Raw genomic sequence first — 57,671 nt, forward strand, 5'->3', positions numbered from 1 at the left:
AGCGCTGTCGCCCGTCGGCACCCGGCCCCCGTCCCGCCGCGCAGAATCGTCCTAAGTGGACCATTCGCGTGGTTAAGGCCTGCGGTAGATCGTGATGGAGTAGCCCACCTCGTCGATCTGCGTGCTGCTGGCGATCAGCTCGGCCAGCGGGTCGACCACGGGCTCGTCCTGCCCCTGGCCGCCGAACTCCCCGCCGCCGCCACCTCCCCCGCCGCCACCGCCGCGGATGCCGCCCGCGACCGCGGCGGAGGCCGACACGGCGAGCAGCCCGTGCACCTGGTCCTGCGGCACCGCGAGCGGGTCGGCGGCGTCGATGCCGTAGTAGGACGGCGATCCCATGCCCTGGTAGGCGAGCCAGACCCGCTCACCGGGGTAGCGCTCCTTCAGGCGGGCCGCCAGCCTGCCCAGGTCCTGGCCCCAGTCGACGTTCGAGTCGTGCAGGTTCCGCTGGGTGTTGGCCGGACCGCCGAACGCCTCGTTGGAGTACGGCAGGTAGTACGGGAACGTCAGCATCGAGCTGACCGCGGAGAAGGCCACCAGGACGACCACGGCGATGGTCGCCCACCGGCGGCGCAGGGAGACCACACCCGCCGCCGCGACGGCCAGGAACATCGACATGAAGACCAGGTACCGCACGCCGATGTCGCGGTTGCTGGTCATCGCCGCGGCCAGCAGCACCGCCGCGGTGACGAGCACGTACGGCGCGGCCGGGCGCAGCCGCGGCACCGCCAGCATCACGACGGCGCCCGCCACCCACAGCGCCAGCGCGCCGAGCGACGTCTTCACCAGCAGCGCGGCGGGCAGGTAGTACCACAGCGAACCCGTGTAGTGCTTGCCGAACAGGAAGCCGGTCCACTCCAGGTCTTCGAGGCCGAACTGGTCGTGCATGCCGAACAGGTACGGCTCGGGGAACGGCAGCCAGTCGACGAGCGCGCGCACCCCGTCGACGGGGTAGATCTCTTGCGGCGCCTCCCAGCGCAGGCGCGGGTCCACGGCGAGGTAGGACGCCCACACCACGGCGATGGCGACCAGCGCCACGCCCACGGCCGCCGCCACGCCGATCCCGAGCAGCCGGGCGGTCTTCCTCAGGTCGAGGTCACCCGTGCGGCGGGCGTGCCAGACGGACAGCACGACCAGCGGCAGCAGCACCGGGAGCGCGGCCAGCGCGCTCATCTTCGTCGCGAGCGCCGCGCCCAGCGCGAGTGCCGCGAGCGGGATGTAGAGCACCGGGCGGCGTCGGGCCCGCCACAGCATCCACACCGACGTCAGCAGGAAGCCCGCCGTCGGCACGTCGAGCGTGGCCAGCGATCCGTGCGCGATCAGGTCGGGTGAGAACGCGTACAGCGCGAGCGCCACCAGCCCTCCGACGGGACCGGCCAGCTCACGGGCGAACGCGAAGACCACCAACCCGAACAGCAGCGTCAGCACGATCACCGGCAGCCGCCCGAACAGCAGGAGCTGCTCCGGGTCGTTGCCCGCCTCGTAGAGCACGTGCTTGGCGAGTTCGTACTGGTGGCCTTCGAAGGCGGGGTCGAGGTGCGGGCCGACCAGTGCCGTCCCGGCCGCGATGATCAGCTTGCCCAGCGGCGGGTGCTCCGGGTTGTACTTCAGGCTGTGCTGTTCCAGGTACACCACCGAGGTGCCCACGTAGATCGACTCGTCCACGGTCGGGCTCTGCTCGACGGCCGTGGTCACCATCGCTATCGCCATCTGGGCGAGCAGCACGACCACGGCGCCCGCCAGCAACCACCGCCGGTGCCGCCGAAGCCGGTCGAACAGGCCCGGTGGGCGTCCGGCCTCGGACTCGGGCAGGTCCGCCGCCCGCCCGTCGTCCCGTCCGCCGCCTCGGGTCTCGGGCAACCCGGTCTCGATGCCGTCGGTCGTCATGTGTGTAGTTCCTTCCCCGTCCAACCGTCACTGCGGGCGTCATCCACAAGATCGTCTACTGGACAGCGTTCAGGGCACCTGATCGTTCCGGCTAGCCGCCGGTTGTGTGGTCCACGCCTGGTGCTGGGACTCGCGGACCTGCTCCTCGGCGGTCTGCTCCACCCTGGCCATCGCGAACCGCAGGATCGGCGGGGCCATCAGCGAGGTGACGATCGCGACCAGGATCACGATGGTGTAGACCTCCACGCTGAGGATGCCCAGCCGCAGGCCGACCATGGCCACCACGACCTCGATGACCCCTCGCGCGTTCAGCCCGGCGCCGAGCGCCAGCCCCTCCCACTTGTTCAGCCCGCTCAGCCGCGCGCCCGCGTAGGCGCCGATGAACTTGCCGACGATGGCGAGCGCGAGGATCACCAGCCCGGTGAGCAGCACCTGCGGGCGGGCCAGCGCGGTGAGGTCCATCCGCAGTCCGGCCATGGCGAAGAAGACCGGCGCGAAGACCGACAGGACGACGGTGCGCAGCGGCGCGAGCTTGGCCGGGTCCACCTTGCCCGCCGTGCCGATCAGGATGCCGCAGACGAACGCCCCGAAGACCGCTTCCAGGCCGAGGGCCTGCGTTCCGGCCGAGGCGAGGAGCATCAGGACGACGACCACGCCGACCGTGGTCCCTGGACCGTCGGACTTGGCGGCGGCGCGCAGCGCGCCCCGGACCAGCGGCCTGCCGAGGGTGAGCGCGAACGCGATGATCGCGACCAGGTAGGCGAAGGAGGTGAGCACGGTGCCGGTGGACACCGCGTTGACCGCCATCGCGCTGACGATGGACAGCATGAACCAGCCGAACGCGTCGTCGATCATGCCCGCGGTGAGCGTGAGCTGCCCGACGTTGCGGTGCAGCAGTTTCATGTCGATGAGGGTCTTGGCGATGACCGGGATGGCGCTGACGCACAGCGCGACACCGAGGAACAGCGCGAAGACGGTGCTGTCGGTGCCGTCCGGGACCAGCGCCTTGGGCAGCAGGTAGCCCGCGCCGATCCCGAGGCCGAGCGGGATGACCAGACCGCCGACGCTGACCCAGGCCGCGGTGGCGCCGCGACGGCGGACCAGCCCCATGTCCATTTGCAGGCCGGTGACGCCGACCAGCAGCAGGACGCCGATCTGGCCGACGGCGTCGAGGAGGTGGTACTGCTCGGCGACGGCCGGGAACAGCCAGCCGTGCAGGCCCGGCGCGGCCCACGCCAGGAACGAGGGACCGAGCGCCACCCCGACGAACAGCTCACCGACGACGGCGGGCATGCCGAACCGGGCGGCCAGCCTGCCGAGGACGACGGCGAGCAGGAGCAGCAGGCCGACCTGGAGCAGGAAGATCAGGAGGTTGTGCGCGGCGATCGGCGCGATCGGCGCGGCGAGCGACAGAGGCATCTTTCTCCCTCGGGGAAGGACTCGCTGGGGGGAAGCCCCGACACGTGGTCGGGTGCGGGCGAACGGGCGGCCGGGGACCCGCCGTGGTTCGGCGGGCCCTGCCGGTCGACCGGCCGCCGGACCCTTGGCCGGGGTGCGGGCGAACGGCCCCCGGAACCACGGCCGGGGTCCAGCAGCGGGCGCCGCGGTTCAGCGGGCCCGACCGGTCCACCGGCCGCCCGACACCTGGCCGGTGTCCAGCAGCAGGCGCGCCGTGGTCCGGCGGGCCCGGCCGGTTGACCGGCCGCGGCCGGTCAACGTTCGGCCGGGCTCGGGTCGACCTCGACGGTGCGCCCGTGCGCCGCGGGCGGCGTGACGCGGCCGGGCCCGGTGGCGGCGATCGGTCTTCGTGGTGTCCGGGACATCTGATCCTTTCGCGTCGGAGGTCGTGGTCGAGCGGGCAGGCGGGGTCCCGTTCGGGCGGTGGTGTCGTGCGGAGGTCGCACGGGTGACCGGGCCGTCCCGGAGGGAGCCCGGTGGAGGGGTGGGCCTGCCTGCCTCGTCGGCGTCGACGAGGGCGGTGCCGGACCGGCCGCGCGACCGCCACCTCGTCGGGGCGGTCGCGGCACGGGCGGTACCGGTTCGGGGTCAGGAGGTGACGGGCACCCCGGTCAGCCGTCGCTCGATCTCCCGGCTGGTGGCGTAGTCCGGCAGCAGGCCCTGCCGCTCCGCCTCGGCGAGCGTGATGGCCACCCCGTCCCGGTCGGACAGGATCGGGTCGACGCCGGAGTCGACGGGCAGGCCCAGCGCGGGGTCCAGGACGGAGAGGGCGAGTTCGTCCTCCGCCACGTACGTCCCGGAGATCATGTACGACATGACGGTGTCGTCCTCGAGCGCCACGAACGCGTGGCCGACACCGACGGGGAAGTACATCGCCCGGTGGTCCTGCTGGTCCATCAGGACCGCGTCCCACCGGCCGAAGGTGGGCGAGCCGACCCGGATGTCGACCACGATGTCCAACGCCTTGCCACGGGCGCAGTACACGTACTTCGCGACGCCCGGTGGCGTGGCGGTGTAGTGGATCCCCCGCACCACGCCGCGCTTGGACATGCTGTGGTTCGTCTGGGCCACGGGGAAGAGCCTGCCGCCGTGGGCCTTGACGAAGGCCTCCTCCTGGTACGGCGACAGGAACAGGCCCCGGTCGTCGGGGAAGGAACGCGGGGTGAACTCGATCGCGCCCTCGACGGCGAGATGGCGTGCTTGCACGGCTGCTCCTGCGGTTGCGGTGGTCAGAGGGAGGACAGCACTTCACGAACCGCGTGGACGACCTTGTCCTGGAGGTCGGGCGAGAGGGCCGGGTACATCGGCAGGGAGAAGATCTCCTTGGCGAGCTTCTCGGTCACCGGGAACGCGCCCTCCGCGTAACCGAGGTGGGCGAACCCGGACATCGTGTGCACCGGCCACGGGTAGCTGATGTTCAACTGGATGTCGTACGCCTTCAGCCGTTCCAGGACCTCGTCGCGCCGCGGGTGGCGCACCACGTACACGTAGTACACGTGCTCGTTGCCGGGAACGGTCTTCGGGAGCACGAGGCCGGTGTCGCCCAGCCCCTCGACGTAGCGCTCGGCGATGGCCCGGCGGGCCGCGACGTAGGTGTCCAGCCGCTTGAGCTTGCGCCGCAGGATCTCCGCCTGCACCTCGTCCAGCCTGCTGTTGTGGGCGGGCGTCTCCAGCGTGTAGTAGGTCTTCTCCATGCCGTAGAACCGCAACCGCCGCAACCGGTCCGCCACGGCCTCGTCGGAGGTGATCACCGCGCCGCCGTCGCCGTAGGCGCCGAGGACCTTGGTCGGGTAGAACGAGAACGCCGCCACGTCACCGGTCGAGCCCGCGATCGTGCCGCCCTGCCTGGCCCCGTGCGCCTGGGCGCAGTCCTCCAGGACGGCCAGGCCGTACCGGGTGGCGAGTTCCTTCAACGGCGCCATGTCCACGCACTGCCCGTACAGGTGCACCGGCAGCAGGCACCGCGTCCGCTCGGTGATCGCGGCGGCGACCTGGCCGGTGTCCATCAGGAAGTCGTCCTCGCGGACGTCGACGAACACCGGGGTCGCGCCCAGCGCGTCGATGGCGACCACGGTCGGCGCCGCGGTGTTGGACACCGTGATCACCTCGTCGCCCGGCCCCACGCCCAACGCCTGGAGGCCGAGCTTGATCGCGTTCGTCCCGTTGTCCACCCCGACGCACTGCCCGACCCCGTGGTAGGCCGCGAACTCCTCCTCGAAGCCGCGCACGCTGTCACCGAGCACGAGTTGCCCGGACTCGAAGACCGTCTCGACCGCGTCCAGCAGGTCGAGCCGCTCGGCCCGGTATTCGGCCAGGTAGTCCCATACACGCGTGGTCATGCGCGAGCCCCTCCGTGAACTGGTGTCGTCAACGCGGCGACGGTGCGACGCACCCCGTCGGACAGCGAGATCTCCGGTCGCCACCCGGTGATCTCCCGGAACAGCCTGGAATCGATGGTGACGCCGCGCAGGTCCGTCTCCGGCGCGTGCGACGGCGGGTCCACGCACGTCACCTCGACCGGGTCCAGCCCGGTGCGCTCGGCCACCTCGCGGGCCACCAGCCGGAACACCTCGCCCAGTTGGTCGCCCCGGCCCGCGCCGAGCAGCCAGTGACCGCCCACCAGCGGGTCGGGGTGCGCCAACGCCGCCGTGAACGCCGCCGCGATGTCCTGGACGTGGACGAGGTCCCGTCGCACCGTGCCGTCACCCCAGATGGTGAGCGCCTGGCCGTCGATCGCCCGCCGCACCATGGCCGACACGACACCGCGGTCCTGGTTCGCCCCCGGTGCCGTCGTCTCACCGAACACCGTGGGCAGCCGCAGGCTGACGCCGCGCACCCGACCGGTCGCGGTGGCGTCCTTGAGGATCCGCTCCGCCGTCAGCTTCTGCACGTCGTAGGGGGTCGCTGGGTGGTCGGGCTCGCTCCCGTCGAGCGGCTCCCGCGGCGGGACGCCGACCTGCGAGGCGGCACCGCCGTACACCACCAGCGGCGGTGTGCCTGCCGGGCGGCCGAGGACGTCGACGAGGTCGCGCATCACGCCCACGTTCACGCGCTCCGCCTCCTCGGTCTCGGCTGCCCGCCACCCGCCGTCGGCCAGGAGCAGGAACACCACCGCGTCCGATCCGGCGACCGCGTCGGCGAGCGCCGCCCGGTCGGTGAGGTCGGCGGCGACGACGGTCGTCTCCGCCGGGCCCGGCACGGGTTCGATCGGCCTGCGCGCCACCGCCCGCAGCCGGATCGGCAGGCGTGCCAACGCTTGCGTGACGGCCGAGCCGACGAAGCCCGAAGCGCCGAGGACGGTGACCTGCTCCATGTCAGGCAGCTCCTTGAGGTTGGGCCGTGGCGGCGTTGATGCAGGCGAGGAGCGTGCGCGCCTCGACGTTGACGTAGTGCCCGTGCCGGGTGAGCGCGGTGAGCTGGGCCGGGGTGACCCAGGCGTAGCCGGGCGGCGGGTCGACCGCCTCGTCCACGTCGATGGCGAGGTACCTGGCCCTGACGTTGAGGAAGCGGCCGCCTTCCTCGGAGTGGATGGCCTCGTAGCGGATCCGCGACCGCGGGGCGTCCTGGACGGCGTCGAGGAACGGCGGACGGTCCTCCGCGGGCAGGTGCGCGTAGTTGCGGGGCGTGCACTGGACGGTCGGGGCCAGTTCGACGGTGTCCAGGAAACCGCCGTCGGCGCGGGCGTGCACCAGGACGTGCGGCACGCCGTCGATCTGGCGCACCAGGAAGGCGACGACGCCGATGCCGACGGATTCGAGCAACGGCTGGGTCCAGCTCGTCCGCTCGCGGTTGCTGCCCCGCACGGTGACCGCGAGGACCTTGAAGTAGCGGCCGTCCTCGTGCTCGATCGCCTCGACGCCCTGCTTCCAGCCGTCCACGTCCGTGAGCGGGATGCGCCGGGCGCGCACGTCGTGGCGCGAGCGCTCGTTGGTGAACCACGACAGGAGCTGGACGTCGGAGAACAGCGCGCCGGGAGCCGTGTCGTGGTACGGCAGGCAGGACAGCACGCTCCTGGCGTTCATGTTGATCGTCTCGTCCTCGTGCATCAGCTCCGCGATCTGGCCGAGGGTGAGCCAGCAGAAGTCGTCCCACACCGGCACGTCGTCGACGGTCTCGACGATCATGTTGCGGTTGGTCTTGCGGAAGAACCAGGAACCCTGCTCGGCCTGGAGGACGTCGACGACCACCCGCTCCGGGTCCGGCGGCGCGAAGTACTCGATCAGCTTGACGTTCGTGCCGCCGTGGGCCTTGGTGTAGTTGCTCCGCGTGGCCTGCACCGTCGGCGAGAGCTGCACCAGGTTCGGGTTCCCCGGCTCCATCTTCGCCTGCATCAGGAAGTGCAGCACCCCGTCGAACTCCTTGCACAGGATGCCGAGGATGCCCACCTCCGGCTGCTTGATGACCGGCTGCTGCCACTCGCGGTAGGGGCCGTCGCCGTGCGGGCCGTCGTGCTCGACCACGTGCAGGCCCTCGATGGCGAAGAACCGGCCGCTGCGGTGCACGAGGTTGCCGGTCACGCCCTCGAACCCCCACTGGTCCAGGCTCGCGAACGGGATGCGCTCGACGTGGAAGACGTTGGCCTCGCGGCGTTCCGCGATCCAGGCGCGGACGTCCTCGGTCCGCATGTGCACCCCGTCGGTGGTCGCGGCGGACAGCGCTATGCGGTCCGCGTGGTCGCGGTCGTCACGAGGGCGCACCGCGATGGGTGGCACGAGGTGGTGCAGCATCAGCGGGCTCCTTGTCGCGACCGTCGCGCGGTGATCAGGACGTGGCGGGCACGCGGGTGCTCCCCGAACGCCTCCACCGCGCCGACGACGCGGTGGAGGTCTACGACGGCAGGGATCCCTTTATGCGCCAACACCTGTCCTGCGGACGAGCAGGAGGACGCGGCACCCGCGGGTCCGGACGGTCCGGTGTGGACGGACAGCTCCAGGGTCGGCGTGCTGCTGACCGTCTTCGACACACCCACCCCCGTGTCCTGGATCCGCCGCGGAACCGCCGCGGCGCCGCCGTCGCCCTGACCTTCGCGGACCGCGGAGGAGGCCTCCGTGAAGGTAACTTCGGTTGATCTCGAAGGTCCAGATCGTCCAATTCCCGGTGAGCGCGGCATCAGCCGTACCGGAGGACCTTCGTGGCCAGCCCGCGGGCCGCGCTCACCGAGTCGCAGCCCGCCAGGCCCATCGCGTCCCGGAGTTCGGCGGCGAGCAGGTCGAGGACCTGCCGCGCGCCGTCCTGGCCCGCCGAGGCCAGCCCCCACATCACCGGCCGCCCGACCAGCACGCCCGACGCGCCGAGCGCGACCGCCTTGAGGACGTCGCCGCCGCAGCGGATCCCGCCGTCCAGCAGGATCTCGCAGCCGCCGGAGACCGCGTCGGCGATCTCGGCCAGCACCTCGACCCCCGGCACGGCGCCGTCCAACTGACGGCCTCCGTGGTTGGACACCACGATCCCGTCGGCGCCGACCTCGACGGCTCGACGGGCGTCCTCGACGGCGAGGATCCCCTTGAGCACCACCGGCAGGTCCGTGTGCTCGCGGACCGCCGCCACGGACTCCCAGGTGGCAGGGGCGAACTCGCGCGCCGTGTGGTCGGCCACCGCCGACACCCCTTCGGCACGGCGGTGCGCGGCGGTCCCCGCGTCGAAGTTGGCCGCCGTCACGGACTCCGGCAGGGCGAAGCCGTTCCGCATGTCCCGCAGCCGACGCCCCATCCACGGCACGTCGACGGTGAACACGATCGCCTCGCACCCGGCGTCCTCCGCCCGGCGCACGAGTTCCAGTGACCGCTTCTCGTCCTTCAGCCAGTAGAGCTGGAACCACGATCGGCCGCCGACGGCCGCGACCTCCTCCAGCGCAACGCTGCTCAGGGTGGGGATGACGTACGGCACGCCCGCCTCACCGGCCGCGCGCGCCGCCGCCAGCTCCCCCTCGGGGTGGAACATCCGCTGGTAGGCGACCGGCGCGACCACCACCGGCACGGCGGCGGGCCTGCCGAGGAGGTCGGCCTCGGTGGTGCTCCCGGCCAGGTCGCGCAGCATCCGGGGCACCACGAAGACCCGGTCGAGCGCCGAGCGGTTGGCCGCCAGCGAGGCCTCGGTGCCGCTGCCCCCGGCGAGGAAGTCCCAGATCTCGCCGGGGAGCACGTCCCGGACGGCGCGTTCGAGGTCGGCGAGGCAGACGTGGGTCATCGGCGGGAGGTGCCCAGCTCGCTCTGCCCGGTCCGCTCCAGCTCCACGGCCTCGTACAGGGCCTTGATGTTGGCGCTGCCGAAGGTCTCCGCACCCTGCCTCTCGATGATCTCGAAGAAGATGGTGTGGCGCGGGTGGGTGGAGGCGGTGAAGATCTGGAACATCTGGCCGCCGTGGTCCTCGTCGGCGAGCACGTTCGTCGACCGCAGCTCGTTGAGCGCGTGCGTCTCCAGCGCGATCCGCTCCCCGAGCATGTCGTAGTAGGTCGACGGGGTCTTCAGGAACTCCACCCCGCGCCGCGACAGCTCCTGGACCGCGCGGACCGCGTCCGCGCTGTTGAAGGCGATGTGCTGGATGCCCGCCCCCTGGTGGTCCTTGAGGAAGTCGTCGATCTGGCCGGGGTCGGCGTTCCGGTCGGGCTCGATCAGGGTGAGGGTGACCGCTCCCGACGCGCTCTGCACCACCGTGGAGTTCATCGCCTGCGCGCCGACGACGATGTGCTCCTCGAAGATCTGCCGGAACCCGAGTGCCCGCTCGTAGAACGCGACCGTGGGGCCGAGGTCACCGGCGTCGAGGCAGACCGCGAAGTGGTCGATGGCGAGCAGGTCCACGTCGCTGCCAGGGTTGCCGCTCGGAGCGGGGGCGGACCCGTCGCGCTGGACGAGCGTGTGCACGACGTCCCCGAAGCCGCCGATGGTGGCCGTGACGACCGGCCCGTGGGGCTCCGCGTCCGAGTGCCGCCCAGGCTCGCGGATCGACTCCGCGCCCGCCTTCACGGCGGCCTCGAACGCGGCGGCCACGTCCGGGGTGCTCAGCGCGATGTCGGCCACGCCGTCCCCGTGCGTCTGGAGGTAGGCCGCGCCGGGGTGGCGGTCCGACGTCGGCTCGGTGAGGACCAGCGTGATGGGCCCCTGCCGCAGCGTCGTGCGCCGGTGGTCCTCCGTCCGGTCCGTGGCGGCGACGGTGAACCCGTATTCCTCCACCCAGCCTCGCGCGGCCACGTCGAGATTTCCGACATACATTTCCACATAGTCGATCTCAAAATTCTGCACCGTCGATCGCGGCGTCACGACATTCCTCCCCAGAAATAGATGTGATGCTCATTCCAGGATGACCCCAAGCGAATTTCGCATCAATGGTGTCCGCTTGACACTTCAGCCGCCCGGAAATCGACGGGACGGCGTGCGACGCACCGGGAGTCCACACTGGACCGGCAGTGTGCGGTGAACGACCGCTAACCCGGCGGGGCGTGAAGTCCCACCGGGTCCGCGGCCTGTGCGTCGAGTCCGGGATCAGCGCCCGGTGAACCGCACCGGCAGCTCCCGGTACCCCTGCACGACGATCGCGCGCAGCCAGGTCGGCTCCTCCACCAGTTCGACCCGCGACACCCGCTCCGCCAGCGCCCGCAGCACGATCGACAGCTCGATCCGGGCCAGCGCGGATCCGAGGCAGTGGTGCACGCCGTGGCCGAACGTGATGTGCCGGTTGGGCTTGCGCCCCGGCAGGAACGCGTCGGGGTCGTCGAACTCGGCGGGGTCCCGGTTCGCCGCGGGCAGCCACGCGACCACCGGCGTGCCGGGCGGCAGGTCCTGGCCGTTGACCGTGACGTCGGCGGTCGTCACCCGCAGCACGTGCATCGCGGGCGAGGTCCAGCGCAGCACCTCCTCCACGACGGTGTCGACGTCCGCGGTCCCGTCCCGCAGGTCCGCCAGGAGGCCGGGCACGGTGGCCAGCGCGTGCACCGCGCCGGTGATCGCGTGCCGCGTGGTCTCGTTGCCGCCGATCAGCACGTTGTCGCAGTTGAGCAGCACGTCGTCGATCGTGAGGCCATCCGCGGCCACCAGCGTGCTGACGAGGTCGTCGCCCGGCCGCTCCTGGCGCGCGGTGATCAGCTCGTCGAAGTAGACGAGGATCTCGGTGTGCGCCTGGCGCGGCGTCATGCCGTCGTACAGCTCGTCCTCGCCGCCGAACGCGTGGTTGGTCAGGTCGATCATCATGTCCTGGTCCGCCGCGGGCACACCGAGGATGTCGCACACGACCGCGGCGGGGATGCGCGAGCCGACCTCCGTGGCGACGTCGCACACCCCGCCGTCGAGCGCCCGGTCGAGGACGCCGTCCACCTCGGCCCGCACCCGGTCCGCCAGCTCCCGCGCGGCTGCCCTGGACAGCAGCGGCCCCACCAGCTTGCGCAGCCTGCGGTGCGGTTCCCGCTCGGTGACCACCATCATCCGGCCGCCGGAGGTGTCCGGGTGGTCGCGGTCGAACCCGATCATCATCCCGTACTCGGAGGTGAACGGCGCCGACGGACCGAGGACCGCGGCGCACGCCCGGTGCGAGAACACGGACCAGAAACCGGTGGGCGAGCTGCCGGGCCCGCTCCACACCACCGCGTCCCGCTCCGCGAGGTCCCGCCACCGGGCCCGGCGGTCCAGGGTCGTGTACAGGTCGGGGTCACCGAGGTCGACGCCGTTGGTCGTCAGCATGAGTGGTCTCCGGGTCACGTCAGGGCGCCGTCGAGCACCAGTGCGAGCTGAGCCACGCTCGGCGCGTTGAAGAAGGCCTGCACCCTCAGCCGGACGTGCAGGCTCGCGCGGATGCGGGCCACCAGGCGGGTCGCGAGCAGCGAGTGCCCGCCGATCTCGAAGAAGCTGTCGTCGACGCCGACGCTGCTGACGCCCAGCACCTCCGCGAACAACGCGGCCAGGTGGATCTCCGTCGGCGTGCGCGGTGCCCGTCCCGCTGTCGCGCGTTCGACGTCCTGCCCGTCGGGCGCGGGCAGCGCGGTCCGGTCGACCTTGCCGTTCGGCGAGGTCGGCAGGCGCGGCAGGCCGACGACCAGGTCGGGCACCAGGTAGGAGGGCAGCCGCTCGCGCAGCGGCGGCAGGAGGTGCTCGGCGGGGACCCGCGTGCCCGCGGTGCCGACCACGTAGGCGACGAGCCTGTTGTCGTGCGCGACCACGACCGCCTGGGCCACCCCGTCCACCGCGAGCAGCGCGGCCTCGACCTCGCCGGGCTCGATCCGGTGGCCGCGGACCTTGAGCTGGTCGTCCGCCCGCCCGACGAAGACGAGTTGGCCGTCCGACCTGGCCCGCACCCGGTCACCGGTGCGGTACATGCGCTCGCCCGGAGCGCCGAACGGGTCCGGCAGGAACTTCTCCGCGGTCAGCGCCGCTCGGCGGAGGTAGCCGCGGGCAACGCCGGGGCCCGCCATGTACAGCTCGCCCACGTCACCGTCCGGGACGGCCCGCAGCCGCTCGTCCAGCACGTACGCGCGGACCCCCGTGACCGGCCTGCCGATCGGTGGCGTGCCCTCGCCGTCGAGCGGGTCGCTCGCGGTCACCGCGACCGTGGCCTCGGTCGGGCCGTACGCGTTGATCATGACGCGGTCCATGGCCCAGCGCTTCGCGACCGGGGCCGGGCACGCCTCGCCCGCGACCAGGAGCGTCAGCCCGGCGGGCAGGCCGTCGGACTCCTCCAGCGGCGCGAGCGCGGACGGCGGCAGCGTGACGTGGGTGATGTGCTGGTCCCGGACCAGCCTGGCGAGCGGCTCGCCGGGCACCAGGTCCGACGTGGGAGCCAGCACCAGGCAGCCACCGGCCATCCAGATCGGCCAGAACTCGGCGACCGCGGCGTCGAAGCTGGGCGACGCGAACGCCAGCAACCTGCTGTCCGGGCCCAACCTCTGGCGGCGCACGTAGTCGGCGGCCAGGTTCGGGATCCCGCGGTGCGTGACCACGACGCCCTTCGGCCGCCCGGTCGAGCCCGAGGTGTAGATGACGTACGCGGGGTGCGCGGGGTGCAGCGGGCCCAGCCGGTCGCCGTCGGCCAGGTTCGGCTCGGACCGGCCCGCCTCCCGTCGCACGGCCAGGACGACGGGCGCGCCCGCGACGTCCTGCCCCGGCAAGGACAGCAGGCACTGCGCCGACGCGTCGTCGAGCATGTACCGCCTGCGCTCCTCCGGGTACTCCGGGTCGACGGGCACGTACGCGCCACCCGCCTTGAGCACGGCCAGGATCGCGACGACGAGCTCGACCGACCGCGGCATCGCCAGCGCGACCAGCCGCTCCGGACCGACCCCGTGCGCCACGAGTTCACGCGCGAGCCGGTTGGCCTCCGCGTTCAGCTCGGCGTAGGTCAGCGTGGTGGCGCCCATCGCCACCGCCTGCCGATCCGGCACGGCGGCGGCGGTCGCCTCGAACAGTTCGGGTGCCGTGCGGGCCTCGGGGAAGGTGTGACCCGGTGGCACGATCGCGCCGGTCATGCGGTTTCCTCCAGGCGGGCGGCGGACTCGACGCGGAGGAACCCGATCAGCTCCCGGTTCACCGCGTCCGGGTTCTCCAGGTAGCCGAAGTGCCCGCACCTCGGGATGGTGCGGTGCGTGGCGCCGGGGATGGCGGCGGCCAGCTCCCGCCCGGCGAGCGGCGGCGCCACCAGGTCGTGCTCGAACGAGACGACGTGGCAGGGCACCGTGATCGCCCGGTAGGCCGCCAGGCGGTCGGGCAGCGCGCTCAGCAGCAACTGCGCCCGGACGCCGGGGCCGCGGTTGTCCGCCGCCGCCAGCAGGTCGAGCCAGTCACCGGTGAGGTCGTCGTCGGCGAGCGTCTCGGGCCCCAGGTTGTGCAGGGCGCGCACGGCGGCGAGGTACCCCGCGGGCAGTTCGGTGCCGCGGTCGATCAGCTCCGCCTCGGCCTCCGCGAGCACCCGCTGGACGAGGCTGCTCCTGCCGCAGGCGGCCATCAGCACGACCGAGTCCAGCAGCTCCGGGTGCGCGAGTGCCAGCTCCTGCGCGATGTACGAGCCCATCGACGTGCCGACCACGCGGCACGGCGCCAGGCCGAGGTGGTCGACGAGGGCGGCCACGTCCGCGACGAGGTCGTCGATGGTGAACCCGTCCGCGCCCTCGTCGCTGGGCGGGATCCCGCGGTTGTCCGTGGTGATCACCCGGAACCCGGCGGCCAGCAGCGCGGGCACCTGGTGCAGGTCCCACACCGAGCTCGGCGCGCCGGTGCCGGTCAGCAACAGCACGGGCGGACCGGTGCCGCGGTCGTGGTAGGACAACCGGATCCCGGCCTCGGTCGTCATCAGCATGCTGGTCCTCCCCCGTTCACCACGTCTTCCCACGTCACGTCGAGCACTCGCGCGAACGGCGTCGAGTCCGGCGGAAGCCCGGCGTCGACGCGTCGCCGCGGTTCGGCGGCGGTGATGTCGGAGGTCACCGGCGCGTTCCCGATCCCGGTGAAATGGCCGCGCGGACCGGTGAACGGCGCGCGTCCGTTCTCCTCGACTTCTTCGGGCGCCCGGTCATCCCGCGGTTTCTTGTTTCCCTCAACGGTTCGATCCTCCCCAGGTGCTACCGCGCAGACGTGACCGTACCTTCAGGAATGGCGTGTCCGGAGGAGTCGGCGATGGACAACGGACGACCGAGGACGCCCTCGTTCCCTTGCACAGCACCGATACCGATCCGGACGGGCGCGCGGCCCGGCCGGATCTCCCCTCTCCCGCATCAGTTCCACCGCACGGTCCGCGAACTCGTCGCGCGACTCGCTGTTCATTGTCCGGGAGCAGGTCCGGGAATTGACCGAGCGTCCACGGGTCCCTGCTTGACACCTCAACGGCGTGTGGAAATCCTAGTATTCATGGATTCCCACGGTCTGTCCACTCGGTTGAGCATCGAAACGCTGCACGGGTCACTCACCGATCCGGCCATCTCGTCGATGAACCTGCTGAACGAATTGATCGACGAATATCCGAAGGCCATTTCCATGGCGGCGGGCCGCCCGTACGAGGAGTTCTTCGACGTTCGTCTCGTCCACGACTACATCGAGGCGTACTGCGACCACCTCCGGCGCGATCGGGAACTGGACGAGGCCGGGGTCACCCGCACGCTCTTCCAGTACGGGACCACGAAGGGCGTCATCGCCGACCTCATCGCCCGCAACCTCGTCGAGGACGAGGGCATCGACGTCGCCCCGGAGTCCGTGGTCGTCACCGTTGGCTGCCAGGAGGCGATGTTCCTGGTGCTCCGCGCGCTGCGGGCGGACGAGCGGGACGTGCTGCTCGCCCCCGCCCCCACCTACGTCGGCCTGACCGGGGCGGCGCTGCTCACCGACACGACCGTCTGGCCGGTCCGCTCCACCGGGAACGGCATCGACCCCGACGACCTCGTCCTCCAGCTCAAGCGCGCCGACGAGCAGGGCAGGCGAGTCCGGGCCTGCTACGTCACGCCCGACTTCGCCAACCCCACCGGCACCAGCATGGACCTGCCCGCCCGGCACCGGCTCCTGGAGGTCGCCGAGGCCAACGACATCCTGCTCCTGGAGGACAACGCGTACGGGCTCTTCGGGTCCGAGCGCCTCCCGTCGCTGAAGTCCCTCGACCGGGCCGGGAACGTGGTCTACCTCGGGTCCTTCGCCAAGACCGGCATGCCCGGCGCCCGCGTCGGCTTCGCCGTGGCCGACCAGCACGTGGCCGGGGGCGGCCTGCTCGCCGACCAGCTCTCCAAGCTCAAGGGCATGCTCACGGTCAACACCTCCCCCATCGCGCAGGCGGTGATCGCCGGGAAGCTCCTCCTCAACGACTTCAGCCTGGTCCGGGCCAACGCCAGGGAGATCGCCATCTACCAGCGCAACCTCCGCCTGACGCTGGGCGAGCTCACCCGCAGGCTCGGCGGTCTCGCGGGGGTCGAGTGGAACACGCCGACGGGCGGGTTCTTCGTCACCGTCACCGTGCCCTTCGTCGTCGACGACGACCTGCTGGCGCACGCCGCCCGCGACCACGGCGTGCTGTTCACCCCGATGCACCACTTCTACGGCGGCAAGGGCGGGCACAACCAGCTCCGGCTGTCGATCAGCCTGCTCACCCCGGACCTGATCGAGGAGGGCGTGGCCCGGCTCGCCGCGCTCGTCACCGCACGCCTGCCCTGACCACCCGCGGCCGTGGACGGACGCTGGGGGCGGGGCGCACGTCACCGCCCCCAGCACCGCGGCCTCCTTGAGCGCGCGCCTCCGGACCCGCCGCGGCGCGGCGGGTCGGGGCGGCTCATGAGGGATCGCTCCGCACCGTCGCCACCAGCAGCACGTCCTGGTGGCGGCCCCCGGCGAACACGAGCGGGGCCCGCTCGACCACGTCGAACCCGGCCTGCCCCAGCTCCCGCACCACCTGGTCCGCGGTGAGGCCCCGGACGCGGCTGGTGCAGACGACGAAGGGGTCCGCCGACCGGTCGGCGGGGTAAATGGTCACCTCGCTGATCTCCTCCGCCGGGACCAGCCTCGCGTGCAGCACGTACCGCCTGCCGCTCGCGCCCGCGAACTCCTGGCTGCGCTCCAGCGACTCCGGTTCGGCGTCGACGGCGTCGGGCACGCCGAGCAGGAACCGGCCGCCGGGCTCCAGGTGGTCGCGGACCGACGCGTACAGGCCGGGCCGGTCGGCGGTGTCGAGCAGGTTGATCGTGCCGGGGCTGATGACCACCGTCCCGAAGCGCTTGCCGAGCGCGAAGTCGGACATGTCCCCGGCGACCACCGTGCACCGGTCCCGCTGGTCGGTCGGCGCGTCGGCCAACCGGCCCTCGAACAGGGCGCGCATCGCGGACGACAGTTCGAGGACGGTCATCTCCCAGCCGTGGGACAGGAGGGGGAAGGTCAACCTGCCCGTCCCGGCCCCGAGTTCCAGCACCGGCCCGGACGCCGGGCGGATGCGGGTGGTGTACTCCCCCGCTTCCCACGAGTCCTCGTGCAGGATGTCGCGGTAGATGTCCGCGGCGTCCTCGTCGTAGAAGTCGCACAGCACACCCCGCTCGCCCGCCGAGGCCAGCAGGACGTCCGCGTGGGTGGTGCGCACCGGCACGAACTCCAGTTGCTCGCTCATGAAACCAACCTCCTGGTCGACATCCGTCTGGTGGTGGGCGGCTCCCCCGCCGACCTCACGCGGAACCCGACGCCGGTCCGGCGTTGGCGTCGAAGGAGTTGCCCGAGTAGTCGAGGTCGAGCACCGAGACGGCGTACGCGGCGGGCGCGGCCAGCACGGCCACGACAGCGATGGCGAGTCCGGCGGTGACCAGGGTCGGGGAGGTCTTGACCAGCCGCCCCAGCACCAGCACGACGAGCGCCACCACGCCGAGCGCGAGCGCGCTCCACTTGGCCCACGGCAGGAAGTCGGGGTAGGCGGACCAGAGCCAGGCGCTCCAGGCCACCTCTGCCGCGACCGCGGCGGGCAGGACCCAGGCCTGCGTGCCGCCCTGCCGGTAGGCGCGCCAGAACATCACGATGCCGAGTGCCGAGAGGGCGGAGATCGCGGGCGCGAGCGAGGCCACGTAAGCGGTGTGCTCCACGGCGGTCGCGCTGAAGACGAAGCCGGAGGTCACCAGCCACACGCCCCACATCAGCACCCCGCCCCGCACCGGGTCGGTGCGCTCGGCGCGGCGCCACCACCAGAGCCCGCACCCCAGCGCCAGCAGCGCCAGCGGGAACAGCCAGGCGATGGCGACACCGAGGTGGCCGTCGAACAACTTGGTCCACCCCAACGGGTCCACCCGGCTCGCGACCTTGGACCGGTCCACGTCCGGCGGCCCGCCCATCCCGATGTCCCCCGGCCCCACATCGGCGAGCCCCGCGTCACCCGGTCCCACGTCACCCGGTCCCACGTCGCCCGGCCCGGCCTGCGACACGTCGCTGCCCGGCGCGCCGAGCGCGGGAGGGCCGCCGCTCCGGCCCGCGTTGGGCGCGGCACCGGGCAGGTCGATGCCCAGGCGGCCGAAACCGTTGTACCCGAACACCATCGCGACGGCGCTGTTGTTCGTGCTGCCGCTGATGTACGGCCGGGCACTGGCCGGGGTGGCGGTGTAGAGCGCGACCCACGACAGCGACACCGCCAGCGTCACGACCCCGGCGATCCCCAGGTGCCGCAGCCGCGTGCGCAGCTCGGTCGGCGCGGTCAGCAGGTAGCCGATCACCAGCGCGGGGAGGATCATCCACGCCTGCACCATCTTGGCCTGGAAGCCGATCCCGACCCACACACCGGCCCAGAGCAGCGACCGCAGCCGTGCTTCCAGTACGGCGCGCTGGTACGCGTCGACGGCGAGCACCAGGCACATGACCAGCATGCCGTCCGGCATGCTGTGCCCGAACATGGACGCGGCGACCGGGGTGAGGGTGAAGATGCCCGCGGCGAGCAGGCCGGGCGCCACGCCCGCCCACCGCCGCACGACCCGGTACATCACCAGCACCGAGACCACGCCCTCGATCACCTGCGGCAGCGCCAGGGACCACGCGTGGTAGCCGAAGACCTTCGCCGAGAGGACCTGCGGCACGAACGACCCGGCGAGCTTGTCGAGCGTGTACGTCGCCTCCGCGTCGACGGCGCCGAACCAGAACGCCTGCCAGCTACCGGCCATGCTCTTGACGGCGTCCGAGTACAGCGGCGCGTAGTCGACCCGCGACAGGTTCCAGGAGTAGAGCACCACCGCGACGAACGCGATGCCCAGCAGCGCGGGCCGGGCCCACTTCGGCTGGCCCGCGGGCGAACGCCACACCGCCCAGCGGGCGGATCTGCCTCCTGGGGCTGGATCTTCGGTCGGCGAGGGTGGGTGGACAAGTGATGTGGACACTCCGGTAGCACCTCCGGGTGTGACGCGGCGTCGGTAGCGGGGATCGGGACTTGTCAGCTCACGAGAACCGGCCAGGTCGTCTCGCCGTATCCGCCGTCCGCGGAAGTCTTCCGGGCGTGCGCGTCCAGCCTGCCGAACGTGTCGTTGTCGTCGCGTCCCCGGAACATCGCCAACTGGGACGCGTAGAACGCCACGGCGTCGAACTTCCGCACCCGCAGCTCTTCCGTGGCGGGGCTGAACTCGGGCGGCCCGAGGACGAATCCCGGTGGCAGCTCGACCGCACCCGGTCGGAAGATCGCGTAGGGGAGGTCTTCCCACAGCCGCACCGGGATGTTCTGCTCCCGCGCGGCGAACAGCGCGGCGTCGCGCGTGGCCTGGTTGTCGGGGTGGTCGAGGACGGCCGCGCACGTGACGAGCAGCGTGGGGCGGCACTCCTCGATGACCGACCTGATGTCCTCCCCGATCTCGGCGACGAGATCGGGGTCGTCGGCGGGCGCGCGCCGGTTGATCGCGATCTTCGGCCCGCCCTCCAGGTGGTCCGCCAGCCACTGGCCGTCCGGCAGCCTGCGGTAGATGGAGTCGAGGAACCGGCCGTGCCGGTGCTCCAGGCCGAGGTGGTCGAGGGCGGCGATGTCCTCCTTGCGGCGGAAGAGCGGCGCGTCCTCGTCCGGTGACAGACCCCAGACCGCGTGCATCCGCTCCGCGGCGGAGGAATAAGGGGGTGGCGCGGTACCGGCGAACACCGTGTACACCGTCACCTCGGCGCCGTCCTGGGCCGCCTGTGCGAGTCCGGCGCCGATGGACAGGACCGCGTCGTCCAGATGAGGGGAAATCGCCAGCAGCCGGGTGGAACCGGGGTCCTGGAACATGAGCACCATCTTGGTGACCGCGTACTCGCACTACAACGGCTGGAAATTGGACATCTCCGCCGCCGCGGTGTGTCCTCAATGGAGCGGGGGACGCCCGACGACCGGTCGGCGCATCCGCGAACGGATCCACCTGGTCGTCAGGACGTCCCCCGAAAAGACGGGAACACCGCCCCGTTCACCACTCGTCCCGCGGGCTACCCGACCGGCTTGTCCCGACCGACCGCGTCGAACAGCAGTTCCGCGGCCACCGTCGTCCCGTCCGTGCGGATCGTGCCCGCCACGGCAGCCGCTCGCGCGCGCGTCTCCGGTGCCAGCGCGGTGGCGAGCGCGGCCGACAGGGAGTCCGCGGTCGGCACCGGACCGTCGTGCGCCACCCCGACGCCCAGTTCGGCCAGCCGCGCGGCAAAGAGCGGCTGGTCCGCGATCTGGGGCACCACGACCTGCGAGACGCCCGCCCGCGTGGCCACGTGCGTCGTGCCCGCACCGCCGTGGTGGACCACCGCGGCCACCCGGCCGAACAGCACCTGCTGGTTGACCTCGCCGACGGCGAGGCAGTCGACCCCGTCGTCGACCAGGGCCAGGTCCGCCCAGCCACGGGACAGCACGACCCGGCGCCCCTGGGCGCGGATCGCCTCGACGGCCACCTTCGCGGCGTCGGCGGGTGCGGGTGCGCTGCCGAAACCCACGTACACCGGCGGCGGCCCGGCGGCGAGGAACGCCTCCACCTCGGCCGGGAGCGGCCGTTCGTCGGACGTCATCCACGCGCCGGTCCGCACCACGTCGAGGTCCGGCCGCAGGGACGCCAGGAGCGGGTCCGCCGCCACCCAGGGCCGGTCGGTGCAGGCGTAGTCGAAGAGGTTCGCCACCGGCGGCAGGCCGATCGCGGCCCGGTGGCCGTTGAGCGGGCCGCCGAAGAACCTGTCGGAGCCCTCGTTGTACAGGGGCCGCTGCTCCGGCGCCGGCAGCACGGCGGGCGAAGGGAGGACGAAGAAGTACGGGATGCCCAGCTTCTCGGCCACCGACCGCACGCCGACCGCGCCGGACAGCAATCCGCTCGCCACCACCGCGTCACACCCCTCGGCGGCGGCCGGGATCTTGTCGAACTGCTCGGCGATCCCCTCGATGGCGAGTTCGGGGCCTGCCTGCCGCCCCAGCCCGTCGGCCCCTTCGAGCACCGGTTCGCCGACCAGCACCAGCGGCACGCCGACCTCGGCCAGCCGCTCCACGTAGTCCGGCGGCGCGCACATCAGCGCTTCCGCGCCGAGTTCCCGCAACCGCACTGCCAGCGCCACCAGCGGTTCGACGTCCCCGCGTGGTCCGTACGACCACAACAGCACGCGCATCTCGCATCCCCTGTCCCGAAGTCGTCACCGCTTGATCGCGGCGATCCCGACCGTCGCGTACTTGATGGTGAAGACGCCGCCCAGCTCGTCGATCGCCGTGCCGACGTAGGTGAGGAACCGCTCGCGCTGGTCCTCTCGGAGGTGGTTCAGGCCGCCCTGGGTCGGCAGGATGTCCAGCCACTCGTCGCGGGTGTACGTCCGCTCCCAGGCGAACCGCAGTTCTTCCGGCTCGCCGAACGCGCCGGTGCGGAGGATGCCGTCGGCGGCCTTCACGTACTGCTGCGCGTAGATCTGCCTGGCGTACTCCTCGCCGTCCTCCTCACCGTCCTCTTCGGACGGTTCCGGGAACCGCGCCTCGGGGACGGCGTGCCGGTACGCCTCGGCCTGCGCGGCCATGACGGCGGGCGGGAGGTCGAAACCGTTGTCGAACAACGCCAGCAGGCCGTGGGGCGAGAGCACGTCGGCCACCTTGCGCGCACCCGCGAGCGGGTCCACCCAGTGCCAGGCGGTGCCCGAGATGACCGCGTCGAAGGTGCGGCCCGCCGGGTCCCAGTCCTCGAACTTGGCCACCTCGACGTCGAGTCCCCGCCCGCGGGCGAAGTCCGCCATGCGCCCGTCCGGTTCGACACCGAGCACCGTGCAGCCCGCGGCCTGGAAGGGGCGGGAGGAGATGCCGGTGCCGCAGCCGACGTCCACGAACCTCTTGCCGGGGCTCAACGTCGTGATCCGGTCGATCAGCGCCTGGGGGTAGGTGGGCCGGGCACGGTCGTAGCGCGCGGCTTCGAGGCCGAACCACTGCGCCATCTGCCGGTTCTCGTGCGGTTCGGGAGACAGGTTCGACATGGTCCCACCCTAGTTGTGTTCGGTGATGTCCACGGTGGCCGCGGAGCGAAAGGTGTTGGTGTGAAAGAACTTCTCCTCCGGCAGGCCGCGTGTCGCGCGGAACGGCGCGGCGCACCGGGTCCGCTACGCCGACGCCTTCACCCGGCTGACGGCGTCGAACAGCAGTTCCGCGGCCACCGTGGTCCCGTCCGTGCGCATGGTGTCCGCCACGGCGGTCGCGCGCGCTCGGGTTTCCGGGGCCAGCGCCGTGACGAGCGCGGCCGACAGGGAGTCGAACGTCGGGACCGGACCGTCGTGCGCCACCCCGACGCCCAACTCGGCCACCCGGCCCGCGTAGTACGGCTGGTCCGTGTACTGGGGGATCACGACCTGCGGGACGCCCGCCCGCGTCGCCACGTGCGTCGTGCCCGCGCCGCCGTGGTGGACGACGGCGGCCACCCGGCCGAACAGCACCTGGAAGTTGACCTCGTCGACGGCGAGGCAGTCGTCCCGGTCGTCCGGCAGGGCGAACTCGGCCCAGCCGCGGGACAGCACGACCCGGCGGCCCTGGGCGCGGATCGCCTCGACGGCCGCGGTCGCGGGGTCGCCGATCCCGTTGAAGCTGCCGAAGCCCACGTACACCGGCGGCGGTCCGGCGGCCAGGAAGGCCTCCAGCTCCGACGGAAGCGGCCGTTCGTCGGGCAGCAGCCACACGCCGGTCTGCACGGCGTCGAGGTCCGGGTGCAGCGGGGCCAGGACCGGGTCGGCGGCCAGCCACGGCCGTTCGGTGTAGCCGTAGGCGAAGATGTCCTCCACCGGGGGCAGGCCGATCGCGGCGCGCCGGACGGCGACCGGGTCGCCGAACCGCTCGCGGAAACCCCGGCCGCGCTGGTCCCACAGCACCCGGTTGTCGGTCACGCCCGGCTCGGTCGGCTCGTCCAGCGGCGGCGGGTACTCAGACGACGGCAGGTAGGCCGTGCTGTAGGCGGCGTAGAAGTAGGGGACGCCGAGCTTCTCGGCCACCGACCGCACGGCGACGGCGGCGCCCAGCTCCCCCGTCGCCACCACCGCGTCACAGCCCTCGGCGGCGGGCGGGACCTGGTCGAACTGCACGTCGATCCCGCCTGCGAGCAGGCAACGCTCCTCCTCCGGCGACGGCGGCGGCATCCCGTCCCGCAGCATCATGCGCTGCTCCTGACCGACGGGCACGAGCGGTACACCGACCTCGGCCAGCCGCTCGGCGGAGGCGGGCGGTGCGCACATCCGCACCTCCGCGCCGAGGTCCCGCAGCCGGACCGCCAGTGCCACCAGCGGTTCGACGTCTCCGCGGCTCCCGGACGTCGACAGCAACACGCGCATTTCGCCTCCCTTGTTCCGAGTGGTTCTCCGGCCCCGCTCGACGATCGCGGGGGTGGTCACGCAGACACAGCGGGCTTCTCCCGGCTGATCACGTCGAGCAGCAGTTCCGCGGCCACCGCCGCGCCGTCGGCGCGGAGCGTGCCCGCCAGGGCGCCCGCCCGCTCACGGGTTTCCGGGGCCAGCGCCGTGATGAGCGCGGCCGACAGGGAGTCGAACGTCGGGGCCGGACCGTCGTGCGCCACCCCGACGCCCAACTCGGCCACCCGGCTCGCGTAGTACGGCTGGTCGGCGATCTGGGGCACCACGACCTGGGGCACGCCCGCCCGCGTGGCGGCGGTCGTCGTGCCCGCGCCGCCGTGGTGGACCACCGCGGCCATCCGGCCGAACAGCACCTGCTGGTTGACCTCGCCGACGGCGAAGCAGTCGTCCTGGTCGTCGACCAGCGCCAGGTCGGCCCAGCCGCGCGACAGCACCACCCGGCGGCCCTGGGCGCGGATCGCCCCGATGGCCACCTCCGCGGCGCCCGCGGGTGCGTGCAGGCTGCCGAAACCCACGTACACCGGCGGTGACCCAGCGGCCAGGAAGGCCTCCAGCTCCGCGGGGAGCGGCCGCTCGTCGGGCAGGGTCCACGCGCCGGTCTGCACGGCGTCGAGGTCCGTCGGCCCCAGCGGGGCCAGCACCGGGTCCGCCGCCACCCACGGGCGGTCGGTGTAGCCGAAGCCGAAGACGTCCTCCACCGGGGCCAGGCCGATCGCGGCCCGCCTGCTGTTGAGCGGATCGCCGTACCGCTGGTAGGCGCTCCGGTTGTTCCGGTCCCACTGCGCCCGGATGTCGGTCACGTCCGGCGCGGGCGGCTCACCGAGCGGCGGCGGGGGCGCGTAGTACGGCGACGGCACGTAGATCGGGCAGTAGAAGGCGTAGAAGTACGGGATACCCAGCTTCTCGGCCACCGACCGGACGCCGATCGCGGCGGCCAGCACCCCGGTCGTCACCACGGCGTCGCAGCCCTCGGCCGCCGCCGGGAGCTGGTCGAACTGCGTCGCGATCAGCTCGTCCATGATCCGGGCCATGTCCTCGCGCGACGGCGGCCTCGACCCGGTCGACATCGCGCGCGTCGACCGGCCGACCGGCACCATCGGCACACCGACCTCGGCCAGCCGGTCCGCGGCGTCCGGCGGCGCGCACACCCGCGCCTCCGCGCCGAGTTCCCGCAGCCGCACGGCCAACGCCACCAGCGGTTCGACGTCCCCGCGGCTCCCGGACGTCGACAACAACACGCGCATCACGCACTTCCCCGTTCCGTTGGTCTTGGACGGCTCACCGGCTCGGTGCCCTTCACGCGGGAACGGCGGGTTGTTCCCGGCTGACCGCGTCGAGCAGCAACCCCGCGGCCACCGCGGCCCCGTCGGTGCGCAGCGTGGCCGCCACGGCGGTCGCCCGCTCACGGGTGTCCGGGGCCAGCGCCGTGACGAGCGCGGCCGAGAACGAGTCGAGGGTCGGGACCGGACCGTCGATCGCCGCGCCGACGCCCAGTTCGGCCACCCGGTCCGCGTAGTACACCTGGCCCACGATGTGGCGCACCACGATCTGGGGCGCGCCCGCCTGCGTGGCCACGTGCGTCGTGCCCGCGCCGTCGTGGTGGACGGCGGCGGCCACCCGGCCGAACAGCAGCCGCAGGTTCACGTCGCCGACGGAGAAGCAGTCGCTCCCGTCGTCGGGCAGGGCCAGCTCGGACCAGCCGTGGGAGAGGACCACCCGACGGCCCTGGGCGCGGATCGCCTCGATGGCCACCCTCGCGGCGTCGACCGTTCCGGGCGAGCTGCCGAAACCCACGTACACCGGCGGCGACCCGGCGGCCAGGAAAGCCTCCAGCTCCACCGGGAGCGGCCGTTCGTCGGGCAGGAGCCACGCGCCGGTCTGCACCGCCTCCTGACCCGGCGGCAACGGCGCCAGGGCCGGGTCCGCCGCCAGCCACGGCCGGTCGGTGCTGCCGAAGTCGAAGAGGTTCTCCACCGGCGGCAGGCCCAGCGCGGCCCGCCTGCTGTTGACCACGTCGCCGAACCACTGGTCGGAGCCCTGGTTGTACAGCTCCCGCCGCTCCGGGTCGAGCCACGACGGCAGGTGGATCGGGCAGAGGGCGAGGTAGGAGTACGGGATGCCCAGCTTCTCGGCCACCGACCGCACGGCGACGGCCGCGGGCAGCAAACCCGTCGTCACCACCGCGTCACACCCCTCGGCGGCCTCGGGGACCTCGTCGAACCACTCGTCCACGACCTCGGCCGCGGACTCCGGCGCCCCCGGCGGCAGCTCCCCCGGCTCACGCGCCGACTCGCGCACCGGCCGACCCACGGTCACCAGCGGCACGCCGACCTCGGCGCACCTCTCCACGTAGTCCGGCGGCAGGCACATCCGCACCTCCGCGCCGAGGTCCCGCAACCGCACGGCCAGCGCCACCAGCGGTTCGGTGTCCCCGCGCGATCCACACCCGGTGATCAACACGCGCATCTCGCATCCCCTCTCCCGCGGGTCCGGCCCCCGGCAGATCGGCTCCGACGAACTCGATCCCGCACCACGTCAGCGCACCGGGGCCAGCGCCCGGCGCGGAGGCGTCATGCCGGGTGGTAGGGCAGCCACCTCATCCCGTCGGGCGAGGTCACCAGCCCGTTGGGGAACAGCGGCAGCTCCGGCTCGGCGTCCTGGCCGAGCAGCGCCCTCATCTGCACCTGGCCCGCCTCCTGCATGGCCTGCTTCACCACGTGCGACTTGAACATCGGCACCATGTTGTCCCCGTCGCCGCCCGCCATCTCGTCCACGGCCGCGGCGAACTCCGCGCTGCGCTCGGCGATCCGGTCCGCCGCCGTCAGCGCCGTCTCACCGGACGACACCCCGCCGATCAGCTCCACGAAGGACTCGATGTCGGTGTTCTGGTTCCGCGTGACCTTCTTGGCCTGCCAGAAGTACGACTCCTCGTTCACGTTCATCTGGTAGAAGGACACGAGGAACTCGTAGAACACGCCGTACTCGCGGCGGTAGCGCGCCTCGAACTCGGTCAGCACGGTCTTCTCGTCGAGCTCGCCCGCCAGCACGCTGTTGATCGACCGGGCCGCGAGCAGCGCGCTGTAGGTCGCCAGGTGCACCCCGGAGGAGAACACCGGGTCGACGAAGCACGCCGCGTCGCCGACCAGGACCATCCCCGGCCGCCAGAAGGTCGTCTGCTGGTAGGAGTAGTCCTTGCGGACCCGCAGCTCCCCGTACTTGCCGGTCGTCACCCTGGTCGCGTCCGCGAGGTACTCCGAGATCAGCGGGCACTCGGCGATCAGGGCGTTGAGCGCCTTCTCCTGATCACCCTGGATCTTGTCGGCGTCCTCCCGCCGCACGACCGCGCCGACGCTCGTCAGCGTGTCGCTCAGCGGGATGTACCAGAACCAGCCGCTGTCGAAGGCGACGCTCAGGATGTTGCCGGAAACCGGTGCGGGCAGGCGCTTCCCGCCCTCGAAGTAGCCGAACAGCGCCAGGCTGCGGAAGAACTCCGAGTAGTTCCGCTTGCCGCCGACCTTGGAGTGCAGGCGGCTCTTGTTGCCCGACGCGTCGATCACGAAGCGGGACGACACCTCGCGCTCGGTGCCGTCGGGGTCGGTGTAGCGCAGACCCGTGACGCGCTCGCCGTCCTCCACCACGTCGACGACCGAGCACCCCTCCCGCACGACCACGCCCTTGCGCTTGGCGTTGTTCAACAGGATCTCGTCGAACCGCGCCCGCTCGACCTGGTAGGCGTGCGACGTCGAGCCCGCCATCTTGGCCGAGATGCCGAAGTGGAACGTCCACGGCTCCGGCCGCGCGCCCCAGCGGAACGTGCCGCCCCGCTTCACCGGGAACCCGGCGGCGGCCAGCTCGTCGGAGACGCCGAGCATCCGGCACACCCCGTGCACCGTGGCGGGCAGCAGCGACTCACCGATCTGGTACCGGGGGAAGACCTCCTTCTCCAGCAACAGCACCCGGTGCCCCTGCATGGCCACCAGCGAGGCCACGGTCGAACCACCCGGTCCGCCACCGGCAACCACGACGTCGAACTCTTCCACCGACATGTCCCACCAATCCTCGATCAGTTGTCACCCCGCCGCGGCCGATCCGGGGCAGCGCGAAGCGCCCGTGCGGGCGAAAGCCGTTCGGGAGCACCTTCCGGCCCGCTACCAGGTGACGGGCACCCGGTCCGGGCAGTCGACGAACGCCTTGCGGTACTTCACTTCCTCCACCGGTACCGCGAGGCGCAGGCCGGGGAACCGCCGCCACAGGGACTGGTAGGCCATGCGCAGCATGGACCGCGCCAGCGCCGCGCCCACGCAGAAGTGGATCCCGTGCCCGAAGCCGACGTCGGAGACCGGATCGCGGTTCGCGTCCAGGACGTTGGCGTTCGGCGTCAACGCCTCGTCCCTGTTGGCCATGAGCACCGAGCACATGACGTAGTCACCCGCCTTGACCACCTGGCCGTCGACGACCACGTCCCGGAGTGCTAGACGCGGGTTCGGTCCCTGCACGGGTGACAGGTAGCGCACCAGTTCGACGACCACGCGGTCGGCCTTCTCGGGGCCGTCGAAGAGCAGCGGGATCTGGTCCGGGCTGTCCAGGAGCGCGAGGACCCCGAAGCCGATCATCCCCGCGACGGTCTCGACACCGCCGAGGACGAGCGCCGTGCACAGGCCCTTCAGCTCCTCGTCCGTGATGTCGTCGCCGTGGTCCCGCACGAGCGTGCCGAGCAGCCCGTCGTCGGGGTTCCGGCGCAGCCGCAGCAGGAGGCTGTCCAGGTACCGGTTGAACGCCGCGCTGTCGGCGGCCCTCGCCTTGAGCCCCCGCCCCAGGTCGACGTTCCGCCTGACGCGCCGGACGAACTCGCGCCGGTCGTCGCGCGGGATGCCGAGGAGTTCACAAAGGACACCCGCGCCGACCGGGTCGGCGAACAGCCCCTGGAGGTCGGCGGACGGGCCCGCGGCCTCCAGCGCGTCGAGCCGGTCGTCGACGAGGACCTGGATCGCGGGCTCCATCCGGCGGATCCGCCGGACCGTGAACTCCGGCGTCAGCATCCGCCGCAGGCGGGTGTGCTCCGGCGGGTCGTAGGTGGAGATCTGCCCGACGAACTGGGACTCCACGTGGCCGCCCGACGCACCCCGTGTCATCTGCGGCCGGGTCGTGAAGTTCTCGTGGTCGCCCAGGATCCGGCGCACGACGTCGTAGCCGTGGGCCTGCCAGACGTAGTCCCTGCCCAGTTGCGCGGACGCCTCGCCGACCACGCGCACCAGCGGGCCGTGCGTCCTGAGGTCGAAGTTGTCCTGGTGCGGATCGCAGTTGGTCCGCAACTGGAAGTTCGCCGGCTCCGGCAGGAGTGGCGCGACCTGATCGATAGCGTGCCCCATGTCGAGTGGAAGCTCCTTCATCGACGGGAGTGACGTCCTTCTGGCTTTACCGAACCGAATGCGCCGACGCCCCAGTCTCATCCGGTACCGGGCGGGAGGTCCAGCGCCCCGCGTGGACATCGGGGAGCGGCTCGGACGTCACCGGTCCGCGGCTTCCCGGCCGGTCACCAGGCGACCAGCAGGCTGGTCAACCCGTACGCCGGGGTGGTCAGCCGGTAGCTGTCCTCCGCGGCGGGATCCGCCAGCCTCAGCGCGGGGAAACGCCGCCACAGCGCCGTGTAGACCGCTCTGAGTTCGAGGCGGGCCAGCGCGGCCCCGATGCAGTGGTGGATGCCGTGCCCGAACGCGACGTGCGGAACGGGCTCGCGCGTGACGTCGAGGCGGTCCGGTTCCGGCACCAGCGCGGGATCGCGGTTGGCCGCGGGGAGGGAGCAGATGACGCTCTCCCCCTCCTTGATCACCTGGTCGCCGACGACGACGTCCTCCAGTGCGATCCGGGGTGTCGGGGCGTAGGGGACCGTCAGGTACCGGATCAGCTCGTCGACCGCCCGCTGCGCCGACTGCTCGTCGGCCCGCAGCGCGGCGATCTGCTCGGGGTGCCGCAGCAGCGCCAGCACTCCCAGCCCGATCATGCCGGAGATGTTGTCGTCGCCCGCCAGCATCACCTGAACGCAGAAGCCCCTCAGCTCCTCGTCCGTCGCCGCGTCGCCGTACTCGGCGACGACGGCGCCGATCAGCCCCTCACCGGGGTCCTTCCGCTCCCTGGCGATCATCGCCAGCAGGTAGCGGGAGAACGCCTCACCCGCCGCGGCCCGCCTCTTCTGGCTCCGGGTGGCGTCGAGGTGCCCGTGGCACAACTGCGTGAACATGGCCCGGTCGTCGCGAGGCACGCCGATCAGCTCGCACAGCACGGCCCCCGGCACCTCGTCGGCGACGAGCTCGACCACGTCCGCCGGCGATCCCTCCCGCTCCATGACGTCGAGGCGGTCGCTCACGATCCGGTCGATGTACGGCTGGAGGCGCTGCATCTTGCGCAGGGTGAACCCCGCCGTCAGCTTCTGCCGCAGCCGCGTGTGCTCCGGCTGGTCGTAGTCCATCAGGTTGCCGACCAGCTCGCGCGGCCGGAAGATGCCCTCCCCGCCGATGCCGTCCCGCCGGTCCCAGCGCCGTCGGGTGCTGAACCTCTGGTGGTCGCCCATCACCTGCCGCACGGCGGCGTGCGTGGTGGCCATCCAACTGGTCACGGCGTCCGCCCCGGTCCCGACGGTGACCTTCGTCAGCGCCCCGGCGGCGAGCAGTTCGTCCGCCGGGTCGAGGCCGTGCCTGCGGATGTGGACCGGGCGCGGGTCGTCGCCGCTCACCGGGACTCCTCCCCTACCAACATCGTTCTCTCCTCCGGGTCCGGCGTTACCAGTCGAGCAGCAGGGCTTCCACGTCGAACGGCGGCGGCCCCAGGGTGATCTCGCGGTCCGGGTCGGCCAGCCGCAGCGCGGGGAAGCGGTGCGCCAGCGCCGGGATGGCCACCCGGAACACCATCTCCGCCAGTGGACGGCCGAGGCAGTGGTGGATGCCGTGCCCGAACGCGACGTGCGCGGGCCTCTCACGGGTGATGTCGAACCGGTCCTCCGGTCCGGGGAAGTGCCTGCGGTTCGCGCCCAGGAAGGACGGTGTGACGGTGTCGCCCGCCTTGATGGGGCAGCCGCCGACCTCCACGTCCTCCAGCGCGATGCGCGGAGTGGTCTTCTCGTCGCTGGTGAGGTACCGCACCACCTCGTCCAGCCAGTCCGGGACGGTGTCGGGTTCGTCCCGCAGCACGGCGAACTGCTCGGGCTCCTCGACCATCAGCCACGCGCCCGCCGCGAGGAACCGGGCCACCTGGTCCCCGCCTGCCCCCATGACGAACGAGGCCACGCCGATCAGCTCCGCGTCGGTGATCTCGTCGCCGTGCTCGCGCACCACGACGCCGAACAGGTCGTCGCCGGGATCGCGGCGCGTGCGGGTCACGACCTGGTTCATGTACGTCCAGAACTTGTTCCCCGCCGCCACGCGCCGCTTGCCCGACCGCTCGGCCCGGCTGGCGTGCAGCGCGCGCGACAGCTCCGCCTGGTCGTCGCGGGGGATGCCCAGGAAGTCGCAGGTGACCGTCGTCGCGATGGCCCACCCGAACCGCGGGACGAAGTCGACCGGGCCGCCGGTGGACTCGATGGCGTCCAGGGTGGCGTCGACGATCTTCTCGACCTGCGGCCGGAACCCCTGGATGCGCCGGATCGCGAACGGCGGCATGACCATCCGCCGCAGGCGGGTGTGCTCGGGCGGGTCGTACTGGGTGAGGAAGCCGGGGAACGTGAACCCGGCCCCGGTCCCGCCGAACAGCAGCTTGGCGCTGAACTTGTCCGAGCCGAGGACCTGGCGGATCTCGTCGTACCCGGTGGCGATCCACGCGGTCCGGCCCTCGGGCGCGTCCTCGACGCCCAGCACGCTCACCGGCCCCATGGCCATCAGGGCGTGGAGCTGCGGCACCGGGTCGAACCGGTCCCGCCGGTGCACCGCCATGCCCAGCTCGACGTTGATCTCCTCGAACGTGCCTCGGACGACGTCGTTCTCCTCGACCACTGCGCGGGTCCTTTCCCCTCAACCGGTCGGCGGGCACGCGGACCGGTTGGACGAGCGGCGGGCTCGTCCAACCGTCCGCGTTGAGCGGCTGGACACCTCCGGTCAGGCGCCGATCTCCTGCACGAGGCTCTTCGGCCGGAGGTCCGTCCAGTGCTCCTCGACGTACGCGAGGCACTCCTGGCGGGTGGCCTCGCCGTGCACGCGGGTCCAGCCGCCGGGCACCTCGGCGAAGGTCGGCCAGAGGGAGTGCTGGCCCTCTTCGTTGACCAGCACGAAAAAGGAACCGTCCTCGTTGTCGAACGGGTTGCTCATCGTTGTGTCCTCTCGGAGTCCGGCCGCGGCCGGAGCTTCTCGGCGACGATGGCCCCAATCTGGGCCAACGCGGCGGGTTGCACCATGTCGTAGTGGTTGGACGGGATCTCGTGCGGCTCGACGGTCCCGGTGGTGAAGTCTGCCCAGGCGGTCGTCGCCACCGGCACGGGCAGGTGTTCCGGACGGTCCACTGTGGCCACGAAGAGCAGGATGTCGCCCGCGAAGGGCGACGCGGTGTGACGCGGCCCGATCTCCCAGAGGTTGCGCATGACCGCTTCGAGGCGCGACCGGGCGCCCGCTCCCCTGACCAGTTGGCCCGCGAGTTCCAGGTCCTGCTCGTTGCGCTTGCGCAGCGCCTCCTCCTCGCTCGCGGCGCCGGTGGTCTTCCGTCCCATGTAGACGGGGTAGGCGTCGAGCAGCGCCAGCAGTCCGACCTCCTCACCCTCCGCCTCGAGCGACGACGCGATGACCTGGGCGATGCGCCCACCGAGGGACCAGCCCAGGAGGTGGTACGGCCCGGCAGGCTGCACGGCGCGGATCTGCGCGAGGTAGTCGGCGGCCATCTCCTCGACGCTGCCCGGCAGCGGTTCGGTGCGGGCCAGTCCGCGCGCCTGCACGCCGTACACCGGCTGCCCCGGCGGAAGGTAGCGCAGCAGCGGCTCGTAGTTCCAGCTCAGTCCACCGCTCGCGTGGACGCAGAACAGCGGCGGTCGGTCGCCCTCGACGCGCAGCGGCAGCAGGACCTCGTAGTCGCCCGTCCTCACCGAGGCGCTCGACCGCCGCCGCTCGCCCACGACGACCAGTTCCTTGGCGGAGGTCTTCCTGGCGAGCAGACCCGTGCGCAGCATCCGGTGCCCCGGAGTCCCGAACGGGCAGGGCACGGTCGCACCGGCCGCGTCCACCGCCTGGCCGGTGACGTAGAGGTCGCCGACGGCCCCCGGCGCGACGGGGCGCAGGCGGTCGTCGAGCAGGAGCGCGCCGAGCGGGCCCTTGGCGGCCAGGTCGGCGACCACCGGGGGCACGGCCCCGGACCACCGCGCGGGCGCGATGGGCGGACGACGGCGTTCGGCGTCGTCCAGGAAGACGTCGAGGTCGCTGATCCGCAGTCCGGGGTTCTCCGCGACCTGTTCCAGGACGCGGACCAGCCGCCGGGCCACCGACTCGGCCGTGTCCCGGTCGAACAGGTCGGCGGCGTAGCGGAGGGTGCCCTCGATGCCGTCCGGCTCGTCGTCGTCATCGAGGCGTTCGGCGAGCCGGAACGCGAGGTCCAGCTCGACGGCCTCGACCCCGCCGGGTTCGACCTCGGTGCGCAGGGCGGGCAGCTCCGTCGCGTCCCACGTGGCCAGGTCCTCCTCCAGCACCTGGAGCCCCACCTGGAACACGGGGTGCCGGGAGAGCGAGGCGGGCAGGTCCAGCAGCTCGGCGACCCGCTCGAACGGCACGTCCAGGTGCTCCCGCGCGGCCTGGGCCACCTCCTGAACCCTGGTGACGACCTCCAGGAACGTCGGGTCGTCCGACACGTCGGTGCGCAGGGCGACCGGCCGGGAGAACGGTCCGATCATCGGCTCCAGGTCGATCAGGTCCTCGTCGCGCGGCAGCGTCGTGCCGACCACCAGGTCGTGGCCCGACCCGACCGCGGCCAGGAGCATGACCAGCGCGGCGTGCACCGCCTGGAACGGGTCAGCGCCCGCGGGCTCCACCGCCGCCGCCAACCGGGCGTGCGGGCCCGCGTCCAGCCGCAGGTCGACCGCGTCGACCCGGCGCGACGGGACCGCGGGCCGCGGGCGGTCGAACGGCAGCACCGTCTCCGCGTCGACGCCCGCCAGGGTGTCCCGCCAGAAGACGACCTGCTCGTTGACGAGGCCGCCCTGCTCGCGCTCGTCCTCCAGCAGCCGCCGCTCCCAGAGCGCGTAGTCGGCGAACTGCAACGCCAGCGGCGCGCGTTCCGGGGCCCGGCCCTCACGCCGGGCGCCGTACGCGGCAGCCAGGTCGCGGAGGAACACGTCCGTCGAGTCGTCGTCGGCGAGGATCCGGTGCACCGCCAGGTGCAGCACGTGCTCCTTCTCCGAGAGCCGGAAGACGTCGCACCGCCACGGCACCTCGCGGGTGAGGTCGAACGTCCGCGCGCGGCGTTCGTCGAGCGCGCCGGGGAGGTCCTCCTCGGTGACCGGGATCGGCTCCACCTCGACCACCAGCGCGTCGTGGACGAGCTGGTGAACGCTCTGCGCGTCGCCGGGGAAGCTCGTGCGGAGGATCTCGTGCCGCGCCGCGACGTCGCCGAGCGCCGCCGCCAGCGCGGGCACGTCCAACCGGCCGGTCAGGCGCAGCGCGACCGAGACGTGCAGGCCCGCGGCCTCCTCACCGGACCCCGCAGACAGCCAGGCGCGGAGCTGGCGGGCGGTCAGGGGCAGCCGGTCCGGCCGCTCGACGGCCTCCAGCGCGGGGCGCGACTTCGCGGCGAGCACCCTGGCGACACCCGCGGGTGTCGGCGAGGAGAAGAGCTGCCGGATGGGCATGTCCACGCCGAGTTCCTCGCGGATGCGCGCGATGAGCCGCATGGCCAGCGCCGAACTGCCGCCGAGGTCGTGGAAGGCGTCGTCCACACCAACCCGGTCGACGCCGAGGATCTCGGAGAACAGCGAGCACAGGACCTTCTCGGTCTCGCTCACGGGCACGTCGCCCGACGCGCTGCCCGCGATGTCCGGCGCGGGCAGGGCCCGCCGGTCCACCTTGCCGTTGGGCGTGACGGGCAGGCCGGGCAGTGCGACGACCGCCAGGGGGACCATGTACGCGGGCAGGACCAGCGCCAGCCCGCGCCGGATCTCCTCCGGGCCCCCGTCGCCGCCGTCGGAGACGAAGTAGCCGATCAGGCGCTTCTCCCCCGGCTGGTCCTCCCGCACCAGCACGACCGCCTCGACCACACCGGGCTGGGCCGCCAGCGCGGCCTCCACCTCGCCCAGCTCCACCCGGTAGCCGCGGATCTTCACCTGCTCGTCGGTGCGCCCGAGGAACACCACCTCGCCGTCGCGGGTCCAGCGCGCCAGGTCGCCGGTGCGGTACATGCGCTCACCGGCGAGGAACGGGCACGCCACGAACCGGTCGGCCGTCAGGCCGGGGCTGTCGAGGTACCCGCGCGCCAGCCCGGTGCCCGCGATGTACAGCTCACCCGCCACGCCCGGCGGGACCGGTCGCAGGAAGGCGTCGAGGACGTAGACCCTGCGGTTCGCCATGGGGTGGCCGACCGGCAGCTCCCGGTCGACCACGTCACCGGGCTCGATCGGCAGCCACGTCGCGCACAGGGTGGTCTCGGTCGGTCCGTAGGTGTTGCGCACCCGCAGGCCGGGCTGGGCCCGGCGCAGGTTCTCCACGGACTGCGCGGGGACCACGTCACCGCCGGTCCCGATCTCGACCAGGCCCTCGAAGCACTCCGGAGACGTCTCCGCCAGCGCGCGGAAGGTGCCCGCGGTGAGGTGGACGGCGGTCGCGCCCCGGCGCACGGCCTGCCGCACGCCGTCCGCGTCCAGCACGCCCGGCTCGGTCAGCAGGACCCGGCCGCCCGTCACGAGCGGCACCCACATCGCGTAGAGCGAGGGGTCGAAGACGTGCGTCGCGTGCATCAGCACGCCGTCGTCGGGACCGATCTCCCAGCCGGCGTCACCCGCCAGGCCCGCCACGGCCCCGTGCGGGATCGCCACGCCCTTCGGGAGGCCGGTGGACCCCGACGTGTACATCACGTACGCCAGGTCGTCCGCGGACAGCCGGACCTCCGGGGCCGCGGCCGAGCACGCGTTGACGTCCGCGCGCGTCTGCGGCGCGTCGAGGACCAGGGCGTCCTCCGGCGCGACCCCGCTGGTGGCCTCGGCGCACAGGACGGTGGAGACCCCGGAGTCGTCGAGGATGAACGCGATCCGCTCGGCCGGGTACTCGACGTCCACCGGGACGTACGCGGCGCCCGCCTTCCAGATCGCCAGGAACGCGATCAGCAGGTCGGGCGACCTCTCCACGGCCACGCCGACGCGGTCGCCGCGGCCGACACCCCGCGCGGCGAGGTGGTGGGCCAGCCGGTTCGACGCCCGGTCGACCTCGGCGTAGGTCAGGTCGGCGCCCGCCGCGTCGGTGATCGCCACGGCGTCCGGCGCGGCGGCCACCCGGTCGGCGAACATCCCGACGACGGACTCCCCCGGCACCGGGGCCGCGGTCGCGTTGAACTCGTCCACGACCAGGGCGCGCTCGGCCTCGCTGACCAGGGTCAGGCGGCCGACGAGGACGTCCGGCTCGGCGACCAGCCGCTCCAGGACGCGGGCCAGCGCGCCGACGACCGAGTCGGCCGCCTGCCGGTCGAAGAGGCCGCGGTCGTGGTCGAGGATCAGCGGCATCCGCTCGCCGGGACCGGTGATCAGGGTGAGCGGGTAGTGCGAGGAGTTGCGCCCCCGCTTCACCGGGATCAGGGTCAGGCCGCTGTCGCGCGCCTGGCCCAACCCCTTGCGGGGGAAGTTCTCGTAGATGACCAGCGTGTCGAAGACCGCTCCGGGGCCGACGACGGCCTGCACCTCCTGCAAACCGAGGTGCTGGTGGGCCATCAGCGCCGACTGGTCGCGCTGCACCTCGGCGAACAGGTCCAGCGCCCGCCGCCCGCCGTCGAGCCGGACGCGCACCGGCAGGGTGTTGAGGAGCTGGCCGACCATCGCCTCCACCCCGGCCAGGTCGGCGGGCCGCCCCGACGCGGTCGCGCCGAACACGACGTCGTCGCGGCCCGCGAGCTGCGACAGCACGACGGCCCACGCGCCCTGCACGACGGTGTTGAGCGTCAGGTCGTGGCCGCGCGCCAACCGGGCCAGGTCCTCCGTCAGCTCCTCGGTCAGCTCGACCACCACCGTGTCGATGTCCGGCACGCGGGTCGGGTCGGCCGGGGCGACCGTGGTGGGCGTGTCCAGGCCTGCCAGCTCCTCCCGCCAGGCCGCCCTGGCCACCTCCTTGTCCTGCCTGCCCAGCCACGCCAGGTAGTCCCGGTAGGACACGGTGGGCGGGAGCGCGGACGCATCGCCGCCCGCCGCGTAGATGGCGGCCAGCTCGCGGTGGATGATCGGCATCGACCAGCCGTCGGTGAGCACGTGGTGCAGGGTGTGCACGAGCCGGTGGCTCTCCGGGCCCAGCCGGACCAGGTGCAGCTTCATCAGCGGCGCCGCCTCGATGCGCAGCCGCTCGGCCACCTCGGCCGCCGCCAGCCGGTCCACCTCGCCGTCGGCGATGGCGGCGGGCAGCCCCGAGAGGTCCGTCTCGCGCCAGGGGATCTCGGCGTCCCGCGCGATGACCTGCACCATCTGCGCGCCGCTCACGTGCCGGAAGCAGGCCCGCAGCGCGGCGTGCCGGTCCACGAGCGCCTGCCACGACGCCCTGAGCCGCCCGGCGTCCAGCGGGCCGTCGATGCCGTAGACGGTCTGCACGGTGTAGGTGTCGGGCCCGTCGTGGTCGAGGGCCGTGTGGTAGAGCATCCCTTGCTGCAACGGCGAAAGAGGCCAGACGTCCTCCACGCTGGAGCGGCGCTTCGCGCGGGTGTCGTCAACGGTCACAATCTGCTCCTTACGGCGGTCATTCGCCGGCCAGTCCGGCCTCTAGTTGGTCCATCTGGTCAGCCGAGAGGGCGACGAGCGTGCCGTCCGGCTGCTCCGGCACCACGGCGGTCCCGCCCTCGGCGGGGATCTCCTGGACGATCACCGCCAGCCGTTCCGGCGTCTTCTCGTCGAACACCTGCCACGGGGTCAGCTCCAACCCCTTGCGGCGGGCGCGGGCCGACAACTGCATCGACGTGATCGAGTCGCCGCCGAGTTCGAAGAAGCTGTCGTCGGCGCCCACCCGGTCGAGGCCGAGCACGTCCGCGAACAGCTCGCACAGCGCCGCCTCCATGGCCGTGCGCGGGTCCCGCTTCGAGGTCATCCCGGCGAAGTCGGGTGCCTGCAACGCCCGGTGGTCGAGCTTGCCGTTCGGGGTGAGCGGCATCTGCTCCAGCGGGACGAACGCCGCGGGCATCATGTACTCCGGCAGCCGTTCGGCGGCCAGGTCGCGCAGCGCGGACGCCAGTGCGCCGCCCTCGGCCGGAGCGTCGGCCGACGGCACGACGTAGGCCACGAGCTGCTTGTCCCCCGGCCCGTCCCGGCGGACGCCGACCGCCACCTGGGCAGCCCACGGGTGCTCGGCGAGCACCGCCTCGATCTCGGCGGGCTCGACCCGGTACCCGCGCACCTTGACCTGCGCGTCGACCCGTCCGACGAAGACGAGCTGACCTTCACGGGTCCAGCGGAACCGGTCACCGGAGCGGTACATCCGCTCGCCGGGGGCGAACGGGCTGGCGACGAACCGCTCCGCCGTCAGGCCGGGGCGCCCGAGGTACCCGCGGGCGAGTCCGACGCCCGTGATGTACAGCTCGCCGGGCACCCCCGGCGGCACCGGTTGCAGGAAGGCGTCCAACACGTAGTGCCGCACGTTGTCGATCGGGCCGCCGAGCGGGACCACCTCGTGCCCCGGCGACAGCGGGAGGCTCATCGTCGAGCAGATGGTCGTCTCGGTCGGGCCGTAGGCGTTGATCATCCGACGGCCCGGCGACCAGCGGTCCACCAGCGCGGGTGGCAGCACCTCGCCGCCCGTCAGCACGGTCCGCAGGGTGTCCGGCAGGTCGTCCTCGACCGCCAGCACGCTCGGCGACACGGTCAGGTGGGTGATGCCCCACCTGCGCAGCGCGTCGCCCAGCGTCACCCTGGGCGGCATGCTCGCGGCGTCGGGCAGCACCAGGGTGCCGCCCGCGAACAGGGCCATGTACAGCTCGGAGACGATCGCGTCGAACCCGATCGCGGAGAGCTGGAGGACCCGCGAGGACGACGTCACGCCCATCCGCGCGATGTGCGCGCGAGCCAGGTTGCCGAGCCCGGAGTGGGTGACCACGACGCCCTTGGGCACACCGGTCGACCCCGACGTGTAGATCACGTAAGCCGCGTCGCGCGGCGCCACCGACGGCAGTTCCACCGTCGGATCGGCGTCCGGCAGCTCGTCGAGCACCAGCACCGTGCCGGTGAACCGCTCGGGCACGACCGCTCGGGTCGCCGCCGTGCACACCAGCACCTCCGGCTCCGAACTGGCCAGCATCAGCTCGATCCGCTCGGCCGGGTAGTCCGGGTCGACCGGCACGAACGTGCCACCGGCCACCGACACCCCGAGCAGGGTGACGGCCAGCTCGACCGACCGCCCCACCACCACCCCGACCCTGGTCTCCCGCCGCACGCCCAAGCCGACGAGCAGCCGCGCCAGCGCCTCCACCTCGTCCAGCAGCCCGCCGAACGACAGGGTCCGCGCCGCGTCCTCGACCGCGACCGCGTCCGGCGACTGCGCGACCTGCCTGCGCAGCAGCACCGGCACCGACTCCACCACGAGCGGCACGTCGGTCCGGTTCCACTCGTCCACGACCAGGCGGCGCTGCGCCGGACCGATCAGGCCGACCCGGCCGACCGGCGTCCGCGGCTCGGCCACCACCTGCTCCAGCGCGCGCAGGATCGCCGCGAGCATCTCCCCGGCCTCGGTCCGGTCGACCACGTCCGGCCGGTAGATGAACTCGCCGTGGACGGTGCCCGCCACGGACGCGCGCATGGACACCGGGTAGTGCCCGGTGTCGTTCGGGATCCCCGCCGGGCGCATGACGAGCGCGTCGGGGCCCTCGGTCATGGGCGGCGGGGGCGGGTAGTTCTCGAACACCACGATCGTGTCGAACGCCGCGCCGGGACCGGCGACCTGGTTGATCTCCGGCAGGCCGATGTGCTGGTGCGACATCAGCGCGATCTGCCGCCGCTGGAGGTCGGCCAGCATGTCGACGAACGGTTCGGCACCGGTCAGGCGAGCGCGGACCGGCAGCATGTTCATGAACAGGCCGACCGCGGACTCGACTCCGGGGATCTCGGGCGGGCGCCCGGCCACCGCGGCGCCGAAGACGACGTCCTCCCGCCCGGTCAGCCGGGCCAGGTGCAGTGCCCAGACCCCCTGGAAGAGCGTGTTCGCCGTCACGCCGTGGCGGCGGGTGAACTCCACCAGCCGCCTGCTCAGCTCGTCGTCGAGCTCGAACCCGACGCGCTCGGGTTCGAGCGGCGTGATGATCGAGTCCGGCGGCACGACGTGCGTCGCCTCCTCCAGCCCCGCGAGTTCGGCCCGCCACGCCTCCCTGGCGGCCGTCTTGTCCTGGCGGCCGATCCAGGCGAGGTAGTCGCGGTACGACGTCGCCGCGGGCAGCGTCCGGCCGTGACCACCGGCCTCGTACGCCGTCAGCACGTCGACGATGATGAGCGGCAGGGACCAGCCGTCGGCCGCGATGTGGTGCGACGTGAACGCCAGCAGGTGCCTGCGCTCGTCGACCCGCACCAGGTGCAGGCGCAGTTGCGGCGCCTTGGTCAGGTCGAACCGCTCGGCGTGCTCCTCCGCCGCGATGCGGTCGAACTCCGCCACCGCCTCGGCCTCCGGCAGGTGCGAGAGGTCGGTCTCCCGCCAGGTCGGCGCCGCCGCGCGGGTGATCGCCTGCACGGCCGTGCCGGACCCGAGCTGGTGGAAGCTCGCCCGCAGGGCGGGGTGCCGGTCGAGCAGGACCTGCCAGGACGCGCGGAAGCGCGCCACGTCCAGCGGACCGTCGAAGGCGAGCTTGCGCATCCCGGCGTAGACGTCCGGGCCGCGCTCGTCGGCGGCGTGGAACAGCAGGCCCTCCTGGAGCGGGGACAGCGGCCAGAGGTCGACCAGGCCCGGTACGGCGGCCTCGACCTCCTCGACGTCCCCCCGCGTGAGCGGGATGAGCGGGAAGTCCGACGGCGTGTACCCGCCCGCGCCCGCCTCGCCGACGTGCGCGGCGAGGCCGGTCAGCACGTCCAGCCACGCCGTCGCGAGCGACTCCGCCCCGGCTTCGTCGAGCACCCGTTCGGCCCACGTCAGGGTCAGGCTCAGCTCAGGCCCGTCGGCGGCGTCCAGCACGGCGACGTCGATCTCCACGAGGTGCCGCAACGCGGTGTCCTGCTCGGCCGCGCCGCCGATGGTCCCCAGCAACTGCCAGGGCCGCGCGTCCCCCTCGGACCGGGCCGAGAAGCGGCCAAGGTAGTTGAACCCGATCTCCGCCTTCGGCAGCGCCGCCAGCGCCTTCCCCGTCTCGGGGTTGAGGTGGCGCAGCACGCCGTAGCCGAGCCCGCCGTCGGGCACGGTCCGCACGTCCTCCTTGACGCCCATCAGCAGGCGGCCCGCGGCGGCGCCACCGGCGACCACCTCGGCCGTGTCGATCCCGCTCACGTCGAGCCGGAGCGGGTGGATGTCGGTGAACCAGCCGACCGTGCGCGACAGGTCCAGGTCGTCGAGGGGACGGCGGCCGTGCCCTTCGACGTCCACCACGACGGCCGTGCCGCCGCGCCAGCGGGCGACCGCGCCCGCCAGGGTCGCCAGCAGCACCTCGTGGACACCGCAGTGGAAGGCCGAGGTGGCCTTCTCGACGAGCACACCGGTCCGGTCGCGCGGCAGCGTCCAGGACCCGCGCCCGGCGGTGGCGACGGTGTCGCGCTCGGGGTCCAGCTCACCCAGCCGCGAGCGCGCCCCGTCGAGGACCTCCGTCCACGCCGCCAGTTCCGCGGTCCGGGCCGTCGCCTGGTCGACCAGCGTCCGCGCCCAGCGCCGGAACGGGACGTCCACCGGGTCGAGCGCCGGTTCCCGGCCCGCCGCCACGGCCTCGCACGCCACCTGGAGGTCCGGCAGCAGGATCCGCCACGACACGACGTCGACCAGGAGGTGGTGCGCCACCACCACGAGCCGTCCGACGCGGCCGGGTCCCGCGTCCACCCAGACCACCCGGATCATCACGCCCTCGGCGGGGTCGAGCCGGGCCGCCGCGTCGCGGGCGCAGCGGTCCGCGACCTCGTCCAGGTCATCGGCTCCCGCCTCGACCCGGTCGACCAGCTCCGCCGCGTCCACGGTTCCCCGGTCGGCCACGACCAGGCGGGGCTCCTCGCCCCCGGTCTCGACGATCCGGGCGCGCAGCAGGTCGTGCACGTCGACCACCGCGCCGAACCCGGCCGCCAGGACGTCCACCGCCAGGTCGTCGGGCGCGCCCGCGACCACCCACTGGGCCAGGGTCCCCCGCGTCATCGCGCGGGGATCGCGTTCGAGCAGCGCCCGCACGACCGGCGTCCACGGAACCTCGCCGACGCCGTCCGCGAGGTCGACCCGCGTCGGGCCGCCGCGCTCGGCGACCGCCGCGATCCCGGCGGGCGTCTTCTGCTCGAAGACCTGCTTGGCACCGAAGACGAAGTCCTCGCGGCGCGCGCGGGCGGCCAGCCGCATGGAGAGGATCGAGTCGCCGCCCAGCTCGAAGAAGCTGTCGTCGGCGCCGACCCGGTCCAGCCCGAGGATCTCGGCGAACAGGTCGCACAGCACCCGCTCGGTCTCGGTGCGCGGTTCACGTCCGGCGGGCCTCCCGGTGAACTCGGGGGCGGGCAGGGCCGCGCGGTCGATCTTCCCGTTGATGGTCAACGGGAAGACGGCCAGCACGACCACCACGGCGGGCACCATGAACTCCGGCAGCCGCGCCACGAGGTGCTCGCGGACGGCCTCGGGCCGCAGCCCCGGTTCCCCTTCCGCCGTCACGTACGCGATCAGCCGCTTCTCGCCGGGGCGGTCCTCCCGCGCCACGACGACCGCCTGCGCGACCTGCGGGACCCCGACCAGCGCGGCCTCGACCTCCCCCGGCTCGACCCGGTAGCCCCGGATCTTCACCTGGGAGTCGGCACGCCCGGCGAACAGCAGCTCGCCGTCGTCGGTCCAGCGCGCCAGGTCGCCAGTGCGGTACATCCGCTCGCCGGAGGCGAACGGGTTGGCCACGAACCGCTCGGAGGTCGGCGCACCGTCGCCGAGGTAGCCGTGCGCCAGACCGGCGCCCGCGATGTACAGCTCGCCGGTCACGTTCGGGGCCACCGGCTGGAGGAACGCGTCGAGCACGTACACCCGCCTGCCCGCCAGCGGCCTGCCGATCGGCAGGGTGTCGCCGGTCTCGGCCGACGGCTCGATGACGTGCCAGGTGGCGCAGAGGGTGATCTCGGTGGGGCCGTACAGCTCCCGGACCCGCACCTCCGGGCAGGCCCGGCGCAACCGCTCGACGGAGGCCAGCGGTACGGCGTCGCCGCCGGTCAGGATCTCGCGCAGCCCGCTGAAGGACTCCGGCGACTCCTCGGCGATCACCCGGAACGTCCCGGCCGTCAGGTGGACGGTGGTCACGCCGCCGTCGACCGCTTCCCGCAACCGCTGCGCGTCGACCGCACCCGGTGCCGCGACCACCACGCTCGCCCCGCTGACCAGCGGCACCCAGATCTCGACCAGCGACGCGTCGAAGGCGTGTGAGGCGTGCAGCAGCACGCGGTCGCCGGGGCCCTGCGACCAGCCGGGGTCGCCCGCCAGCGCCGCCACGCTGCCGTGCGGCACCGCGACGCCCTTCGGCACGCCGGTCGACCCGGACGTGTACATCACGTAGGCCACGTCGTGCGCCCCGACCGTGACGGCGGGCGCCTCGAACGACGGTCCCCCGACCACGACGACCGGCTCGACCCCGTCCGGCACCGCGCCGCGGGTCGCGTCCGCGCAGACCGCGACCGACGCGCCCGCGTCGGCCAGCATCCGCCCGATCCGCTCCGCGGGGTAGTCCACGTTCACCGGTACCTGCGCCGCCCCCGCCTTCCAGACGGCGAGCAGGGCGACGATCAGGTCCGCGCCGCGTTCCAGCACCACGCCGACGCGGTCACCGCGCCGCACGCCCACCGCGGCCAGGTGCCCGGCCAGCCGGTCCGACTCCCGGTCCAGGGCGGCGTAGGACAGGGCGCGGTCCCCGTCCACGACCGCCACCGCGTCCGGCGAGGCGGCGGCCCGCCGCCGGAACAGCTCCACCACCGACGGTCCGCCGTGCGCCTCGCCGGTCGAGTTCCAGTGCTCGACCACGGACGCGCGCGCCGGTCCGCTCGTCACGGCGAGGCGGCCGACCGGCAGCGAGGGCGCGGCCACCACCTGTTCCACGACGAGCACGACCTGCCTGGCGACCTCGGCGGCCATCTCCCGGTCGATCCGGTCGGGCCGGTACGACACGGTGATCCGCAGGCGGTCCCCGGGGCTGACGTTCATCGTCAGCGGGTAGCTGGTACCGGTGCGGGTGACGACCGAGCTGATCGCGACACCACCGTCGTCGCCGAGACCGGCGGCGGTGTGCGGGTAGTTCTCGATCATCACGATCGTGTCGAAGACCGAGCCCGTCCCCGCCGCCTTCTGGATCTCCGACAGCCCCACGTGCTGGTGCTCGGCGAGTTCGAGCTGACGCCCTTGCAGGTCCTGGAGCAGCTCCAGCACCGGTTGACCGCCGTCGAGCCGCACGCGGACGGGGACGGTGTTGATGAACATCCCGACCACCCGCTCGACGTCCGGCACGTCCGCCGGGCGCCCGGACACCACCGTGCCGAACACCACGTCGGTCCGGCCCGCCAACCGCGCCAGCACGAGCGCCCACGCGGCCTGGAGGATCGTGCTCAGCGTCAGGCCGTGGCCGCGGGCGAAGTCGGTGAGCGCCCGCGTCGCCTCCCTGGACAGCGGTTCGGAGTGGTTGTCCGGCATCACCATCGTCTTGCCCGCGTCGGCGTCCACCACGGTCGGCTCGTCCGACCCGGCGAGCGCGGACCGCCACGCCGAGCGCGTCGCCTCCCCGTCCTGGCGGCCCAGCCAGGCGAGGTAGTCCTTGTAGGACGGTGCCGTCGACGGGCCCCGCCCACCCGCGTAGGCGGTCGACACCTCACCCAGGATCAGCGGGGTCGACCAACCGTCCAGGACGACGTGGTGCGACGTCAGCACGAGCCGGTGCCGGTCCGCGCCGAGGCGGATCAGCAGCAGCCGGAGCAGCGGCGCCCTGGTGACGTCGAACCGCTCGGCTTGGTCGTCCGCGAGGAGCCGTTCGACTTCGGCGTCCGCCTCCGCCCCGTCGAGGTGCGCCAGGTCCTCCACCCGCCACGGGACGTGCGCCCCGCTCGCGACGACCTGCACCGTCCGGCCGGACCCGAGCTGGTGGAAGCTCGCCCGGAGGGAGTCGTGCCGGGCGACCACCCGGTCCCACGCCGCGTGCAGCCGCCGCGCGTCGAGCGGCCCGTCGAGGTCCAGGATCCGCTGGCTCTGGTACACGTCGACGCCGCCCTCGTCGAAGGCCCGCTCGAAGAGCATGCCTTCCTGGAGCGGGGACAGCGGCCAGACGTCGGCCAGTCCCGGCACGGCGGCCGTCAGCTCGGCCACGTCCCGGCCCGTCAGGTCGACGAGGTCGAAGTCGGACGGGGTGTGCCCGCCCGCGCCGGGGTCGTCGGCCAGGGCCGCGAGGCCGGTCAGCACCTCCAGCCAGGCCTCGCCGAGCCGTTCCACCGCGGCCGGGTCGACGTCCCTGCTGTCGATGACCAGCACCAGCCGTGGGCCGTCCTCGGTGTCCCTGACCTCCGCGCCGATCTCCACGGCGTGGGGCAGGACCGCGTCCGGGTCGCTGCCCACCGGCCCCCCGACCGCCTGCTGCCACGGGGTGTCGTCGACGGCGAGGCCCGCCCGGCCGAGGTAGTTGAAGCCGATCCGCGCGGACGGCAGCGCGGCCAGCCTGGCCCCGGTGTCGGGGTTCAGGTGGCGCAGCAGCCCGTAGCCGAGGCCGTCGCCGGGGACGGCGCGGACCTGTTCCTTCACGGTCTTCAACAGGTGTCCGGCCGCCGCGGTCCCGGCCGTGAGGTCGACGCCCGAGACGTCGAGGCGGACCGGGTGGACGCTGGTGAACCAGCCCACCGTGCGCAGCAGGTCCTCGCCGTCGGCGGCGTGGCGGCCGTGGCCCTCCACGTCGACCAGGACGCCCGCGTCGGCACCGCTCCCGCGCGCCAGCGCGCCCGCGAGGCCCGCCAGCAGGACTTCCTGGAGCCCGCAGTGGAACGCGCCCGGCAGGTGCGCCACCAGTCCGCGCGCGGCCGGTCCGGACAGGGTCGCGGACCACGAGTGCGACTGCCCGGCCCGCTGGTCGAACGAGGGGTTCGGACCGTCCAGGACGGCGACCCAGTGGTCGATCTCGGCGACCGCGCCCGCGCTGAACGCCTGCTCGGTCAGCCGCCGCGCCCACTGCCGGTACGACGTCGTCACGGGTTCGAGGACCGGGGTCCCGCCCGCGAGCACCTCGTCGTAGGCCGCCCGCAGGTCCGGCAGCAGGATCCCCCAGGAGACCGCGTCGACCGACAGGTGGTGCGCCACCAGCGCCAACCGGCCCCGCTCGTCGGGTCCGGCGTCGACCCACACGGCCCGCACCACGGTTCCCGCCGCCGGGTCGAGCCCGGCCGCCGCTGTCCTGACCTGCTGGTGGGCGAACTCGTCGAGGTCCGCCGTCCCGGCGGCCACCCGCGTGACCAGGCCCGCCGCGTCCACCGCTCCGCGCTCGGCCACGATCAGCCGCCCGTCGGGCTCCACCCGCGCCCGCAGCAGGTCGTGAGCGTCGAGCACCGCTCGCAGTGCCCGCACCAGCGCGTCCGGGTCCAGGTCCGCCGGGGTGACGACGACCCTCGCCTGCGCGAAGCCGGGGCGCACCGCCTCGTCACCGATGGCGCGCATCACCGGCGTCCACGGGATCTCGCCGACCCCGGTGTCCACTGTGGAGCGTCGAGCGGGCCGGGCCTGGTCGGCCAGCGCCGCCAGCCGTCCGGGGCTCCGGTGCTCGAACACCTGCCGCGGGGTCAGGGCGAGACCTTCACGGCGCGCGCGGGCGGCCACCTGCATCGAGGAGATCGAGTCCCCGCCCAGTTCGAAGAAGCTGTCGTCCGCCCCGACCCGGTCCAGGCCGAGGACTTCGGCGAACACGCCGCACAGGACGCGCTCGGCCTCGGTGGCGGGCTCCCGACCCACCGCCTTCGCCGCGAAGTCCGGTTCGGGCAGCGCCCGCCGGTCCACCTTCCCGTTGACCGTCAGCGGCAGCTCGTCCAGCACCAGCACCACCGACGGGACCATGAACTCCGGCAGCGCCTCGGCGAGCAGCTCGCGCAGCCGCGCCGGGTCGACGTGGTGGCCGGCTTCGGCGACCACGTAACCGATCAGGTGCTCGCCGCGCGGCGTCACCACGGCCTGGCCCACACCGGGGAGACCACCGAGGACCACCTCGACCTCGCCGGGCTCCACCCGGTACCCGCGGATCTTCACCTGGTCGTCGGCCCGCCCGGCGAACGCCAGCGCGCCCCCGTCCGTCCAGCGCGCCAGGTCGCCCGTGCGGTACATCCGCTCGCCGGGCGCGAAGGGGTCGGCGACGAACCGCTCCGCCGTCAACGCCGACCGGCCCAGGTAGCCCCGCGCCACACCGGCTCCGGCGACGTACAGCTCACCCGCCACACCGGCGGGCACCGGCCGCAGGAACGCGTCGAGGACGTAGGCGCGGCGCCCGGCGAGCGGACGCCCGATCGGCAGCACCGACCCCGTCGCGTCGCCGGGTTCGAGCAGCCACCAGGTCGCGCACAGCGTGGCCTCCGTCGGGCCGTAGAGGTGCCGCACCCGCACGTCCGGGCACGTCCGCCGCACCCGCTCCACGGCGGCCAGCGGCACCGCGTCACCACCGGTCAGCACCTCGCGCAGACCGGCGACGGACTCCGGCGACTCCTCGGCCAGCACCCGGAAGGCCCCGGCGGTCAGGTGGGCGGCCGTGACACCGGCCGCCACGTACCCGGCCAGCGCAGCGCCGTCGACCGCACCCGACCCGGCCAGCACCACCCGCGCGCCGAACAGCAGCGGCACCCACATCTCGAACAGCGAGATGTCGAACGCGTGCGAGGCGTGCATCAGCACGGCGTCGTCGGGGCCCACCCCCCAGCCCGGCTCGCCGACCAGCGCCGCGACGTTGCCGTGCGACACCGCGACGCCCTTCGGCGTCCCCGTCGAACCCGACGTGTACATCACGTAGGCCAGGTCGTCGGCCCGCGCGCCCACCGACAGGCGGGCGCACTCCGCCACCGCCCGCCGCGTCTCCTGGTCGTCGATGACGATCGGGTCGAGCCCGCCGTCCAGCACGGCGTCGCGCCACGCCTTCGCGCACACCACCGCCGCGGGCTCGGCGTCCGCCAGCATGAACTTCACCCGGTCCACCGGGTAGGCGGGGTCGACCGGCACGAACGCCGCGCCCGCCCGCCACACCGCGAGCAGCGTCGCGATCAGGTCGGGCGACCGGTCCATCACCACGGCCACCCGGTCACCCGGCCGAACGCCGTGACCGCTCAGGTGGCCCGCCAGCCGCTCGGCGTGCTCCGCCAGCTCCCCGTACGACATCGCCCGGTCGCCGTCGACCAGCGCCACCGCGTCGGGGCGCCGCTCCACCTGGCGGCCGAACAGGTCCGGGGCCAGCAGGCCCGGCGCCGCCGTGGGCGACGCGCCCCAGTCGTCCACCACCAGCGCGCGCTCGGCCGCGGTCGTCACCTCGACCTGGGCCACCGTGGTCCCGCCCGCGACCGTCAGCAGGCGCAGCACCTCGCCGAACCGCCCGAGGACACCGCGCGCGGTGTCCTCGTCGAAGTGGTCCGGCAGGTAGTCGAGCTTGAAGAGCATCGACTCGCGCGGGACGGCGACCAGCGTCAGCGGGTAGTGGGCGGCCACCCGGCCCTGGTTGATCCGGATGCCGAAGGGCCGCGCGGAGCCCGGTTCGCCCGGCCCGTGGTGGAAGCCCTCGAAGACGATCAGCGTGTCGAAGACGGCGCCGGGGCCGACCTCCTGCTGGATGTCCGCCAACCCCACGTACTGGTCGGGGATGAGCGCCGACTGCCGCTTCTGCAACTCCGTGAGCAGGTCGAGGACCGGCGTCGAGCCGTGCAGCGGGACGCGCACGGGGACGGTGTTGAGGAACAGCCCGACCATGCCCTCCACGCCGGGCAGGTCCGGCGGGCGGGCCGAGACCACGGCCCCGAACACCACGTCGGTCCGGCGGGCGAGCTGCGCCAGCACCAGCGCCCACGCGCCCTGCACCACCGTGTTCAGCGTCAGCCCGTGGCCGCGGGCCAGCTCGTTCAGCGATCGGGTGAGGTCCTCCGGCAGCTCGACCTCGACGCTCTCCGGCACCGACGCCGCCCGCCCCGGATCGGCGGGCGCGACCAGCGTCGGCTCGTCGACACCGCGCAGCTCCGCCGCCCACGTCGACAGCGACCTCGCCTTGTCCTGCCGGTCCAGCCACGCGAGGTAGTCCCGGTACGACGTCACCTCCGGCAGGCCGCCACCGCCCGCGTACAGCTTCGACAGCTCGTCGACCATGAGGGGCAGCGACCAGCCGTCCACGATCGTGTGGTGGCAGGTCAGCACCAGGCGGTGCGCGTCGTCGCCGAGGCGGATCAGGGTCAGCCGCAGCAGCGGTGCCTGGGCGAGGTCGAACCGGGTCGTCCGGTCCTCCTCGGCCAGCTCGCGCACGGCGTCATCGGGGTCGTCCAGGTGGGAGAGGTCGACGACCCGCCACGGCAGCCGCACCTGCCTGGGGATGATCTGCACCGTCTCGCCGGACCTGCGCTGCCGGAAGCAGGCCCGGAGCGGGGCGTGCCGGGCCAGCAGCGCCTCCCACGCCGCGCGCAGCCCGTCCGCGTCCACCGGCCCGTCCAGGTCCAGGATCCAGTGGCCGACGTAGACGTCGTGCCCCTCGCCGTCGTACACCGCGTGGAAGAGCAACCCCGCTTGCAGTGGCGACAGCGGCCAGATATCCTCGATCCGCGACTGAGCCATCAATATCTCCCTTTGATCAGCGAAGGGCTAGAAGTTCGTCGTCAGACTCAGCCTTGAATTCCTCGGTCTCATCCCGGACCGAGTCGAAGCGGCCGAAGTCGATCACGGTATGTCCCCCGCGGAAGAATCTTCCGCCGACGGGCCTGCCCGAACAACATGTCCAATACCCCGACCGCACGCACACCGCGGGACCCTCTTGTCGGGTCCGTGACGAATACCGAATTCGGTGGACGTCGTCCTCGAATTCAGGTATTCGTCACGAACCGCGACCGTGAACCACGAAATCATTCGGTGACCGAGCGGATCACCCGGCGTCGAACTCGTCCTCGAATTCGTCGATCTCGTCCTGGCCGAGGTCGAGCAGGGCGACACCGGTCGCCGCGGACTCCCCCGCGGCGGCACCGTTCGCCCCCCGTTCGACGACCAGCGCGATCCCCGCGGGCGTCCGGTGCTCGAACACCTCCCGCGCGCCGAAGGCGATGCCGTCGCGGTGGGCCCGCGCCGCCAGTTGCATCGACAGCAGCGAGTCGCCACCCAGTTGGAAGAAGCTGTCGTCCGCGCCGACCCGCTCCAGGCCGAGCACCTCGGCGAACAGCGCGCACAACGCCTGCTCGACCTCCGTGACGGGCTCCCGGCCCGACACGAGCCCCCCGAAGTCGGGGTCCGGCAGCGCCGCCCGGTCGATCTTCCCGTTCGGCGTCACCGGCAGGGCGTGCAGCACCACCACCGCCGCGGGCACCAGGTACTCCGGCAGCACCGCCGCGACCTGCTCGCGCAGCCGGGCCGGATCGAGGTCGGCGTCGGACACCGCGTAGCCGATCAGCCGTCCGTCGCGGACCACCACCACCGCCTGGTCGACGCCCGGCAGACCGGCCAGCACCGCCTCCAGCTCACCCGGCTCCACCCGGAAGCCGCGGACCTTGACCTGGCTGTCGGCCCGCCCGACGAACACCAGCTCACCGGCACCGGTCCAGTGCACGACGTCCCCGGTGCGGTACATCCGCTCACCCCGGACGAACGGGTCGGCGACGAACCGCTCCGACGTCAGGGGCGGACGACCCAGGTAGCCGTGGGAGATCCCGGCGCCCGCCAGGTACAGCTCCCCCGGCACGCCCGGCGGCAGCGGGCGCAGGAAGTCGTCCAGCACGTACAGCCGCCGCTCGGCCAGCGGCCCGCCGATCGGCAGGACCGGCCCCACGTGCTCGCCGGGCTCGATCATCGACCACGCCACGCACACCGTGTTCTCCGTCGGGCCGTAGATCTGCCCGACGCGCAGCCTCGGGCACGCCCGCCGCACCCGCTCCACCACCTCGGGCGTCACGACGTCGCCGCCCGTCCACACCTCGCGCAGCCCCGCGAACGACTCCGGCGACTCCTGCGCCAGCGCCCGGAACTGCCCCGCCATGAACATCGCCGAGGTGACACCGCCCGCCACGTGCGCGGCGAGCCGTTCCGCGTCGACCACGCCCGGCTCGGCGATCACCAGCCGCGCACCCGACACCAGCGACACCCACACGTCGTACACCGACGCGTCGAAGGTGTGCGGGGCGTGCACCAGCACCGTGTCGCCGGGTCCGAGGCCCCAGCCCGGATCGCCCACCAGCACCGCGGCGGCCCCGTGCGGGACCAGCACGCCCTTCGGCGTCCCGGTCGACCCGGACGTGTACATCACGTACGCCAGGTCGTCGGCCCCGATCGGGACCCGTGGAGCCACGCCCTCGACCGCCTCGTCGAGGACGATCCGCTCCCGGTCCTCGGGCACGACGTCCGAGGTCACGGCCGAGCACACGACCGCCGCGACCGCGGAGTCGGCCAGCATGAACGCCACCCGGTCCGCCGGGTAGTCCGGCGAGACCGGCACGAACGCCGCCCCCGCCCGCCACACCCCGAGCCAGGCCACCAGCACCTCGACCGAGCGCTCCAGCACCACCCCGACGCGGTCGCCGCGCCGCACGCCCCGAGCGGCCAGCGCTCCCGCGAGCCTGCCCGCCCACTCGTCCAGCTCCGCGTACGACCAGACCCGGTCACCGGCGACCACGGCCGTCGCGTCGGGCCTCGCCTCCACCTGGCGGCGGAACAGGTCCAACGGGGACGCGGCCGCTTCGCCGGTCCCGCTCCGCCGGTCGACCACCGGACCGCGTTCGACGTCGCCGAAGACGTCCAGGCGGCCCACCGCCACGCGCGGATCCGCGATCATCCCCTCCAGCACGCGGACGAGCCCGCGGTGGACCTCCCGCGCGAGGACGGGGTCGACCACGTCCGCCTGGTACTGGAGGTCGGTCCCGAGCCTCTCGCCCGGCATGACCACCAGGCTGATCGCGTACGGCGTCGCCTGGTGGTACTCCCTCAGGGTCAGGCCGAGCCCGCCGGTGGCGGCCGATCCCGGCGCCGGGTCGGCGTAGTTCTCGAACGCGACGACCGTGTCGAAGTTCGCCCCGCCGAGCTTCTGGATCTCCGGCAGCCCCAGGTGGTGGTGCGAGATCAGCGCGGACTGCCGCTCCTGCACCTCCGCCAGCACGTCGAGGATCGGCGTCGAGCCGTCCAGCCGCACCCGCACGGGCACGGTGCCGATGAACAGCCCCACGGTCTGCTCCGCGCCGGGCAGTTCCGCCGGACGGCCCGAGACGACCGCGCCGAACACCACGTCACGGCGGCGCGCCAGCCGGGCCAGCACCACCGCCCACGCCCCCTGCACCAGCGTGTTCAGCGTCAACCCGTGGCGGCGGGCGAAGTCGACCAGCGCGGAGGTGAACTCCGGCGAGTGGTGGACCAGCTCCCGCGCGGGCAGCCCCGCGGCCGTCGTCTGCCGTTCGGGCAGGCCGAGCGCCGACCCGTCGGCGCCCGCCAGCTCCGCGCGCCAGGCGGCGCGCGCGGCCTCCTTGTCCTGCCGGTCCAGCCAGGCCAGGTACGCCCCGTAGGAGCCCGCGGGCCGCAGCCCGGAGGCGACGCCACCGGCCGCGTAGACCCGGAGGAGGTCGGCCTCGATGATCGCCCGCGACCACCCGTCCATGACCAGGTGGTGGCCCGTCGTCACCAGGCAGTGCCGCTCCGGGCCGAGCCGGACCAGCGCCAGCCGCAGCAGCGGGGGCCTCGCCAGGTCGAACCTCCTGGCGCGCTCCCCCTCCGCGATCGAGCCGACCTCGGCGAGCGCCTCCGCCTCGGTCAGGTGGGACAGGTCGAACTCGGCCCACGGGAGCTTGGCCTCGCGGAAGACGAGCTGGACCGGCGCGCCGGACTTCCGCCGGTGGAAGCACGCGCGGAGCGCCGCGTGCCGGTCGAGGACGATCTCCCACGACGCCCGGAACCGCTCCGCGTCCAGGGGCCCGTCGACGAACTGCGTCTGCTGGATGACCTGGACGTCGGGAGCGTCGTCGTCCAACGAGGCGTGGTAGAGCATCCCCTCCTGCATCGGTGACAGCGGCCAGACTTCCGCGAGCGCCGACGCGGAGGGCGTGGTCGAAGAATTCACGATAACTACCCCTCGCTGAGTTCCACTGCAATCGCCTCGAAGCCCTCGATCTCATCCTGGTCCAGGTCGAGGAGGGAGAAATCGGACGCGGTGTGCCCGCCCGCGGCGGGATCGTCAGCCTGACGGGCCAGTCCGGACAGCACGTCCACCAATTCCCGGACCAGCTTTTCGACCTCGGCCTCGTCGAACAGGTCTCCCGACCATTCCACCATGAGCGTCATTTCCGGACCATCAAACAAATCCTGGACGATCGCGTTCACGTCCAGTCCGTGCGGCAGACGCGTCGTCGAATCCATCGAGCCGCCGATGTCCCCGATCTGCTGCCACGCCCGCGCGCCATTCCGGTCGGCGGCGGGGAACCGGCCCATGTAGTTGAACCCGATCCGCGGGGAAGGCAATTCCGCCAGCACCGGCCAGGTCGCGCCGTTGAGGTAGCGCAGCAGCCCGTAGCCGAGCCCGTCGCCGGGCACCGCCCGCGACTGCTCCTTGACCACCTTCAGCAGCGTCCCGGCCTCCTGGCCGCCCGCCAGCACACCGGCCAGGTCGATCCCGGCCACGTCCAGCCGCACCGGGTGCGTGCTGGTGAACCAGCCCACCGTCCTGGACAGGTCCATCCCGTCGACGGGGTGGCGGCCGTGGCCCTCGACGTCGACCAGCACCGCGTCCCCACCGCGCCACCGGGCCACCGCTCCCGCCAGCCCGGCCAGCAGGACCTCGTGCACCCCGCAGTGGAACACCGCCGGAGCCCGCCCGACCAGCACCGCCGTCTCGGCTCCCGGCACCACCCACGACCGCGACCGCACGCCACCACCGGCGGCCCGCTCCGGCCGCTCCCCCCGGCCGACGACCGCCTTCCACGCCTCCAGCTCCCCGACCCGCTCGGCGGAGACCGCCCACTCGGCCAGCAGGCCCGCCCAGCGCCGGAACGACACCCCCACCGGGTCCAGCACCGGGTCCCGTCCCGCGACGACCGCCTCGCACGCCACCCGCAGGTCCGCCAGCACGATCCGCCAGGACACTCCATCGACCACCAGGTGGTGCGCCGCCACGACCAGCCGCCCCACCCGGTCCGGCCCGGCGTCGACCCACACCGCCCGCACCACCACGCCGGTCGCCGGGTCCAGCCCGCTCACGGCGTCGCGCGCCGCGACGGCCGCGGCCTGGTCCACCGAGCCGCCGTCGAGCCCCACGCGCGTCACCAACCCGGCCGCGTCGACCGAACCGCGCTCACCCACCACCAGGCGCAGGCCGCTCTCACCGCCGATGGCCCGCGCGCGCAGCACGTCGTGCGTGTCCACCACCGCCGCCAACCCGGCGACGAGTGCCTTCTCCGTCAGGTCCGGGGGCGCGCCCACCACCATCCACTGCGCGAAGCCCGGCGCCGCGACACCCTCACCGAACATCCGCATCACCGGCGTCAGCGCGACGTCACCCACGCCGTCGGCCACGGCGGGGTGATCACGGTGCGGCGCCGGCGTCGCCACCGCCAACTGCGCGAGCCGCTCGGGGGTCCGGTGCTCGAACACCTGCCGCGGCGTCAGCGAGAGCCCGTCGCGCCGGACGCGGGCGGCCACCTGCATCGACGAGATCGAGTCCCCGCCCAGCTCGAAGAAGCTGTCCTCCACCCCGACCCGGTCGAGACCGAGCACCTCGGCGAACACGCCGCACAGGATCCGCTCGGCCTCGGTGGCGGGCTCCCGGCCCGCCGACTTCGAGGAGAAGTCCGGTTCGGGCAGCGCGGCCCGGTCGATCTTCCCGTGCGGCGTGAGCGGCAGGACGTCCAGCGCCATCACCGCCGCGGGCACCATGTAGAGCGGCAGCTTCGCCGCGAGGTCGTCCCGCAGCGCCCGCGGGTCGACGTCACCCGGCGACACGTACGCGACCAGTCGGCCCTCGCGGACGGTGACCGTGGCCTGGGTGACCCGCGGGTGGCTCGCCAGCGCGAACTCGACCTCGCGGGGTTCGACCCGGAAGCCGCGGATCTTGACCTGGTCGTCGGCGCGCCCGGCGGACACCAGCTCGCCCCGGTCGGTCCGGTACGCCAGGTCGCCCGTCCGGTACATCCGCTCACCGGGGACGAACGGGTCGGCGACGAACCGCTCCGCCGTCAGCGCCGACCGGCCGAGGTAGCCGCGGGCCACCCCGATGCCCGCCAGGTACAGCTCACCGGTGATCCCCTGCGGCAGCGGGCGCAGGAACGAGTCCAGCAGGTAGCCGCGGACCCCCGCGACCGGCTTCCCGAACGGGATCACCTCGCCGAACGGCTCCAGCGGCATGCTCATGGTCGCGCAGATCGTGGTCTCGGTCGGCCCGTAGGCGTTGATCATCCGGCGGGTGGCCGACAGGCGGTCCACCAGTGCGGGCGGGCAGAGTTCCCCCGCCGCCACCACCGTCTGCACCCGGTCGGGCAGCACGTCGACCGTGGCGAGCACCGACGGCGGGGCCTTGACGTGCGTGACGTCCCACCGCTCCAGGGTCTCGGACAGCGTCGCCTGCGGCGGCAGGTCCTGGTCCGGCGGCATCACCAGCGTCGCCCCGGACAGCAGGGCCATCATCACCTCGGACACGATGGTGTCGAAGCCGAGCGCCGCGAACTGGAGGACCCGCGAGGTCGGCGACACGCCGAACCGGTCGATGTGCGCCAGCGCCAGGTTGCCCAGGCCCGAGTAGGTGACGACGACCCCCTTCGGGGTTCCCGTCGACCCCGACGTGTAGATCACGTACGCCGCGTCGCGCGAGCCCAGGCGCGGCAGTTCCGCGCCCCGGTCCTCCGGCAGGTCGACCTCGTCGATCACGACCAGCCGGTCGGCGAACTCCGCGGGCACGGCGTCCCGCGTCCCGCTCCCGCACACGACCAGCATCGGGTCCGCGCTGCCGAAGATCCACTTCACCCGCTCGGCCGGGTACGCCGGGTCCACCGGCACGAACACACCGCCCGCCAGCGACACCCCCAGCACCCCGATCAGCCACCACGCGGACCGGCCCACCACCAGGCCGACGGGGCTCTCCCGCTCGACCCCGCGAGCGCGCACCAGTGCCGCGAACCTCACGGCCCGGTCCCACAGCTCCCCGTACGTCAGCTCACCGCCGCCGTCCACGACCGCCACGTCGTCCGGCCGCTCCGCCGCCACCCGCCCGATCAGCACGGGCAGCGGCTCGCCCGACAGCAGCGCGGGCTCACCGAGGCTCACCGAGGCGCTACCCACGCCGGTCCGCCCGACCAGGCGGGCCGGATCGGCGGTCACCGCGTCGAGGGCGGAGACGAACCAGTCCAGGACCGAGTCGGCGACGGCCCGGTCGACCTGCGCGCACCAGTAGGAGAGCTGGATCCTGAACCGCTCGCCGGGGATCACGCCGATGGTCAGCGGGTAGTGCGTCCCCTCGGTCGTGCCCAGGTAGGCGAACCGGTCGGCGAAGTCCCGCGGGTAGTTCTCGAACACCAGCAGCGTGTCGAACACCGCGCCCGGACCGGCCGCCTTCTGCACCTCCCGCAGCCCCAGGTGCTGGTGCGGCATCAGCGCCACCTGCCTGCGCTGGAGGTCGGTGAGCAGGTCGAGGACCGACTGCTCGCCGTCCAGCGGCACCCGGACCGGCACCGTGTTCATCATCAGCCCCGGCATCGACTCCACGCCCCGCAGCTCCGCGGGCCGGAGGGCGACCGTGGTGCCGAACACCACGTCGTTCCGCCGCACGAGCCGCGCCAGCACCAGCGCCCACGCGCCCTGCACCACCGTGTTCAGCGTCAGCCCGTGCTCGCGGGCGAAGTCGACCAGCCTGGCGCGCAGCTCCGGCGACAGGTGGGTGACGCGGTAGTCGTAGTCCGTCCCGGAGTCCGCCTTCGCGATCAGGGCGGGCCCGTCGATGCCAGACAGCTCCGCCCGCCAGGCCGCGCGGGCCGCGTCCTGGTCCTGCCTGCCGAGCCAGGCCAGGTAGTCGCGGTAGGAGGCTCCGGTGCGGTCCGGGAACCGCCCACCGGCCGCGTACGCCTCGGACACCTCGTTGAGGATCACCGCCACCGACCAGCCGTCGGTCAGGATGTGGTGGTTGACGACCAGCAGGCGGTGCCGGTCCTCGGCGAGCCGGACCAGCACCAGCCGGAACAGCGGCGCACGGGCGAGGTCGAACCGCTCCCGCTGCTCCGCCGCGGCCACGGCCTCGACGGCCGCCTCGACGTCGGCGGCGCCCGTCAGGTCCACCTCGCGCCACGGCAGGGCGACGTGCCCCGCGACGGCCTGCACGGTCTTGCCCGACGCGAGCCGGTGGAAGCTCAGCCGGAGTTCGGCGTGCCGCGCGAAGGCGGCCTCCCACACGGCCCGCAGCCGGGCCACGTCCAGCGGTCCGGTCAGTTCCACGATCCACTGCGTCTGGTAGATGTCGGGGCCCTGGTCGTCGAGGGTCGACTGGAAGAGCAGCCCCGCCTGGAGCGGCGCCAGCGGCCAGACCTCCAGCGCTCCGGGGACGGCCGCCGCCAGCTCCGCCTCGTCCTCCGCGCTGAGCGCGACCAGCGGGCCGTCGACCGGCTCGTCGACCGGGACGGCGCGCGCCACGGCCGCCAACCGCGCGGGGGTC

General features: G+C 73.1%; 28 protein-coding genes and 1 pseudogene (1 of these 29 cut by a window edge). 1 reads left to right on the forward strand and 28 read right to left on the reverse strand.

Annotated elements, in window-relative coordinates; all coding sequences use genetic code 11:
• Positions 1–72: 72 nt before the first annotated feature.
• The 12 genes from NZH93_RS13315 to NZH93_RS13370 all read right to left on the reverse strand — a co-directional run bounded on the left by NZH93_RS13315 (position 73) and on the right by NZH93_RS13370 (position 14,619).
• Positions 73–1,887 (reverse strand): phospholipid carrier-dependent glycosyltransferase, encoded by a 1,815-nt coding sequence (locus NZH93_RS13315; RefSeq protein WP_259623347.1) that lies wholly within the window; start codon positions 1,885–1,887, stop codon positions 73–75.
• A 69-nt stretch (positions 1,888–1,956) separates the two neighbouring features.
• A complete protein-coding gene (locus NZH93_RS13320) occupies positions 1,957–3,306 on the reverse strand; it encodes a cation:proton antiporter (RefSeq protein WP_259623348.1) in 1,350 nt (449 codons plus the stop codon).
• A gap of 293 nt (positions 3,307–3,599) precedes the next feature.
• Positions 3,600–3,710: a UbiA family prenyltransferase gene (locus tag NZH93_RS13325; RefSeq protein WP_259623349.1), complete on the reverse strand. Its 111-nt coding sequence runs from the start codon at positions 3,708–3,710 to the stop codon at positions 3,600–3,602.
• A gap of 223 nt (positions 3,711–3,933) precedes the next feature.
• Positions 3,934–4,551, reverse strand: coding sequence for a dTDP-4-dehydrorhamnose 3,5-epimerase family protein (locus tag NZH93_RS13330; protein WP_259623350.1), 618 nt, complete (start codon positions 4,549–4,551; stop codon positions 3,934–3,936).
• A gap of 23 nt (positions 4,552–4,574) precedes the next feature.
• Positions 4,575–5,684, reverse strand: coding sequence for a DegT/DnrJ/EryC1/StrS family aminotransferase (locus tag NZH93_RS13335; RefSeq protein WP_259623351.1), 1,110 nt, complete (start codon positions 5,682–5,684; stop codon positions 4,575–4,577).
• A complete protein-coding gene (locus NZH93_RS13340) occupies positions 5,681–6,658 on the reverse strand; it encodes an NAD-dependent epimerase/dehydratase family protein (protein WP_259623352.1) in 978 nt (325 codons plus the stop codon). The genes NZH93_RS13335 and NZH93_RS13340 overlap by 4 nt, the downstream gene beginning before the upstream one ends.
• Before the next feature lies 1 nt (position 6,659).
• Entirely contained in the window at positions 6,660–8,072 is a 1,413-nt protein-coding gene (locus NZH93_RS13345; RefSeq protein ID WP_259623353.1) for an NDP-hexose 2,3-dehydratase family protein, read from the reverse strand.
• A 382-nt stretch (positions 8,073–8,454) separates the two neighbouring features.
• Entirely contained in the window at positions 8,455–9,531 is a 1,077-nt protein-coding gene (locus NZH93_RS13350) for an alpha-hydroxy acid oxidase (protein ID WP_259623354.1), read from the reverse strand.
• Entirely contained in the window at positions 9,528–10,601 is a 1,074-nt protein-coding gene (hppD, locus tag NZH93_RS13355) for a 4-hydroxyphenylpyruvate dioxygenase (RefSeq protein WP_259623355.1), read from the reverse strand. Before hppD ends, NZH93_RS13350 begins: the two co-directional genes overlap by 4 nt.
• A gap of 222 nt (positions 10,602–10,823) precedes the next feature.
• A complete protein-coding gene (locus tag NZH93_RS13360) occupies positions 10,824–12,014 on the reverse strand; it encodes a cytochrome P450 (protein WP_259623356.1) in 1,191 nt (396 codons plus the stop codon).
• Between the two features lie 14 nt (positions 12,015–12,028).
• Positions 12,029–13,792, reverse strand: coding sequence for an amino acid adenylation domain-containing protein (locus tag NZH93_RS13365; RefSeq protein ID WP_259623357.1), 1,764 nt, complete (start codon positions 13,790–13,792; stop codon positions 12,029–12,031).
• Positions 13,789–14,619, reverse strand: a complete 831-nt coding sequence (locus NZH93_RS13370) for an alpha/beta fold hydrolase (RefSeq protein ID WP_259623358.1) — start codon at positions 14,617–14,619, stop codon at positions 13,789–13,791. Before NZH93_RS13370 ends, NZH93_RS13365 begins: the two co-directional genes overlap by 4 nt.
• Before the next feature lie 548 nt (positions 14,620–15,167).
• On the opposite strand from NZH93_RS13370, the gene NZH93_RS13375 reads away from it, so the two are divergent.
• A complete protein-coding gene (locus NZH93_RS13375) occupies positions 15,168–16,454 on the forward strand; it encodes an aminotransferase-like domain-containing protein (protein ID WP_259623359.1) in 1,287 nt (428 codons plus the stop codon).
• Between the two features lie 115 nt (positions 16,455–16,569).
• Here the strand turns inward: NZH93_RS13375 and mpaM are convergent, their stop codons facing one another.
• The 16 genes and pseudogenes from mpaM to NZH93_RS51415 all read right to left on the reverse strand — a co-directional run.
• Positions 16,570–17,394 carry a daptide-type RiPP biosynthesis methyltransferase gene (gene mpaM / locus NZH93_RS13380; RefSeq protein ID WP_259623360.1) on the reverse strand — a complete coding sequence of 275 codons (825 nt, stop codon included), beginning with the start codon at positions 17,392–17,394 and terminating at the stop codon, positions 16,570–16,572.
• Positions 17,395–17,449: 55 nt separating this feature from the next.
• A complete protein-coding gene (locus NZH93_RS13385) occupies positions 17,450–19,057 on the reverse strand; it encodes an ArnT family glycosyltransferase (protein ID WP_259623361.1) in 1,608 nt (535 codons plus the stop codon).
• Positions 19,058–19,185: 128 nt separating this feature from the next.
• Complete coding sequence (locus tag NZH93_RS13390; protein WP_259623362.1) at positions 19,186–20,001, reverse strand: PIG-L deacetylase family protein; 816 nt, start codon at positions 19,999–20,001, stop codon at positions 19,186–19,188.
• 194 nt (positions 20,002–20,195) lie between these two features.
• The gene (locus NZH93_RS13395) at positions 20,196–21,344 is read right to left on the reverse strand and encodes a glycosyltransferase (RefSeq protein ID WP_259623363.1); all 1,149 of its coding nucleotides are present in this window, start codon (positions 21,342–21,344) and stop codon (positions 20,196–20,198) included.
• A 24-nt stretch (positions 21,345–21,368) separates the two neighbouring features.
• Positions 21,369–22,148 (reverse strand): class I SAM-dependent methyltransferase, encoded by a 780-nt coding sequence (locus NZH93_RS13400; RefSeq protein ID WP_259623571.1) that lies wholly within the window; start codon positions 22,146–22,148, stop codon positions 21,369–21,371.
• A 162-nt stretch (positions 22,149–22,310) separates the two neighbouring features.
• Complete coding sequence (locus tag NZH93_RS13405; RefSeq protein WP_259623364.1) at positions 22,311–23,525, reverse strand: glycosyltransferase; 1,215 nt, start codon at positions 23,523–23,525, stop codon at positions 22,311–22,313.
• Positions 23,526–23,581: 56 nt separating this feature from the next.
• On the reverse strand, positions 23,582–24,808 hold the full coding sequence (locus NZH93_RS13410; protein ID WP_259623365.1) for a glycosyltransferase: 1,227 nt from the start codon (positions 24,806–24,808) through the stop codon (positions 23,582–23,584).
• Positions 24,809–24,860: 52 nt separating this feature from the next.
• A complete protein-coding gene (locus NZH93_RS13415) occupies positions 24,861–26,030 on the reverse strand; it encodes a glycosyltransferase (protein ID WP_259623366.1) in 1,170 nt (389 codons plus the stop codon).
• A 104-nt stretch (positions 26,031–26,134) separates the two neighbouring features.
• A complete protein-coding gene (locus NZH93_RS13420) occupies positions 26,135–27,610 on the reverse strand; it encodes a tryptophan 7-halogenase (protein WP_259623367.1) in 1,476 nt (491 codons plus the stop codon).
• Positions 27,611–27,712: 102 nt separating this feature from the next.
• Positions 27,713–28,933 carry a cytochrome P450 gene (locus tag NZH93_RS13425; protein WP_259623368.1) on the reverse strand — a complete coding sequence of 407 codons (1,221 nt, stop codon included), beginning with the start codon at positions 28,931–28,933 and terminating at the stop codon, positions 27,713–27,715.
• 164 nt (positions 28,934–29,097) lie between these two features.
• Complete coding sequence (locus tag NZH93_RS50660; RefSeq protein WP_259623369.1) at positions 29,098–30,294, reverse strand: cytochrome P450; 1,197 nt, start codon at positions 30,292–30,294, stop codon at positions 29,098–29,100.
• A gap of 46 nt (positions 30,295–30,340) precedes the next feature.
• Entirely contained in the window at positions 30,341–31,486 is a 1,146-nt protein-coding gene (locus NZH93_RS13435; RefSeq protein ID WP_259623572.1) for a cytochrome P450, read from the reverse strand.
• Positions 31,487–31,648: 162 nt separating this feature from the next.
• Positions 31,649–31,858, reverse strand: coding sequence for an MbtH family protein (locus NZH93_RS13440; RefSeq protein ID WP_259623370.1), 210 nt, complete (start codon positions 31,856–31,858; stop codon positions 31,649–31,651).
• A complete protein-coding gene (locus tag NZH93_RS13445) occupies positions 31,855–37,428 on the reverse strand; it encodes a non-ribosomal peptide synthetase (protein ID WP_259623371.1) in 5,574 nt (1,857 codons plus the stop codon). The genes NZH93_RS13440 and NZH93_RS13445 overlap by 4 nt, the downstream gene beginning before the upstream one ends.
• Positions 37,429–37,447: 19 nt before the next feature.
• Positions 37,448–49,633 (reverse strand): non-ribosomal peptide synthetase, encoded by a 12,186-nt coding sequence (locus tag NZH93_RS13450; RefSeq protein ID WP_276023327.1) that lies wholly within the window; start codon positions 49,631–49,633, stop codon positions 37,448–37,450.
• 304 nt (positions 49,634–49,937) lie between these two features.
• Positions 49,938–57,671, reverse strand: a pseudogene (locus NZH93_RS51415) (amino acid adenylation domain-containing protein); its annotated part runs 1,673 nt beyond the window's last position; the annotation flags it as partial.

Source organism: Umezawaea endophytica, assembly GCF_025061645.1.
Lineage (GTDB): Bacteria > Actinomycetota > Actinomycetes > Mycobacteriales > Pseudonocardiaceae > Umezawaea > Umezawaea endophytica.

Bases quoted from the DNA above. Each gene is read 5' to 3' on its own strand.
- NZH93_RS13315 (WP_259623347.1), bottom strand. From the start codon at position 1,887: ATGACGACCGACGGCATCGAGACCGGGTTGCCCGAGACCCGAGGCGGC.
- NZH93_RS13320 (WP_259623348.1), bottom strand. From the start codon at position 3,306: ATGCCTCTGTCGCTCGCCGCGCCGATCGCGCCGATCGCCGCGCACAAC.
- NZH93_RS13325 (WP_259623349.1), bottom strand. From the start codon at position 3,710: ATGTCCCGGACACCACGAAGACCGATCGCCGCCACCGGGCCCGGCCGC.
- NZH93_RS13335 (WP_259623351.1), bottom strand. From the start codon at position 5,684: ATGACCACGCGTGTATGGGACTACCTGGCCGAATACCGGGCCGAGCGG.
- NZH93_RS13340 (WP_259623352.1), bottom strand. From the start codon at position 6,658: ATGGAGCAGGTCACCGTCCTCGGCGCTTCGGGCTTCGTCGGCTCGGCC.
- NZH93_RS13345 (WP_259623353.1), bottom strand. From the start codon at position 8,072: ATGCTGCACCACCTCGTGCCACCCATCGCGGTGCGCCCTCGTGACGAC.
- NZH93_RS13350 (WP_259623354.1), bottom strand. From the start codon at position 9,531: ATGACCCACGTCTGCCTCGCCGACCTCGAACGCGCCGTCCGGGACGTG.
- NZH93_RS13360 (WP_259623356.1), bottom strand. From the start codon at position 12,014: ATGCTGACGACCAACGGCGTCGACCTCGGTGACCCCGACCTGTACACG.
- NZH93_RS13365 (WP_259623357.1), bottom strand. From the start codon at position 13,792: ATGACCGGCGCGATCGTGCCACCGGGTCACACCTTCCCCGAGGCCCGC.
- NZH93_RS13370 (WP_259623358.1), bottom strand. From the start codon at position 14,619: ATGCTGATGACGACCGAGGCCGGGATCCGGTTGTCCTACCACGACCGC.
- NZH93_RS13375 (WP_259623359.1), top strand. From the start codon at position 15,168: ATGGATTCCCACGGTCTGTCCACTCGGTTGAGCATCGAAACGCTGCAC.
- mpaM (WP_259623360.1), bottom strand. From the start codon at position 17,394: ATGAGCGAGCAACTGGAGTTCGTGCCGGTGCGCACCACCCACGCGGAC.
- NZH93_RS13390 (WP_259623362.1), bottom strand. From the start codon at position 20,001: ATGTTCCAGGACCCCGGTTCCACCCGGCTGCTGGCGATTTCCCCTCAT.
- NZH93_RS13395 (WP_259623363.1), bottom strand. From the start codon at position 21,344: ATGCGCGTGCTGTTGTGGTCGTACGGACCACGCGGGGACGTCGAACCG.
- NZH93_RS13400 (WP_259623571.1), bottom strand. From the start codon at position 22,148: ATGGCGCAGTGGTTCGGCCTCGAAGCCGCGCGCTACGACCGTGCCCGG.
- NZH93_RS13405 (WP_259623364.1), bottom strand. From the start codon at position 23,525: ATGCGCGTGTTGCTGTCGACGTCCGGGAGCCGCGGAGACGTCGAACCG.
- NZH93_RS13410 (WP_259623365.1), bottom strand. From the start codon at position 24,808: ATGCGCGTGTTGTTGTCGACGTCCGGGAGCCGCGGGGACGTCGAACCG.
- NZH93_RS13415 (WP_259623366.1), bottom strand. From the start codon at position 26,030: ATGCGCGTGTTGATCACCGGGTGTGGATCGCGCGGGGACACCGAACCG.
- NZH93_RS13420 (WP_259623367.1), bottom strand. From the start codon at position 27,610: ATGTCGGTGGAAGAGTTCGACGTCGTGGTTGCCGGTGGCGGACCGGGT.
- NZH93_RS13425 (WP_259623368.1), bottom strand. From the start codon at position 28,933: ATGGGGCACGCTATCGATCAGGTCGCGCCACTCCTGCCGGAGCCGGCG.
- NZH93_RS13435 (WP_259623572.1), bottom strand. From the start codon at position 31,486: ATGGCGGTGCACCGGCGGGACCGGTTCGACCCGGTGCCGCAGCTCCAC.
- NZH93_RS13440 (WP_259623370.1), bottom strand. From the start codon at position 31,858: ATGAGCAACCCGTTCGACAACGAGGACGGTTCCTTTTTCGTGCTGGTC.
- NZH93_RS13450 (WP_276023327.1), bottom strand. From the start codon at position 49,633: ATGGCTCAGTCGCGGATCGAGGATATCTGGCCGCTGTCGCCACTGCAA.